The organism is Streptomyces sp. NPDC026417, assembly GCF_055567695.1.
In genome coordinates, this window is the sequence record NZ_JBVHPY010000001.1 from 259,101 (window position 1) to 315,902 (window position 56,802).

Genomic DNA, 56,802 nt, shown 5'->3' on the forward strand with positions numbered 1-56,802 from the left:
TCGACTTCAGCTCCAGGATCTCGCCCTGCGCGTCCACCGTGATCTTCTGGCTGAGGTCGCCGTTGGCGACGGCGGTGGTGACCTGCGCGATGTTGCGGACCTGGGAGGTCAGGTTCGAGGCCATGAAGTTGACGTTGTCGGTGAGGTCCTTCCAGACCCCCGAGACCCCGCGCACCTGGGCCCGGCCGCCCAACTGGCCCTCGGTGCCGACCTCGCGGGCCACCCGCGTCACCTCGTCGGCGAACGCGGAGAGCTGGTCCACCATCGTGTTCACGGTGAGCTTCAGTTCGAGCAGCTCGCCGGTGGCCTCGACGGTCACCGTCCGGGTCAGGTCGCCGCGCGCCACCGCCGTGGTCACCAGGGCGATGTCCCGCACCTGGGCGGTCAGCCGGGCGGCCATGGTGTTGACCGCCTCCGTCACGTCCCGCCAACTCCCGGACAGGCCCTGCGCCTTGGCCCGGCCCCCCAGCCGCCCCTCGGTGCCGACCTCGCGGGCCACCCGGGTCACCTCGCCCGTGAAGAGGGAGAGCTGGTCGACCATCTTGTTGACGGCGCGGCCCAGTCTGCGCAGGTCGCCCCGCAGCTGGCGGTTGCCGTCGTGCAGGTCGACCCGCTGGGTCAGATCGCCGCCGGCCACCGCGTCCAGCACCCGGGTCGCGTTCGCCGCCGGTGCCACCAGGGCGTCCAGCAGCTGGTTCACCTCGTCGACCCTCGACGTCCAGCTGCCCTGCCCCGGACTGGCCGACAGCCGCTCGTCCAGCCGCCCGTGCCGTACCAGCTCGCGCCGGACCCGCTGCACTTCGGCGTTGAAGTGCATGTTCCGGTCCATCACCTGATTGAAGGCCGTGTTCAGCTCGGCGACCAGCCCGTGCCCCGTCTCCGGCACCTTGGTGAAGTTGCCGTCCCTGACCGCGGTCAGCGCGGCGAGCAGCGGACGCAGATCCGATGCTCGAATCTGTCCGTCTCCGAGCACGTGCGTAGCACTGTTCTCACTCATGCTGGCCCACTTCGGTAACTCGGCGCTTATGGGCAGGGCCAGTCTGTCACCCTGTCCGCATCGGCTGAGGTGATTCGTCCGAACTGCTCAGGGAGACGCACAGTGGGGCCCATACCGACGCAGCGGGAGACCTCGTCCCGGGCTCGCGGCGCGCCCGCGCGCCACGGTGCGGGCCGACGTGCCACGGCCCGGACGACCCTGCCCGGCGGACCGCTCGCCCCCGGCGCAGCCCGCCGCTTCGTCCGCGCCACCCTCGGCGACTGGGCCGACCACGCGCTGACCGGCGCGGTCCCGGTCACCGAGCGGCTGGTCGACGACGCCGCCGTGATCGTCAGCGAACTCGTCACCAACGCCGTGGTGCACGCGGGGACGGACGTCGAGCTGCTGTGCCGCCTCGACCAGGGCGACCCGGAGGCGGCCGGTCCGGACGGGGCGTCCGGGGAGGACGCGGCCACCCTCGGCGAGGAGGGGACGGCCGGGCTCGTGGTGGAGGTCGCCGACCACCACCCGTCCCGGGCCGTGGGGGGCGACGCCACCGAGCGGCCGTACGGCATCTCCGAGTACGGGCGGGGACTCCGGCTGGTCTCCGCGCTCTCCGCCGAGTGGGGCGTCACCTACCGCACCGGCGTCAAGACCGTCTGGGCGCGACTGCCCGTCGGCGGGGCCGAGGGCGCCGAGGACGGGATCGGGACGTACGCCGTCGAGCAGGCCCCGGAGCACGGGGAGCCGGGCGCCGAACCGCTCGCCCCCGAGCCCGCCCGCAAGGCCCGGCGGGACCACGACTGGGTCAGCCGCGGCGCCCTCTCCTTCCTCGCCGAGGCCTCCGACCTGCTCGCCGGACAGCTCGACGAGGACCTCGTGGCCGCCCTCGCCGGACAGCTCCTCGTCCCCCGGATCGCCGACTGGTGCGCGGTGTGGCTGGAGGACGAGGCCACCTCCTGGCGGGGCTCCGACCGGGCCGGCGGCTCCGCCGGGCCGCGGCTCGCCCGGGTCTGGCACGGCAGCGAGAACCGCATCGAGGAACTGCGCCGGGCGTTGGAGAAGGACCCGCCGCGGCTCCCCGACTCGGTGCGCTCGCGCGCGGTGCCCGTGCCGTGGCCCGGCGAGGACCCCGAGGCCCCCCGGGCGCCCGGGGCGGCACTGGCCTACCGGCTGATCGCCGGCGGCCGGCCGCTGGGCACCCTGGTCATCGGACGCGCCGGGCTGAGCGCCTTCCCCGACGAGGTCACCGGGCTCGTCGAGGACCTCAGCCGCCGGATCGCCCTGGCCGTCGGCGCCGCCCGCCAGTACGCGCGCCAGGCCACCATCAGCCGGGTCCTCCAGCGCGGCCTGCTGCCCGGCGCCGTCGCCGAGATCCCCGGCGTGAGCAGCGCCCTCGTGTACGAGCCCTGCGACCAGGGCGGGCCGAGCGGCGACTTCTACGACCTCTTCCCGGCCGGGGACGGCCGCTGGTGCTTCGCCGTCGGCGACGTCCAGGGCAAGGGACCCGAGGCCGCCGTGGTGATCGGCCTCGCCCGCCCCTGGCTGCGGCTGCTCGCGCGGGAGGGCTACGCGGTCGCGGACGTGCTCGACCGCCTCAACCAGCTGCTGCTCGACGACGCGACCGAGGCGGCCGACGCGGCCGCCCGCGCGCTGGTGGCCACCGGCGGACCGGGGCTGGTCGACGCCGACGGCCCGCAGACGCGCTTCCTGTCGCTGCTCTACGGCGAGCTGGTGCCCTTCGACGGAGGCGTGCGCTGCACCCTGGCCTCCGCCGGACATCCGCTCCCACTGCTCCTGGGACCCGACGGGACCGTGCGCGAGGTGGCCGCCCCGCAGACGCTCCTCGGCGTCGTCGAGGACGCGGGCTACACCGCCGAGACCTTCGAGCTGCGCCCCGGTGACACCGTCCTGTGCGTCACGGACGGCGTGACCGAGCGCCGCAGCGGCTCCTGCCAGTTCGACGACGACGACGGCCTCGCGACCGCCCTCGCCGGGTGCGTCGGGCTCAGCGCCGGGCTGATCGCGGAACGCGTCCGGCGGCTCGTGCACGCCTTCGGCAGCAATCCGCCGGAGGACGACCTGGCACTCCTGGTCCTCCAGGCGGAACAGCCGGCCCGGGCGGACCGGCCGGCCCACGCGGACGGGACGCGGTGAGGCGTGCGGGACAATGGGGGACATGCCTTCCGCACTCCCCGACGGTGAGCCCGTCCCCGACGACGGGGCGCTGCCCGCGCACGCCCTGACCGGGGCCGCCGAGCGCGCCCTCGGGTTCTATCTGCACGTCCCGTACTGCGCGACCCGCTGCGGCTACTGCGACTTCAACACCTACACGGCCACCGAGCTGCGGGGCACCGGAGGCGTGCTCGCCTCCCGCGACAACTACGCGTCGACCCTGACCGACGAGGTCCGGCTGGCCCGCAAGGTCCTCGGCGACGACCCGCGCCCGGTCCGCACGGTCTTCGTCGGCGGCGGTACGCCCACCCTGCTGGACGCCGGCGACCTGGTACGGATGCTGGGCGCGATCCGCGACGAGTTCGGGCTCGCGGACGACGCGGAGATCACCACGGAGGCCAACCCGGAGTCGGTGGACCCGGCCTACCTCGCCACGCTGCGGGCCGGGGGCTTCAACCGGATCTCCTTCGGCATGCAGAGCGCCCGGCAGCACGTCCTCAAGGTGCTCGACCGCACCCACACCCCCGGCCGGCCCGAGGCCTGTGTCGCCGAGGCCCGGGCGGCGGGCTTCGACCACGTGAACCTGGACCTGATCTACGGCACCCCGGGGGAGAGCGACGACGACTGGCGGGCCTCCCTGGACGCGGCCCTCGGAGCGGGCCCCGACCACGTCTCCGCGTACGCCCTGATCGTCGAGGAGGGCACGCAGCTCGCCCGGCGCATCCGCCGCGGCGAGGTGCCCATGACGGACGACGACGTCCACGCGGACCGGTATCTCATCGCCGACGAGGTGCTGTCGGCGGCGGGCTTCGACTGGTACGAGGTCTCGAACTGGGCGACGTCCGACGCGGCGCGCTGCCTGCACAACGAGCTGTACTGGCGCGGCGCCGACTGGTGGGGTGCCGGACCCGGCGCCCACAGCCATGTGGGCGGGGTGCGCTGGTGGAACGTGAAGCACCCGGGCGCGTACGCGGGGGCGCTGGCCGCGGGGAGGTCGCCCGGGGCGGGGCGCGAGCTGCTCTCCCCGGAGGACCGCCGGGTGGAGCGGATCCTGCTGGAGCTGCGGCTCAGGGAGGGATGCCCGCTGTCGCTGCTGCGGCCGGACGGGGCGGCCGCGGCGCGGCGCGCGCTGGCGGAGGGACTGCTCGAAGCCGGGCCCTACGAGGCCGGGCGGGCCGTGCTCACCCTGCGCGGGCGGCTGCTCGCGGACGCGGTGGTCCGCGACCTGGTGGACTGAGAGCGCCTCCTGCCCGTCGCAGGGCGCCTCCTGCCCGTCCCGGTGCGGCGCCCTCGGATCACCGGTCGCGGTGCGGCGCCCCGGACCCCGGTCGCCAGGGGCACCCGCACGCCCATGCCCACGCGCTCGCCCCGGCCGCCGCCCGGGCTGAACCTCGGCCCGTCCGGCGGGGAGGCGGTCGGTGCCTACTCCGGGGCGGTGACGAAGTCGATGAGTTCCTCGACCCGGCCGAGGAGTTCGGGCTCCAGGTCCTTGTAGGAGCGGACGCGGGACAGGATGTGCTGCCAGGCCGCGCCGGTGTTCTCCGGCCAGCCCAGGGCCCGGCAGACCCCGGTCTTCCAGTCCTGGCCGCGCGGGACCCGGGGCCAGGCGGGGATGCCGACGGAGGACGGCTTCACGGCCTCCCAGATGTCGATGTACGGGTGGCCCACCACGAGGGCGTGCTCGCTCGTGACCGACTCCGCGATCCGGAACTCCTTGGAGCCGGGGACCAGGTGGTCGACGAGGACCCCGAGCCGGGCATCCGGACCGGGCCCGAACTCCTCGACGACCGAGGGGAGGTCGTCGACGCCCTCCAGATACTCGACGACGACGCCCTCGATGCGCAGGTCGTCGCCCCACACCCGCTCGACGAGCTCCGCGTCGTGCCGGCCCTCCACGTAGATGCGGCCGGCCCGGGCCACGCGGGCCCGGGCGCCGGGCACGGCGACCGATCCGGAGGCGGTGCGGCTGGGGCGGGCCGGTCCGGCGGCGGGGCGGACCAGGGTGACCACCCTGCCCTCCAGCAGGAAGCCCCGCGGCTCCAGCGGGAACACCCGGTGCTTGCCGAAGCGGTCCTCCAGCGTCACCGTGCCCGCCTCGCAGCGGATCACCGCACCGCAGAATCCGGTGCCGGGCTCCTCCACCACCAGACCCGGCTCGGCCGGGACCTCGGGCACGGGCTTGGGCTTCTTCCACGGCGGGGTCAGGTCCGGAGAGTACTGGCGCATTCGGATGACGATAGGAGAAGAGCCGCGCCGTGACCCCCGCCCGCGCCTACGACACGCCGAAGCGCGTGGCCAGCGCGTCCCGCTGCGCCCGGACGAACGCCGCGTCGACCGCGGCCCCGTGGCCCGGTACGTAGACCGCGTCCTCGCCGCCCAGGTCGAGCAGCCGGTCCAGAGCGGCCGGCCAGCGGGACGGCACGGCGTCCGGACCGGCCTGCGGTTCGCCCGACTCCTCCACCAGGTCACCGCAGAAGACGACCTCGGGACCGTCCCCTCCGGGCACCAGCACCACGAGGTCGTGCCCGGTGTGCCCGGGCCCCACGTTCGCCAGCAGGACCTGCACACCCCCGCCGAGACCCAGCGTCCACTCCCCGGAGACGAGGTGGCGGGGCCGCACCAGCAGGTCCGCCGCCTCGTCCGCCGCGCGTCCGTCCAGCCCGTTGCGCACGGCGTCCGCGCGCAGTTCCTCGCGGCCGTGCGCGAAGACGGTGTCCAGGCCCACCGCGCCGAACACCTCCACCCCCGAGAAGGCGGCTGCGCCGAAGACGTGGTCGAAGTGCGGATGGGTGAGTGCGAGGTGCGTCACACGCCGGCCGGGGCCGAGCAGCCGCCCGGCCTCGGCGCGCAGCCGCGCTCCCTCCGCGAGGCTCGACCCCGCGTCGATCAGGAGTGCCGCCCCCTCGCCGACCACGAGCCCCGCGGTGCAGTCCCAGCCCGGGAGCCGGCACCGTCCGGCCCGCGGGGAGAGTTCCTCCCACCCCGGCTCTTCCCAAGTCACGTTCACACGGTGACGCTAGCGGCAAGGGGGTACGACGGCGCGACATCGCAGGACACGTCCGTACTCCCCGGCAGGACATCGCGGGCCCGCCCTTGCCGGGGCCGTACCTCACCGCCGTACACTGGGCCGGGGCACGCTGGCACTCGCACGCGCTGAGTGCCAGGAAGACGACCGCGACGACCACGGTGCGACATCTGGAGGTGTGCGCGATGCTCAGTGAACGCCGGCTCGAAGTGCTGCGCGCCATCGTCCAGGACTACGTCGGGACGGAGGAGCCGGTGGGCTCCAAGGCGCTGACCGAGCGCCACCGGCTGGGCGTCTCCCCGGCCACCGTCCGCAACGACATGGCCGCCCTGGAGGACGAGGGGTACATCGCCCAGCCGCACACCAGTGCCGGGCGCATCCCCACCGACAAGGGCTACCGGCTGTTCGTCGACAAGCTCGCCGGCGTCAAGCCGATGACGGCGCCCGAGCGCCGCGCGATCCAGAACTTCCTCGACGGCGCCGTCGACCTCGACGACGTCGTGGGGCGCACGGTGCGGCTGCTCGCGCAGCTCACCCGGCAGGTCGCCGTCGTCCAGTACCCCTCGCTGACGCGCTCGACGGTGCGGCACGTGGAGCTGCTCTCGCTGGCCCCGGCCCGCGTGATGCTGGTGCTCATCACGGACACCGGCCGGGTCGAGCAGCGCATGATCGACTGCCCGGCGCCCTTCGGCGAGACGTCGCTCGCGGATCTGCGGGCCCGGCTCAACAGCCGCATCGCGGGCCGCCGTTTCGCGGACGTGCCCCAGTTGGTGCAGGATCTGCCGGAGGCCTTCGAGACGGAGGACCGCGGTACGGTCGCGACGGTGCTCTCCACCCTGCTGGAGACGCTCGTCGAGGAGAACGAGGAGCGGCTGATGATCGGCGGAACCGCCAATCTCACCCGCTTCGGACATGACTTTCCCCTCACCATCCGGCCGGTTCTCGAAGCCCTGGAGGAGCAGGTCGTGCTCCTCAAGTTGCTTGGTGAGTCGACGGATTCGGGCATGACCGTACGGATCGGTCACGAGAACGTCCACGAGGGACTCAACTCCACGTCCGTGGTCTCGGTCGGCTACGGTTCGGGCGGCGAGGCAGTCGCCAAACTCGGCGTGGTCGGACCGACCCGCATGGATTACCCGGGAACGATGGGAGCGGTACGCGCAGTGGCACGGTACGTCGGACAGATCCTGGCGGAGTCTTAAGTGGCCACGGACTACTACGCCGTACTCGGCGTGCGCCGCGACGCGTCCCAGGACGAGATCAAGAAGGCGTTCCGGAGGCTCGCCCGCGAGCTGCATCCGGACGTCAACCCCGATCCGAAGACGCAGGAGCGCTTCAAGGAGATCAACGCCGCCTACGAGGTGTTGTCGGACCCGCAGAAGAAGCAGGTCTACGACCTCGGCGGCGACCCGCTCTCGCAGAGCGGCGGCGGAGGCGCGGGCGGCTTCGGCGCCGGTGGCTTCGGGAACTTCTCCGACATCATGGACGCGTTCTTCGGTACGGCGTCGCAGCGGGGCCCCCGGTCGCGCACGCGCCGCGGCCAGGACGCCATGATCCGGCTGGAGATCGACCTCGACGAGGCGGCCTTCGGCACCACGAAGGACATCCAGGTCGACACGGCCGTGGTGTGCACCACGTGCAACGGCGAGGGTGCCGCGCCCGGGACCTCGGCGCAGACCTGCGACATGTGTCGCGGTCGCGGTGAGGTCTCCCAGGTCACGCGGTCCTTCCTGGGCCAGGTCATGACCTCCCGCCCCTGCCCCCAGTGCCAGGGCTTCGGCACGGTCGTGCCGACGCCGTGCCCGGAGTGCGCGGGCGACGGGCGCGTGCGTTCGCGCCGCACCCTGACGGTCAAGATCCCGGCCGGTGTCGACAACGGCACGCGGATCCAGCTCGCGGGCGAGGGCGAGGTCGGCCCCGGCGGCGGCCCCGCCGGCGACCTCTACGTCGAGATCCACGAACTGCCGCACTCGACCTTCCAGCGGCGCGGCGACGACCTGCACTGCACGGTCACCATTCCGATGACCGCCGCCTCCCTCGGCACCAAGGTGCCGCTGGAGACCCTGGACGGCATGGAGGAGGTCGACATCCGCCCGGGCACCCAGTCCGGCCAGTCGATCCCGCTGCACGGCCGCGGTGTCACGCATCTGCGCGGTGGCGGCCGGGGCGACCTGATCGTCCACGTCGAGGTCATGACGCCGTCCAAGCTGGACGCCGAGCAGGAGCGCCTGCTGCGCGAGCTGGCCAAGCTGCGCGGCGAGGAGCGGCCCACGGGCCAGTTCCAGCCGGGGCAGCAGGGCCTGTTCTCGCGCCTGAAGGACGCGTTCAACGGACGCTGACGGCGGCCCGCACAGGCCGCCCCGGAGGTGCTCGGAGAGGCACATTCCGGTGGCCTGTGCCGGGTGGACCGCCGGATTCGGACTTGTACGGAGGACGTGACAACATGCCGTCATGTCCTCCGCGCTGACCGATCTCTTTCGGTGTCCGATCGTGCAGGCCCCCATGGCGGGCGGTGTCTCCGTGCCGCAGCTCGCCGCCGCCGTGTCCGAGGCCGGCGGGCTCGGTTTCCTCGCCGCCGGATACAAGACGGCCGACGGCATGTACCAGGAGATCAAACAGCTGCGTGGCCTCACCGGGCGCCCGTTCGGCGTGAACCTCTTCATGCCCCAGCAGGAGCACGCCGACCCCGCCGCCGTCGACGTCTACGCCCACCAGCTCGCCGGTGAGGCCGGCTGGTACGGCACCGAGCTCGGCGACCCCGAGAGCGGCCGCGACGACGGGTACGACACCAAGCTCGCGGTCCTCCTCGACAACCCCGTGCCCGTGGTCTCCTTCCACTTCGGCTGCCCCACGCCCGAGGTGCTCGCCTCCTTCGCCCGGGTCGGCACGCTGACCCTGGTCACGGCGACCACGGCCGAGGAGGCCCAGGCCGTGCAGCGGGCGGGCGCCGACGCGGTGATCGTCCAGGGTGTCGAGGCGGGCGGCCACCAGGGCACCCACCGGGACGTCCCGGAGGCGGACGGCGCCGGCATCGGGCTGCTCTCGCTGGTCGCCCAGGTCCGCGAGAGCGTGCACCTGCCGATCGTCGCGGCGGGCGGCATCATGCGCGGCGCGCAGATCGCCGCGGTCCTCGCGGCCGGCGCGAGCGCGGCCCAGCTCGGCACGGCGTTTGTCGCCACGCCCGAGTCGGGCGCTGCCCCCGTGCACAAGGAGGCGCTGACCAACCCCCTGTTCGTCCGCACGGAACTGACCCGGGCCTTCTCCGGGCGTCCGGCCCGCGGCCTGGTCAACCGCTTCATGCGCGAGCACGGCCCCTACGCCCCCGCCGCCTATCCCGAGGTCCACCACCTCACCTCCCCGCTGCGCAAGGCCGCCGCCAAGGCGGGCGACCCGCAGGGCATGGCGCTGTGGGCCGGACAGGGCCACCGCATGGCCCGCGACCTGCCCGCCGCCCGGCTCGTGGAGGTCCTGGCCGCCGAACTCGACGCCGCGAAGACAGCGTTGTCCTCGTTCCCGGCCGGGGGGACGGCCCGATGACCGCGCCGGTGTTCGTGGTCGAGGAGCTCCGCGCGGACGCGGCCGGACGCCATGTGCTCGACGGCCCCGAAGGGCGGCACGCCGTCTCCGTGAAGCGGCTCCGGCCCGGCGAGGACGTCGTCCTCACGGACGGGGCGGGCCGCTGGGCCGAGTGCGTCGTGACGGACACCGAGGGCAAGGACCGGCTGATCGTCCGCATGGGCGCCGTCGCCGAGGAGCCGCAGGAGTCCCCGCGCATCACCGTCGTGCAGGCCCTCCCCAAGGGCGACCGCGGGGAACTCGCCGTCGAGACCATGACCGAGACCGGCGTGGACCGCGTCGTCCCGTGGGCCGCCGCACGCTGCATCACGCAGTGGAGGGGCGACCGGGGACTGAAGGCGCTCGCCAAGTGGCGGGCGACCGCGCGGGAGGCCGGCAAGCAGTCCCGCCGGGTGCGCTTCCCCGAGATCGCGGACGCCATGACGACCCGGCAGGTTGCCGCACTTCTCGCCACGGCCGACCTCGCCGCGGTGCTGCACGAGGACCGGGACCATGACAGCGAGCCGCTGGCCACGGCCGAACTCCCCGCCACGGGCGAGATCGTGCTCGTGGTGGGCCCCGAAGGGGGTGTCTCCCCGGAGGAGCTGGCGCTGTTCGCCGAGGCCGGCGCCGGTGCGTACCGCCTGGGGCGTAGCGTGCTGCGTACATCCACCGCCGGGACCGCGGCGACGGCCCTGCTGCTCGGCCGCACCGGCCGCTGGTCCTGACCGCACCGTTCCTGGGGGACGCGTTGGAACTCGCACACGTACGACTGCTCGTCACCGACTTCGCCGCCTGCTACCGCTTCTACGCCGACGTCCTCGGCCTGAAGCCCCAGTCGGGCGCGACGGGCGGACCGTACGAGAAGTTCAGCCCCGTCACCGGCTCGGCCGGCATCGCCCTCCAGGACCGCGCCATGATGGCCGAAGTCCTCGGTGAGCTGGGCGAACCGGCGACCGGGCACCGCTCCCTGGTCGTCCTGCGCGTCGACGACCTGGACACCTACTGCACCACCGTCGTCTCGCGCGGGGCCGCTCTCCTGCACGGCCCGGTCCCCATGACCGCCCGGATGCGCGTCGCCCATCTGAGGGACCCCGAGGGCAACCTGGTGGAGCTTCAGGAATGGCTGCTGCTGCGCGGCTGACGGACACGGTGGCCGCATGCGGTCTACCGCCCGGCCCCGGACGGTGGCACGCTGCCGTCCATGGGGGTTTTGAGGCATTCGAGGCAACGGGCGGACCGCAGGAGGCTGTGGGGCGCTGCCGGACTGGCCGCGGCCGCCGTGTTCGGTGTGGCCGCGTGCGAGCCGGGTGACGGACTCAGCTCCGCGTCGGTGGCGTACACGACGGACCAGGCCGGCACCAAGGAGCTGGAGCGGCGGGGCGTCGACGTGCAGTGGCTGAGCTGCACCGCCCACTACGACGACGGCGGCAGGGCGGCCACGCCCGGGAAGTCGCCCTCGCCCACCGTACGGACCGTGGCGGACGTCGACTGCCAGGGGGAGACGAAGAACGGGCAGGACATCACCATCACCGGCGAGGTCACCCGCGAGGTCAACGGCAAGTGCGTACGGGGCGACCTCACCGCCAAGGTCGCCGGCAAACAGCGCTTCCACCTCAGCGTGCTCGGCAACTGCGACGCCGCGGGAACCCCGCCCGTGAGCTACGACCCCCAGCGCCCCGGTTCCACCGTGACCGTCACCGAGACGCAGACCATCTGGTGCCAGGACTACCCCTCCTGCCGCCCCGTCGAGGGCAAGTGAGGCGCGGGTCCGCGGGCACCAAGTGATCCAAACCCCTGTCCGGGCGGCCGGGCGCTGCATAGGGTGATCGGGTGACACAGTCCGTACCCCCCGCGTACCTCCGGTTCCCGCACCTGCACGGCGACCTCGTCGTCTTCACCGCCGAGGACGACGTCTGGGCCGCCCCGGTCGACGGCGGCGGCCGCGCCTGGCGGGTCAGCGCCGACAACGTCCCGGTGAACCATCCGCGCATCTCGCCCGACGGCACCACCGTCGCCTGGACCTCCACCCGGGACGGGGCACCCGAGGTGCACGCGGCCCCCCTCGACGGCGGCCCCGCCAAGCGGCTGACCTACTGGGGGAGTTCGCGGACCCAGGTCCGCGGCTGGACCCCGGACGGCGAGATCCTCGCCCTGAGCACGGTCGGGCAGGCCTCGCTGCGCCGCAGCTGGGCCCGCGCCGTCCCGCTCGACGGCGGCCCCGCCACCACCCTTCCGTACGGGCCCGTCGGCGACGTCGCCCACGGCGGCCCCGGCACCCTCCTGCTGTCCGCCCCCATGGGCCGCGAGGCCGCCTGGTGGAAGCGGTACCGCGGCGGCACGGCGGGCAAGCTCTGGATCGACCGCGACGGCGACGGCGAGTTCGTCCGGCTGCACGAGGACCTCGACGGAAACCTCGAATACCCGATGTGGGTGGGGGAGCGCGTCGCGTTCCTCTCCGACCACGAAGGCACCGGAGCCCTGTACTCCTCCCTCGCCGACGGCTCCGACCTGCGCCGGCACACCGGGATCGAGGACGGCTTCTACGCCCGGCACGCGTCCACCGACGGCAGCCGGGTCGTGTACGCGTCCGCCGGTGAACTCCACCTCCTGGACGACCTGGACGCCGCGGAGCCCCGCAGGCTCGACGTCCGGCTCGGCGGCCAGCGCGTCGACCTCCAGCCGCACCCCGTCAGCGCCGCCCGCTGGTTCGGCGCCGGCGCGCCCGACCACACCGGCCGCGGCAGCGCGATCTCCGTACGCGGCGCCGTCCACTGGGTCACCCACCGCGCGGGCCCGGCCCGCGCGCTCGCCGCCGAGCCCGGTGTCCGCGCCCGGCTGCCCCGCACCTTCCGCGCCGACGGCGAGGAGTACGTGGTGTGGGTGACCGACGCCGAGGGCGACGACGCCCTGGAGTTCGCGCCCGCCACCGGAACCGCCCCCGGCGCCACCCCGCGCAGGCTCGCCGCCGGACAGCTCGGCCGGGTCCTCGGGCTCGCCATGGCACCCGACGGCAGCCGCGCCGCCGTCGCCACGCACGACGGACGCGTCCTGCTCGTCGAGCGGGAGACCGGCGAGGTCAGGGAGGTCGACCGCAGCGAGGACGGCGAGGTCTCCGGACTCGTCTTCTCGCCCGACTCCGCGTGGCTCGCCTGGTCCCACCCCGGCCCGCGCCCGCTGCGCCAGCTCAAGCTCGCCAACGCCGCCGACCTGTCCGTGACCGAGGCGACCCCGCTGCGCTTCCGCGACTACGCCCCGGCGTTCACCCTGGACGGCAAGCACCTCGCCTTCCTGTCGGCCCGGTCCTTCGACCCCGTCTACGACGAGCACGTCTTCGACCTCGCCTTCGTCGGCGGCGCGCGGCCCCACCTCATCACCCTGGCCGCGACGACCCCCTCGCCCTTCGGCCCGCAGCGCCACGGGCGCCCCTTCGACGCCCCCGACAAGGACGAGACACCCGACAGCGAGGGGACCCCGACGACCCGGATCGACCTCGACGGGCTCGGCGACCGCATCGTGCCGTTCCCGGTCGAGGCCGCCCGCTACTCCGGGCTGCGCGCCGCCAAGGACGGACTGCTGTGGCTGCGCCACCCGGTGCGCGGCGTGCTCGGGGCCTCCCGTGCCACCCCGGACGACCCGGACCCCAGGACCGAGTTGGAGCGCTACGACCTCGTCCAGCAGCGCATCGAGCATCTCGCCGCGGACGCCGACCACTTCACGGTCAGCGGCGACGGCAAGCGGGTCCTGCTGTGGACCGACGGCAAGCTCAAGATCGTACCGAGCGACCGCCGCGCCTCGAACGACGACGAGAGCGACAGCAACATCACCGTCGACCTCTCCCGGGTCCACCAGACCGTCGACCCGGCCGCCGAATGGCGGCAGATGTACGAGGAGACGGGCCGCCTCATGCGGGACAACTTCTGGCGGCCCGACCTCGGCGGGGTCGACTGGGACGGCATCCTCGACAAGTACCGGCCGGTCCTGGAGCGCGTGGCCACCCACGACGACCTGGTGGACCTCCTCTGGGAGGTGCAGGGCGAACTCGGCACCTCGCACGCCTACGTCACCCCGCGCGGCGGCCGGCGCGGCGGAAGCCACGCCCAGGGGCTGCTCGGGGCGGACATCTCCCGTCACGAGGACGGCAGTTGGCGCATCGACCGGATCCTGCCCTCGGAGACGTCCGACCCCGACGCACAGGCGCCGCTCGCCGCGCCCGGTGTCGCCGTACGCGCCGGGGACGCCGTCGTCGCCGTCGGCGGACGCCCCGTCGACCCGGTGGCCGGCCCCGGACCGCTCCTCGTCGGGACCGCGGGCAGACCCGTCGAGCTGACCGTCTCGCCGTCCGGCGGCGGCGACCTGCGGCACGCCGTGGTCGTCCCCACCGACGACGAGGAACCGCTGCGCTACCACGCCTGGGTCGCGGACCGCCGGGCCTACGTCCACGAGAAGTCCGGCGGACGCCTCGGCTATCTGCACGTGCCCGACATGCAGGCGCCCGGCTGGGCCCAGATCCACCGCGACCTGCGGGTCGAGGTGGCCCGTGAGGGGCTGGTCGTGGACGTCCGCGAGAACCGCGGCGGCCATACCTCGCAGCTGGTCGTCGAGAAGCTCGCCCGCCGCATCGTCGGCTGGGACGTGCCCCGCGGCATGCGCTCCTCCAGCTACCCCGAGGACGCGCCCCGCGGTCCCGTGGTCGCCGTCGCCAACGAGTTCTCCGGCTCGGACGGCGACATCGTCAACGCCGCCATCAAGGCGCTCGGCATCGGCCCCGTGGTCGGCACCCGGACCTGGGGCGGCGTGGTCGGCATCGACAGCCGCTACCGGCTCGTCGACGGCACCCTCGTCACCCAGCCCAAGTACGCCATCTGGCTGGAGGGTTACGAGTGGGGCGTGGAGAACCACGGCGTCGATCCGGACGTCGAGGTGGTCCAGACACCCCAGGACCACGCGGCCGGACGCGACGTCCAGCTCGACGAGGCGATCCGCATCGCACTGGCCGCGCTCGCCGAGAACCCGGCCAGGACGGCGCCCTCCCTGCCCGAGCTCTGACCCGCCCGACCTCACCGGCCCCGGCCGCCGGTGAGGTCGGGCGGCGGCCGACCCCGGAACCCGGCGGGCCGATACGATGCCGACAACAGTGATCAGCGGGCGCGAGGAGGCACACGCATGTCGGGAGAACCGCAGGACGACTGCCTGTTCTGCAAGATCGTCGCAGGGCAGATCCCGGCGACCGTGGTGCGGGAGACGGAGACCACCTTCGCCTTCCGTGACATCAACCCGCAGGCGCCGACCCATGTGCTGGTGATCCCCCGGGCGCACCACGCCGACGCGGCCGCACTCGCCGCCGCCGACCCCGCGCTCGCCGCGGACGTGCTGCGCGAGGCCGGCGGGATCGCCGCCGAGGAGAAGCTGGACAGCTACCGGATCGTCTTCAACACCGGCAGCGGCGCCGGCCAGACCGTCTTCCACGCGCACGCCCACGTCCTGGGCGGACGCGGCCTGCAGTGGCCCCCCGGGTAACGGCCGCTCCCCGTGTCCGTACGTGAACTGGTGGTCCTCGGAACCGCCAGCCAGGTCCCGACCCGCCACCGCAACCACAACGGGTACCTGCTGCGCTGGGACGGCGAAGGGCTGCTCTTCGACCCCGGCGAGGGCACCCAGCGGCAGATGCTGCGCGCCGGGGTCGCCGCGCACGACCTGCACCGGCTCTGCGTCACCCACTTCCACGGCGACCACTCGCTCGGCCTCGCGGGTGTGATCCAGCGGATCAACCTCGACCGCGTGCCGCACGAGGTGACCGCGCACTACCCGCGCTCCGGACAGCGGTTCTTCGACCGGCTGCGGTACGCGACGGCCTACCGCGAGACCGTCGCCCTCACCGAGGCCCCGGTCGACGCCGACGGGGTGCTCGCCGTCACCCCCTCCTACACCCTGGAGGCCCGGCAGCTCTCCCACCCGGTGGAGTCCTACGGCTACCGGCTGGTCGAACCCGACGGCCGGCGCATGCTGCCGGAACGGCTCGCCGAGCGCGGCATCAGGGGCCCCGACGTCGGACGGCTGCAGCGGGAGGGCTCGCTCGGCGGGGTCACCCTCGACGAGGTCAGCGAGGTGCGGCGCGGGCAGCGGTTCGCCTTCGTGATGGACACCCGGCTCTGCGACGGCGTACACGCGCTCGCCGAGGGCTGCGACCTGCTCGTCATCGAGTCCACCTTTCTCGACGAGGACGAGCGACTCGCCGTCGAGCACGGGCATCTGACGTCCGGTCAGGCGGCGCGGGTCGCGGTGGACGCGGGCGTGCGGCACCTCGTGCTCACGCACTTCAGCCAGCGCTACTCCGAGCCGGAGGAGTTCGAGCGGCAGGCCCGGGCGGCCGGCTTCGAGGGGGAACTGACCGTGGCGCACGACCTGGTCAGGGTGCCGGTGCCCAAGCGCGGCTGAACCCACCGCGGGGCGGCGCGACGGGGTCCGGCACGGCCGGACGGCGCTTGGTCCGGCGGCGCCGCGTCGGTTTCGGAACGCCGGGGAGCCGCCCGTACGATGCTGCGATGCCCCTCCCCAAAGCTGAACTGCACCTGCACATCGAAGGCACCCTGGAGCCCGAACTCGCGTTCGCGCTCGCCGCGCGCAACGGCGTCACGCTGCCCTACGCCGACACCGAGGAGCTCCGCAAGGCGTACCTCTTCGACGACCTCCAGTCGTTCCTGAACCTGTACTACGAGCTCATGGCCGTGCTGCGGACGGAACAGGACTTCGCCGACCTGGCCGACGCGTATCTCGCGCGCGCCGCCGCCCAGGGCGTACGGCACGCGGAGATCTTCTTCGACCCGCAGGCACACCTCGCGCGCGGCGTGGAGATGGGGACGGTCGTGGAGGGGCTCTCCCGCGCCCTCGGCCGCAGCGAGGAGACGCACGGCATCTCCACCCAGCTGATCATGTGCTTCCTGCGGGACGAGTCCGCCGAGTCCGCCCTGCGCACCCTGGAGGCGGCCCGGCCCCACCTCGACCGGATCATCGGCATCGGCCTCGACTCGGCCGAGGTCGGGCACCCGCCGGCCAAGTTCCGCGAGGTGTACGAGGCCGCCGCCGCGCTCGGACTGCGGCGCGTCGCCCACGCGGGCGAGGAGGGGCCGCCCGCCTACATCACCGAGGCGCTCGACGTCCTCGGCGTCGAGCGCATCGACCACGGGCTGCGGTGCATGGAGGACGACGCCCTGGTCGAACGGCTCGTGCGGGAACGGGTGCCGCTGACCCTCTGCCCGCTGTCCAACGTGCGGCTGCGGGCCGTGGACGTCCTGGAGGACCATCCGCTGCCCGCCATGATGGACGCCGGGCTGCTGTGCACGGTCAACTCCGACGACCCCGCCTACTTCGGCGGGTACGTCGGCGACACCTTCCACGCCGTGCACGAGGCGCTCGGTCTCGGCCACGAGCGGCTGCGCGAGCTCGCCCGCAACTCGTTCGAGGCCGCCTTCCTCGACCGGGACGAGGAGCGCCGGGCCCGGTATCTCGCCGAGGTCGACGCCTACGAGTTCGGGCCCGCCGCACCCGGCGCCGAGTAGCCGCCCCGGGCGGGCGTCCGCCTCCTCCTGCCGGGTGGGGCGGCGCGGACGGCTCCGCCTCGGTCCGGCAGGGCCGCGGGGGGCCGGGCCCGGGGCCGGGCGGAGGGTCAGCCCGGGCCGGGGCCCGGGGCGGCCGCGTGGCGGGGGCCCGCCGTGTCGTACGCCGCCCGCTGGGCCGGGATGCCGTCCAGGGCGATCTCCACGACCGGGTGGTCCGGGATGCGGTGCGCCCGGCGCACCAGGCCCGGAAGGACCCGGCCGCCGCCCGTGTGACGGGCGACCGCCGCCATCGGGACGGCGAGGACGAGCAGACCGAGCGCCAGGACCCGGCCCATCGCCGGGTAGCCCGCCCCGGCCGACAGCAGGCTGCCCGCCAGCGGACCGCAGGCCGTGCCCAGCGAGGAGGCCGAGCCGACCAGCACCGCCCATCGGCCGCGCGGGTCCATCGACGCGGCCAGGCCGATCAGGTACGACAGCACGATCGGGTACACCGTGTTCCAGGCGATCTCGCCGGCCGCGAACGACGGGAGGTCGTCGGCCGCCGCGCTGAGCGCGATGCAGCACGCGATCACGGCCGTGCCCGCACCGATCGGCAGCGCCCGGCCGAGGCGCGGGCCCAGGGCGCCCGCGCCGATCACGCCGAGGAGTCCGGCCCCGAGGGCGATCGCGAACACGGCACCGACGGTGACCTCGGTGAGGCCGGCCTGGCTGGTGCCGATGCGGCCGCTGACCCCCCACAGCGCGTTCTGGGCGAGGGACCACAGGAGCATGGCCGCGGCCAGCACGAGTCCCGCGCGCGGGTACGGGCGGTGCGGTGCCGTCGTCGCCGACGGGCGCGGATGTGCGGGGCGGCCGGGGTCGTCGGCCGGCGTGTCCCCGTGGGCGCGGGTCCGGGCCGGGGTGTCCAGACGGCCGGTGGCCGGCCACGCCGCGAGGGCGACCAGGGCGATCGCCGCCAGCGGGAGGCCGTGGCCGGGGCCCAGGTGGGGGACCGTCAGGTACACCGCGCCGGCGAGCGCGGAGACGCTGAGCAGGCCGAGGGTCGAGGCGCGGTGGGGGTCCCGGTGGGCGGCGATGCCGGTCGCGGCGACGGTGGTGGCCGTGCCGGAACCGAAGCCGCCGGCCAGGGCGCCGGCGATCACCGCGGGGACGGTGGTCGTCATCGCGGCCGCGCCGTAGCCGACGGCGGCGAGCAGGAGGCCGGCGCGGGCCACTCGGCGGGGGCCGAGGCGGTCCACGCGGGACGCGAGGAGGAAGCCTGCCGCGGCCGAACTCAGCAGCAGGGCGCTGCCGATGGTGCCGGCCTGGGTGGCGGAGAGCGGAAGCCCCGCGTCCAGCCGGCCGACGGTCGTCGGGAGGAGGTAGGGGGCGAGGTACCCGGCCGTGAAAAGGGCGACGAGGGGCCAGGGAGGGGTGGTGCGGGCGGACACGGGCGTTCCCAGGGCATGCGAAAGGAGCGGCTCAATGAGGGGGTTGGGCGGCTGTCGACGGACAGGAACGCGCGGGCAATTTGTATCAAGGGGGTGGGCCCGGGTAGAAGGCGGGGCGGTGTGATCTGGGGCACGTTGCGTTTGGGGTGGGGGAGGCGGGGTAGATGGGCGCGTTTGCGCTGGTGGGTATGGGTATGGGTATGGGTATGGGTGTGGGTGTGGGTGCGGGTGCGCGGTCGGCGGGGGTGCGCTGTCGGGCAGTGGGGGGTCGGGGCCGTGCCGGTACATCCGCCCGTCGCCGGTTGGCACCTCCGTCCGTCACCAGCGTTCCTCGGTGGGGCGTGGCCCCGTCTCGACGGGCATCTGATGTACCGGCACGGCCCCTTGCGCCGGAGGGCGGCTGCGGGCGCGTACGGATTGCGCCGCGGGCACGCGGTGCGTCGTCAACTGCGGGTGGGCGTGCGGGGAGTGGGGCGGCCCCCGGTCAGCCGCCCTGGCTGCGGGCAGGCGGCGGGGGGTGAGGCTCGGTCGGCCGTAGCTGCGGGCAGGCGTGCCGCAAGGGGCGGCACGGGTGGGCGCAGGCGGCACCCCGTCGGCGCCGGGCTCGCCGTCCCACCCCGGCGCCAGCGGGGGCCAGGGGTGCCGGTGTGCGCGGGGGAGTTGGCCCACCCGGGCGGCATCCCGTCAGGCGAGGCGGGGTGCCGGGTGGAGGCTTCCGCGCCATTGACGGGCCCGCGGCCACTCTCTACGCTCCATCTTCATACGTGAATGACGTCTACATACGGAGATGGCGATGGCTGCGGACACGGAAGCGGACGTCGTCGGACGCCTGCGCGGCGGAATGACGCACGGAGTGCTGTCGTTCCCGCTGACCAGCTTTCACGGCGACGGCTCCCTCGACCTCGACGGCTTCCGCACCCACCTGGAGGCCCAGCTCGCCACCGGCCCCGGCGCCGTGTTCCCGGCCTGCGGCACCGGAGAGTTCTTCTCCTTGGACGAGGACGAGTACCGGCAGGTCGTCGCGGCCGCGGTCGAGGTGACGGCCGGCCGCGTCCCCGTGGTGGCGGGAACCGGGTACGGCTGGGCGCAGGCCGCCCGCTTCGCCCGCGTCGCGGAGGAGGCCGGCGCCGACGCCCTGCTCGTCCTGCCGCACTACCTCGTCGCGGGCCCGCAGGACGGCCTCGTCGGGCAGCTTGAGCAACTGGCCGCCCGGACCCGGCTGCCGCTCATCGCCTACCAGCGCGGCCAGGTCGCCTTCACCGCCGACGCCCTGCGGCGGATCGCCCGCATCCCCGGGGTCGTCGGGCTCAAGGACGGCCACAGCGACCTCGACCGGCTCCAGCGGCTCACCCTCGCCGCACCCGAGGGGTTCCTGTTCTTCAACGGGGCCGCCACCGCGGAGATCCAGGCCCGCGCGTACGCCGCCGTCGGCGTCCCCGCGTACTCGTCGGCCGTGCACGCCTTCGCCCCCGAGATCGCCGGCCTGTTCTTCGCGGCCCACCGGCGCGGCGACGACGCCGTCATGGACCGGCTGCTGCGGGAGTTCTACGTTCCGTTCGTGGAACTGCGCGACCGGCGCCCCGGCTACTCCGTCTCGCTCGTCAAGGCCGCCGCCCGGCTGCGGGGCCGTCCCGTGGGTCCGGTGCGCGCCCCGCTCACCGACCCCACGCCCGCCGACCTCGCCGACCTCGAAGCGCTGCTCGCCGCCGGTCTCGGCCTCGCAGCCGCCCTCACCCCCGTAGGAGCCGCCCTGTGACCCGCGACCTGACCATCGCCGAGGTCCGGCTGACCCCGGTCCTGGTCGCCGACCCGCCGCTGCTCAACACCCAGGGCGTGCACCAGCCGTACACGCCCCGCCTGATCGTGGAGGTCGTCACCGCGGACGGTGTGACGGGGGTCGGCGAGACGTACGGCGACGGCAAGTACCTGGAGCTCGCCCGGCCCTTCGCCGACCACCTGGTGGGACGTCGGGTGTCCGATCTCAACGGGCTGTCCACGGTCGCCGACACAGTGGCCGTCGACCGCGGACGGATCGTCGACCAGATCGACGTCGGCGGACTGCGCGGCGTGCAGACCGCCGACAAACTGCGGCTCTCGGTCGTCTCCGGCTTCGAGGTGGCCTGCCTCGACGCGCTCGGCAAGGCGCTCGGGCTGCCGGTGCACGCACTGCTCGGCGGCAAGGTGCGGGACGCCGTGGAGTACAGCGCGTACCTGTTCTACAAGTGGGGCGGGCATCCCGACGGCGTGGCCGCCGAGAAGGACGACTGGGGAGCCGCCCTCGATCCGGCCGGAGTCGTCGAGCAGGCCCGCAGGTTCACCGAGCGGTACGGATTCACCTCCTTCAAGCTCAAGGGCGGCGTCTTCCCGCCCGAGGAGGAGATCGCCGCCGTACGCGCCCTCGCGAAGGCCTTCCCGGGCCGGCCGCTGCGGCTCGACCCCAACGGCGCCTGGTCCGTGGAGACCTCGCTGCGGGTCGCTGAGGAACTGGGGGACGTCCTGGAGTACCTGGAGGACCCCGCGCTCGGCACTCCGGCCATGGCCGAGGTCGCGGCGCGCACGAACGTGCCGCTCGCCACCAACATGTGCGTGACGACCTTCGCCGAGATCCGGGAAGCCTTCACCCGCGGCGCCGTGCAGGTCGTGCTCTCCGACCACCACTACTGGGGCGGCCTGCGCAACACCCGTGAACTCGCCGCCGTGTGCCGCACGTTCGGGGTCGGGGTGTCGATGCACTCCAACACCCACCTGGGCATCTCGCTCGCCGCGATGACCCACGTCGCCTCGACGGTCCCCGACCTGCACCACGCCTGCGACTCCCACTACCCCTGGCAGTCCGAGGACGTGCTCACCGAGCGCCTCGCCTTCCGGAACGGCTCGGTCACGGTGTCCGACGCCCCCGGACTCGGCGTCGCACTCGACCGCGACAGGCTCGCGTTCCTGCACCGGCGGTGGCTGGACGACGACGGCTCCCTCAGGGACCGCGACGACGCGGCCGCCATGCGCGTCGCCGATCCCGGCTGGGTCGCACCCGCCGTCCCGCGCTGGTAGCCCGGCGTCGTGGGGCGTCCCGACACAGGCCCCGGCGTCCCGGAGGTGAACCGGGCGCCGGTGCAGGGTGGTGGCACACTGGCCTGAATCCGCACCACGTCAGGGAGCCCACCGTGATCGCGTCCAACGGAGAGGAACCGCACCGCCAGGCACAGGTCGACCCGCTCGCCGGGCTGCGCACCCCGCACGATCCGCCGTACGACGTCTACCTCACGGGCACCGTCTTCCTCGACATCGTCTTCACCGGGCTCGACTCCGCCCCGGTGCGCGGGACCGAGTCCTGGGCCCGCGGCATGGGATCGAGCCCCGGCGGCGTCGCCAACATGGCCACGGCACTCGCCCGGCTCGGACTGCGTACGTCCCTGGCGGCGGCCTTCGGCGACGACCACTACGGGGAGTACTGCTGGGACGCCCTCGAACAGGGCGAGGGCATCGACCTCGGCGCCTCGCGCACGGTCCCCGGCTGGCACTCCCCGGTCACCGTGTCCATGGCCTACGAGGGCGAGCGGACGATGGTCAGCCACGGGCACGAGCCGCCCCCGGAGGAGCCCGCCCCCGAGCACGCCCCCCGCGCGCGTGCCGCCGTCGCCTCGCTGGCGCCCGGTGTCCGCGCGCCCTGGATCGCCGAGGCGGCGGCCGCCGGTACCCGCATCTTCGCCGACGTCGGCTGGGACGACACGGGCCGCTGGGACCTGGCCGGACTCGCCGACCTGGAGCACTGCGAGGCCTTCCTGCCGAACGCCGAGGAGGCCATGCGCTACACCGGCGCGGACTGCCCGCGAGCCGCGGCGCACGCGCTGGCCGAGCACGTCCCGCTCGCCGTGGTCACCCTCGGTGCGGAAGGCGCGTATGCCGTGGACGGCCGGACCGGCGAGAGCGCCGTGGTCCCGGCGATCGCCGTGGAGGCCCTGGACCCGACCGGCGCCGGCGACGTCTTCGTGGCGGGGTTCGTCATGGGCACCCTCGCCGACTGGCCGCTCGCCGACCGGCTCGCCTTCGCGGGGCTGACCGCGGCGCTCTCCGTCCAGGAGTTCGGCGGCTCCCTCTCGGCGCCCGGCTGGGCCGAGATCGCCGCCTGGTGGCGGCGCGTCCAGTCGGTCGACGACCAGGACCCCGCCGCGCTCGCCCGGTACTCCTTCCTGGAGGGCCTGATCCCCGGGGTGGGCAGGCCGTGGCCGCTGCGGCGGGCGGTCCCCACGATCGGATTCGGCCGCCTGGCCTGACACGCGTGCGGCCGGTGTGAAAAAGGCCTACGGCGTTGTCGGTGCACCGACGTACCCTTGGCAGTGCGAGGGCGGCCCACGCCGAGCGGCCCCGGTACGAGGAGGACGAGCAAGGCCTACAGAGCCGGCCCATGACTGACACACCCACAGTGCACGACCCCGCACAGGGGCAGGCGAGAGCGCAGTTCACCGTTCCGGCCGCGCACCCCATGGTGACCGTGCTGGGGTCCGGGGACGCGCTGTTGCGCGTGATCGAGAAGGCCTTCCCGGCGGCCGACATCCACGTCCGGGGCAATGAGATCAGTGCGGTCGGCGACGCCGGTGAAGTCGCGCTCGTCCAACGTCTGTTCGACGAGATGATGCTCGTGCTCCGCACGGGACAGCCGATGACGGAGGACGCAGTGGAACGCTCGATCGCCATGCTCAGGGCGAGCGAGAACGGGGAGGGCGACGGCCAGGAGACCCCGGCCGAGGTGCTCACGCAGAACATCCTGTCCTCGCGCGGGCGCACCATCCGCCCGAAGACGCTCAACCAGAAGCGGTACGTCGACGCCATCGACAAGCACACCGTCGTCTTCGGCATCGGCCCCGCCGGCACCGGCAAGACGTATCTGGCCATGGCCAAGGCGGTCCAGGCCCTGCAGTCCAAGCAGGTCAACCGGATCATCCTCACCCGCCCGGCGGTCGAGGCCGGCGAGCGGCTCGGCTTCCTGCCCGGCACGCTCTACGAGAAGATCGACCCCTACCTGCGCCCCCTGTACGACGCGCTGCACGACATGCTCGACCCCGACTCCATCCCGCGCCTGATGGCGGCGGGCACGATCGAGGTCGCCCCGCTGGCCTACATGCGCGGACGCACCCTGAACGACGCCTTCATCATCCTGGACGAGGCCCAGAACACGAGCCCCGAGCAGATGAAGATGTTCCTCACCCGCCTCGGCTTCGACTCGAAGATCGTGATCACGGGCGACGTGACGCAGGTCGACCTCCCCAGCGGGACGAAGTCCGGTCTGCGCCAGGTCCAGGACATCCTGGAGGGCCTCGACGACGTCCACTTCTCGCGGCTCACGTCCCACGACGTCGTCCGGCACAAGCTCGTCGGCCGTATCGTCGACGCGTACGAGAAGTACGACAGCACGCACGGCACCGAGAACGGCACGCACAAGAGCCGCGGCAAAGCCGGACCCAAGGGGAAGTAGAACCGCACGACCATGTCGATCGACGTCAACAACGAGTCCGGAACCGAGGTCGACGAGCAGGCGATCCTCGACATCGCCCGCTACGCGCTCGCGCGGATGCGCATCCACCCGCTCTCCGAGCTGTCGGTGATCGCGGTGGACGCCGACGCCATGGAGCAGCTGCACATCCAGTGGATGGACCTGCCCGGACCCACGGACGTGATGTCCTTCCCGATGGACGAGCTGCGTCCGCCGACGAAGGACGACGACGAGCCGCCGCAGGGGCTGCTCGGCGACATCGTGCTCTGCCCGGAGGTCGCCGAGCGCCAGGGCAAGGACGCCCCGACGGAGCACTCCATGGACGAGGAGCTGCAGCTCCTCACCGTCCACGGAGTGCTGCACCTCCTCGGCTACGACCACGAGGAGCCGGACGAGAAGGCCGAGATGTTCGGGCTGCAGGCGGCCATCGTCGACGGCTGGCGCACGGAGAAGGGCCTGACCGGCCCGTCCCCCGCCCCGACCGTCTCCTAGAGTCGGCAGTCATGAGTCCTCAGCTCGTCATCGGTGCCATCGCGCTGGTCGTGGTCGCCTGGCTCGCCGCCTGCGCGGAGGCGGGCCTCGCGCGCGTCTCCAGCTTCCGCGCCGAGGAGGCCGTCCGCAGCGGCCGGCGCGGCAGCGCCAAGCTCGCCCAGATCGCCGCCGACCCGACCCGCTACCTCAACGTCGCCCTGCTGGTGCGCATCACCTGCGAGATGGCCGCCGCCGCGCTCGTCACGTACGCCTGCCTGAAGGAGTTCGACGAGACCTGGCAGGCCCTCGCGGTCGCCCTCGGCGTGATGGTCCTCGTCAGTTACGTGGCGGTCGGGGTCTCCCCGCGCACGATCGGCCGCCAGCACCCGATGAACACGGCGACCGCGGCCGCCTACGTCCTGCTGCCGCTGGCCCGGATCATGGGGCCGATCCCGCCCCTGCTGATCCTCATCGGCAACGCGCTCACGCCCGGCAAGGGCTTCCGCCGCGGCCCGTTCGCCTCCGAGGCCGAACTGCGTGCGCTCGTCGACCTCGCCGAGAAGGAGTCCCTCATCGAGGACGAGGAGCGCCGCATGGTGCACTCCGTCTTCGAGCTGGGCGACACCCTGGTCCGCGAGGTGATGGTGCCGCGCACCGACCTCGTCGTCATCGAGCGGTACAAGACCATCCGGCAGGCGCTGACGCTCGCTCTGCGCTCCGGCTTCTCGCGCATCCCCGTCACCGGGGAGAGCGAGGACGACATCGTCGGCATCGTGTATCTGAAGGACCTGGCCCGCAAGACGCACATCAGCCGGGAGGCCGAGAGCGAGCTGGTCTCCACGGCGATGCGGCCCGCGGCCTTCGTCCCCGACACCAAGAACGCGGGCGACCTGCTGCGCGAGATGCAGCAGGAGCGCAACCACGTCGCCGTCGTCATCGACGAGTACGGCGGCACGGCCGGCATCGTCACCATCGAGGACATCCTGGAGGAGATCGTCGGCGAGATCACCGACGAGTACGACCGCGAGCTTCCCCCGGTCGACGAACTGGGCGAGGACCGCTACCGGGTGACGGCCCGTCTGGACATCGGGGACCTCGGCGAGCTGTACGGCTTCGAGGCCTACGACGACGAGGACGTGGAAACGGTCGGCGGACTGCTGGCCAAGGCGCTCGGCCGGGTGCCGATCGCCGGGGCGTCCGCGGTCGTGGAACTTCCCGACGGCCGCGAACTGCGGCTCACCGCCGAGGACTCCGCCGGCCGCCGCAACAAGATCGTGACGGTGCTCGTGGAGCCCGTGACCCCGGTGAAGCCGCCGGAGGGGGAGGGGGGCCCGGAGTGAAGCCCCGGGAACTGCGCGCGTTCTGCCTGTCCTTCAACGCGGTCGTCGAGGACTTCCCCTTCAATCCGGACACGTCCGTCTTCAAGGTGCTCGGCAAGCTCTTCGCGCTCACGAACCTGGACGCGCGTCCGCTGACGGTCAATCTGAAGTGCGACCCCGACGACGCGGTGCGGCTGCGCGACGAGCACCCCGGGCTGATCGTGCCCGGCTACCACATGAACAAGCGGCACTGGAACACCGTGACGGTGGACGGCGGACTGCCCGACCGACAGGTCCGGGAGCTGATCGAGGACTCGTACGACCTGGTGGTGGCGGGCCTGCCGAGGGCCGAGCGGCTGCGGCTCGACCGGCCGTGAGGGATCGATAAGCTCCCCGTATGACCGAGACTCCCGCCCTCGACCCCGAGGACCGCAAGATCGTCACCCTGGCCCGCTCGGCCCGCGCCCGCAACGGTGTGCCCGAGGGGGCCGCCGTACGGGACGAGACCGGACGCACCTATGTCGCCGGGACCGTCACCCTGGACTCCCTGAAGCTGAGCGCGCTGCAGACCGCCGTGGCGATGGCGGTGGCGTCCGGCGCGAAGTCGCTGGAGGCGGCGGCGGTGGTCACGGACGCGGAGACCGCGTCCGCGGAGGACCTGGCCGCGGTACGGGATCTCGGCGGAGCCGGGACGCCGGTGCTCGTCGCCGGGGGCGACGGGGTGGTCCGGGCCACCCTCGGCGCGGGCTGAACCCGCTCCGGGCCGGGGCCCGTCGGCCGTCCTCAGAGGGCGTCCGGGCCCCGCTCGTCGGTACGGACGCGGACCACCGTCTCCACCGGCACCGACCAGACCTTGCCGTCGCCGATCTTGCCGGTGTGGGCCGCCTTGACGATCGCGTCGATGACGGGGTCCGCGTCGGCGTCCCCCACGACGACCTCGATCCGGACCTTGGGCACGAGGTCGACCTGGTACTCCGCGCCGCGGTACACCTCGGTGTGGCCGCGCTGACGCCCGTAGCCGCTGGCCTCGGTGACGGTCATCCCGTGCACTCCGAGTTCCTGGAGGGCGGTCTTGACCTCGTCGAGGCGGTACGGCTTCACGATCGCGGTGATGAGTTTCATGCCTGGGCCTTGACCTTCTGGGCGTGGGTGGCGGACGACGAGACCGGGGCGCCGTGCCCCAGAACCCCGTGATCGTAAGCGCTCTCGGCGTGCACCGTAAGGTCGAGACCCGTCTGCTCCTGCTCCTCGTCCGCCCGGAAGCCGATGAGCCGGTCGAGCAGCTTCCCGAGGCCGTAGGTGACGAGGAAGGCGTACGCCCCGACGGCGAGGACCGCGACCAGCTGCCGGCCGAGCTGGCCGAGCCCGCCGCCGTACAGCAGCCCCTCGGCGCCCCCCGTCATCGACTCCGTCGCGAAGACGCCGATGAGGACGGTGCCGATGATGCCGCCGACGAGGTGGACGCCGACCACGTCCAGGGAGTCGTCGTAGTTCAGCCGGAACTTCCAGCCCACCGCGTACGAGCAGACGACACCGGCGGCGAGACCGACGACCAGCGCGCCGACCAGCGAGACCGACCCGCAGGACGGGGTGATCGCGACGAGGCCGGCGACCGCGCCCGACGCCGCGCCGAGCGTGGTGGGGTGGCCGTCGCGCCGCTGCTCCACGAAGAGCCAGCCCAGCAGACCGGTGCAGCCGGCGGCGAGGGTGTTGAGGAAAGCGGCGGCGGCCAGCCCGTTCGCGCCGAGCGCCGAGCCCGCGTTGAAACCGAACCAGCCGAACCAGAGCAGACCGGCGCCCAGCACCACCATGGGGAGGTTGTGCGGCCGCATCGCGTCCTTCTTGAAGCCCATGCGCGGGCCGAGGACCAGGCACAGGGCCAGCCCGGAGGCGCCGGAGGTGATCTCGACGGGCAGTCCGCCGGCGAAGTCCAGCGCGCCCAGCCGGTCGAGGATCCAGCCGCCCGGGCCCCACACCCAGTGGGCGACGGGAACGTATACGAGCAGCGCCCACAGCGGCACGAAGGCCAGCCACGCCCCGAACTTCGCGCGATCGGCGATCGCCCCGCTGATCAGCGCCGCCGTGATGATCGCGAAGGTCAGCTGGAACGTGGCGAAGAGCAGGGTGGGGACGGTGCCCTGGACGCTGTCCGGGCCGAGACCCGCCATCCCGGCGTGCTTCAGGCCGCCGATCAGTCCGCCGAAGGCGTCGTCGCCGAACGCGAGGGAGTACCCGGCGGCCAGCCAGACCACCGTGACCAGGGCGATCGACACGAAGCTCATCATCAGCATGTTGAGGACGCTCTTCGTGCGGACCATGCCGCCGTAGAACAGGGCGAGGCCCGGCGTCATCAGCAGGACGAGTGCGGTGGCGGCGAGCAGCCAGGCGGTGTCGCCGGTGTCGAGGTGCGGGGCGGCCAGAATCACGGTCTCTCCAGCGGTGCGGGGCGTCGTCCGACGGGCGGGGCGTCGTCCGAGGGTCACCGGCCCGCGTTTCGGGTTGTGCACACGCACGTTTCCGGTGTGTTTCGTGTTGCGCGGGCGTTTCCGGAAGCTCACCGGGCCGCGCCGGGACGCAGCCCGGGGCGGGCGACGGATTCCCCGGGGACCGGGCCCGCGGCCCCTTGGTGCGGCGGGCGCCCGACGATCAGGGACAATGGGCGCCATGAGCGTTCGTACCGAGTCATCCGAGCCGTCCGAGGCCACACACCGCGCCGGCTTCGCCTGCTTCGTGGGCCGCCCCAACGCGGGCAAGTCCACCCTCACGAATGCTCTGGTCGGCCAGAAGGTGGCCATCACCGCGAACCAGCCGCAGACCACGCGGCACACCGTGCGCGGCATCGTGCACCGGCCGGACGCCCAGCTGATCCTGGTGGACACCCCGGGGCTGCACAAGCCGCGCACGCTCCTCGGCCAGCGGCTCAACGACGTCGTCCGCACCACCTGGGCCGAGGTCGACGTGATCGGCTTCTGCCTGCCGGCGAACGAGAAGCTGGGCCCCGGCGACCGGTTCATCGCCAAGGAGCTGGCGTCGATCAAGAAGACGCCGAAGATCGCGATCGTCACGAAGACCGACCTCGTGGACAGCAAGACGCTCGCCGAGCAGCTCATCGCCATCGACCAGCTCGCCACGGAACTGGGCTTCGAGTGGGCGGAGATCGTGCCCGTGTCCGCGGTCGCCGACCAGCAGGTCGATCTGCTGGCCGACCTGCTGATCCCGCTCCTCCCCGAGGGGCCGGCGCTCTATCCCGAGGGCGACCTCACGGACGAGCCGGAGCAGGTCATGGTCGCGGAGCTGATCCGCGAGGCCGCGCTGGAGGGCGTGCGCGACGAGCTGCCGCACTCCATCGCCGTCGTCGTCGAGGAGATGCTGCCCCGCGAGGACCGGCCCGCCGACAAGCCGCTGCTGGACATCCACGCCTTCGTCTACATCGAGCGGCCCAGCCAGAAGGGCATCATCATCGGCCCGAAGGGCAAGCGGCTGAAGGACGTCGGCATCAAGTCCCGCAAGCAGATCGAGGCGCTGCTCGGCACGCCGGTCTTCCTCGACCTGCACGTGAAGGTCGCCAAGGACTGGCAGCGGGACCCGCGGCAGCTGCGCAAGCTCGGATTCTGAGCCCCCTCAGGTCCGCCTCGGGGACAGGTCCTGCAGGCCCACCACCCGCAGCAACCGCAGGCGTTCGTGCGCCTCGGTGCCCGGGCGGGCGGTGTGCACGACGAGCAGCTGGCGGTGCTCGTCGCTGAGCAGCACCTCGCAGTCCAGCTCCAGCAGCCCCACCACCGGGTGCCGGAAGCGTTTGACCGAGGTGCGGCGCACCGCCACCTCGTGCCGCTCCCACAGCGCCGCGAACTCCTCGCTCGCGGCACGCAGTTCGGCCACCAGCGCGGCCGGCCCGGGATCGGCGGGCCGGGCGGCGGCGACGGCGCGCAGGTTCGCCACGTGCCCGCGTGCCAGGTCCGCCACGTCCTCCGGCGGGAACAGCTCACGTGCCGACGGGTCCGTGAAGAAGCGGCGCACCAGATTGCGCTCGCGCGCCGGACGGGCCAGGACGTCGCCGGCCAGCGCCACGGCCATGGCGTTCTGCGCGAGTACGTCGCCGCAGTCGCCCACCACCTGGGCGGGCGTGTCGTGCAGCCGGTCCAGCACGAGCAGCAGACCGGGGCGCACATGGGAGGAGGACGTCCCGTCGCGGGGCGGCTCCTCGCCGGCCAGATGGAAGAGGTGGTCGCGCTCGTCGCCGGTCAGCCGCAGCGCCCGCGCCAGTGCGCCCAGCATCTGCCGGGACGGGTGCGGGCCGCGCGCCTGTTCGAGACGGGTGTAGTAGTCCACGGACATCCCGGCCAGTGCCGCCACCTCCTCGCGGCGCAGCCCCGGTGTGCGGCGGCGCGGCCCGGCGGTCAGCCCCACGTCGGAGGGCTCGAGCCGGGCACGTCCGCGGCGCAGGAAGTCGGCGAGTTCGGCTCGGTTCATGCCTTCAGCCTGGCCGATCACGGCCCGCTCATCCAGGGACTGCCGATCCCCGGATGAGGAGGTCTCTGCCGCCGGACGCGTGCCGGGGCGAGGCTCGTGACCGACGAGAGGAGCATTCCATGCTGACGTTGGTGACAGGCACGACGGGGCAGGTCGGCAGGCGTTTCGTGCCGCGGCTGCTGCAGCGGACCGCCCCCGGGGACCGGGTGCGGGTCCTGGTCCGCGAGGAGTCGCAGGCGGCGCCCGCGGCGGCGCTGGGCGCCGAGGTGGCGGTGGGCGACCTGCGGGACTCCGAGGCGCTCGGCAAGGCGCTGGCGGGCGTGGACGCGGTGGTGAACGTGGCCGCGGCGTTCCGGGGTGTCCCCGACGAGGAGGCGTGGACGGTCAACCACCACGCCGCCCGCGACCTGGGCCGGGCCGCCGTCTCCTGCGGAGTCCGCCGCTTCGTCCAGGTGAGTACGAACCTGGTCTACGGCACCGGCCGCGGCCGTCCCCTGACCGAGGAGGACCCCGTGGTGCCCGGGGGCTCCATGTGGGGCGCGTACGCGGAGTCCAAGGCGGCGGCAGAGCGGGACCTGCTGTCCCTGGAGGGCCTGGACGTACGCGTCGGGCGGCTGGCGTTCGTGTACGGCGAGGGCGATCCGCACCTGTCCCAGTCCCTGCGGTGGGCCGGCGGCTGGGCGGCGGCCCAGCGCCTCCAGATGGTCCACCACGCGGACGCCGCCCAGGTCCTGCTCCGCCTGCTGTACGCCCCGGGTGCGGACGGGAGGGTCTACAACATCGCCGACGACGCCCCCGTGACGGCGGTCGACCTGCACGCGCTCAACGGCGTCGACGTCCCGGACGCCCTGTACGACCGCACCGATCCCGACCCGTGGCACGGCATCGTGTCGACGTCACGCGCCCGCCGCGAGCTGGGCCACCGCCCTCTGTATCCGTCGGTGTGGACGGCGGTGGACGCGGGCGCCCTCTGACCGGCCGGGACCAGCCGGCCCCCCCCCCCGGGCCGGAGGGGGCTCTCCGGGCACCCGGGCCGGAGGTGGCCCGCCGGGGCACCCCCGGCCGGGCGGAGCCCCGCCCGGGCACCCGGGTCGACGGGCCTCTCCGGGCGCCCCCGGTCGACGGCGACCTGCCGGGTCCCCTAGTCGGCGGGTTCCGCGATCAGGGCGGTGGCGACCCGGCGGAAGCCCAGGCGGCCGTACATGCGGGCCACGTCCTCGTCCCCGGCCGAGAGGAAGACGGTGTCGACGCCGCGGGTCTGCGCGTCGGCCACCAGGGCGGCGGTGACGGCGAGACCCAGGCCGCGCCGGCGGGCGGACGGCAGGGTGCCGACGCCGGCCACCTCGGTCACGGGGCCGACCGGCAGATGCATCCCGGAGCAGACCGCGACGCCGTCCTCGACGGCGGCGGCCAGCACGGTGCTGCCCGCCCGGATCCGCTCCGCCGCGGCGGGCACGTCACCGGCGCGGGCGGTGATCTCGGCGGCCAGTTCGGCGGGGCCGGCCTCGCCGACCGCGGTGCCGGGCACCGCGAAGGCCACGTGGGGGAGCGCCAGGGCACTGGCCAGGAACGGGTCCTCGGGGCCGAGGATCCGGACGAGGGGGTGCGGCGCGGGCAGCGGGACGTCCGTGTCCCGGACCATCAGCGGGTGCTCGTGCACCCGCAGCCCCGACGCCTCGACGGCCCGCCGCAGCCCGGGCGTCACCTCCGCCACCCACTCGACGGCCTCGGGCAGGCCGAGTTCGCGCTGCCGGGCCCGGACCCGGTCGACGTCCTCGGCGGTGGCCGCGGGGCCGGGCCGGGCGAACGCGGGCCGCGCGTAGTACGGCCAGCCCGGTCCCTCGCGGACGAACAGGGTCAGCGGTCCGAAGTCCTCGGTCCGGGCCGCGGCCCGCGGCACCGAGTCGTAGTAGCGCTCCAGGCGGTCGAGAGTCTGATGAGGGGTGGTCATGACCCACCATCCAAGACGACGGTGTCCGGTCACCGCACCCGTATTTCGTCCGCCCCTGCGCCGGTGCGCCGGTGCGCCGGTGCGCCGGTGCGACGGTGGCACGGGCAGCGGCAGGGCGGGCCCGGCCCGGCCGCCGTCATCCCCGCGCGCGCAGGGCGTCCCGCAGCCAGGCGTACGACGCCTTGGGCGTCCGCTCCTGGGTGGCGAAATCGACGTGGACCAGGCCGAAGCGGCGCGCATACCCCTCCGCCCACTCGAAGTTGTCCAGCAGCGACCAGACGAAGTAGCCGCGGACGTCGACGCCCGCCTCCGACGCCCGGTGCAGCGCGCGGACATGGCCGTCCAGGAAGGCGATCCGCTCCTGGTCGTCGAGGCCCTCGTACGAGCAGCCGTTCTCGGTGATGACGATCGGCGGCAGCCGGTCGCCGTACCGCCCGGCGAAGCCGGTGAGCAGCTCGGTCAGCGCCTCGGGGACCACCGGCCAGCCGAAGTCGGTGACCGGATATCCCTCCAGCTCCCTTACGGAGAAGGGGAGTTCGGCGGGGAGGGTCAGTCCGCCGAACTCGATCTCCGAGCCCTGCGGGGCACCCACCCGGGTCGGCTGGTAGTAGTTGACGCCGTACCAGTCCAGCGGCTCGGCGATGGTACCGAGGTCCGCCTCGACGTCCCCCGGGAGCAGTTCGGCGATGCCCTCCGGGTAGCGGCCGAGCAGCAGGGGGTCCGCGAACAGGCGGTTGAGGAGGAGGTCGTAGAAGTCCGCAGCCGCCACGTCCTCGGGTCGGTCCGAGGCGGCCCAGGTCGGTCCGTGCGAGTTGGCGATGCCGATGTCGCGGACGCCGGCGGCCCGCAGGGCCCGTACCGCCAGTCCGTGCGCGAGGAGTTGGTGGTGGGCCACCGGCAGCGCGTCGAAGAGGAGCCGGCTGCCGGGTGCGTGGGCGCCGAGCGCGTGGCCGAGCAGGGTGTGCTCGGCCGGTTCGTTGAGCGTGATCCACTTGTCCACGCGGTCGCCGAGGCGGGCGACGACGACGGCCGCGTACTCCGCGAAGCGGGAAGCGGTGTCGCGGTCCAGCCAGTCCAGCTCCACCGGCAGGTCCCAGTGGAAGAGCGTGGGCACGGGGCGCACCCCCGCCGCCCGGAGCTCGTCGACCAGCCGGTCGTAGAAGTCCAGCCCGCCCGGGGAGTTCACCCGCGGCCAGGACACCGAGAAGCGGTACGCGTCCACGCCCAGATCGCGCAGGAGCGCCACGTCCTCGCGGTAGCGGCGGACGTGGTCGCAGGCCACCGCCGCCGTCGAGCCGTCCTTCACCCGCCCCGGCTCCGCCGTGAAGGCGTCCCACACGGAGAGCCCGCGTTCGCCGGACGCCCCCTCGATCTGGTGGGCCGAGGTGGACACGCCCCAGAGGAAGCCGGGCGGGAACTGCGGGAGGGGGTTCGTCGCCATGCGCGCGATCATCCGTACCCGCGGCGAGGGAAGTCAACGGGCGCGCACGGCGGGCGAGTTACGCACCCTCCTTCAGTACGCGGGAGACCAGCTCCCGCTGCTCCTCGGTCAGCCGAGGGTCGGCCGCGTACACCGTCGTCCCGTCCACCGTGATCTCGTAGCCGAAGCCGTCGGGCACCCCCGGCGGAGGGGTGCTCCGGCCGGCGGCGATCGCCCGCTCGGCCAGGGCCTGCCAGGCGCGGGCATCGGCCCGCCCCGAGGTGTCCACCTCGGCGCACCGCTCGATGCCCGCGAATCCGCCCGTGCGCCGTACCTGAATACGCATGGGTCCTGTCTAGTACGAAAGGGGCCGGCGGGCCACGGTCACAGGGTGCGCACGCCGACCTGCTCCCACGCCTTGGCCACCGACTGGAGCTCCTCGCCGTCCCCGTACCGCCCGCGCGCCGCGGCGACGGTCAGCGTCGCGAAGTCGGCGAAGAGCGCGTCCGACCTGAGCTCCCCGCCGGTCAGGACGTCGTACCAGACCTGTCCGGCGCGCTCCCAGGCGTGGCCGCCGAGGGCCTGCGCCGCGAGGTAGAAGGCGTGGTTGGGGATGCCGGAGTTGATGTGGACGCCGCCGTTGTCGCGGCCGGTGCGGACGTAGTCGTCCATCGTCGCGGGTTGCGGGTCCTTTCCGAGCACGTCGTCGTCGTACGCGGTGCCGGGCTCCTTCATGGAGCGCAGCGCCTGGCCGGTGACGCGCGGCGCGAGCAGTCCGGCGCCGATCAGCCAGTCGGCCTCGGCGGCGGTCTGGCCGAGCGTGTACTGCTTGATGAGCGAGCCGAAGACGTCCGACATCGACTCGTTCAGGGCGCCGGGCTGACCGAAGTAGGTGAGGTTCGCGGTGTACTGCGTGACGCCGTGGGTCAGCTCGTGGCCGATGACGTCCACCGGGAGGGTGAAGTCGAGGAAGATCTCCCCGTCACCGTCGCCGAAGACCATCTGCTCGCCGTTCCAGAAGGCGTTGTTGTAGTCCCGGTCGAAGTGCACGGTGGCGTTCAGGGGCAGGCCCTCGCCGTTGATCGAGTTGCGGGCGTAGGCCTTCAGGAAGAGCTCGAAGGTGGCGCCGAGTCCCGCGTACGCCCGGTTGACGGTGGCGTCCTTGACGGGCTCGTCGCCCTCGGCGCGCACCTTCCTGCCGGGCAGGTCCTGGTGGTGGCGGGCGTCGTGGATGGTGCGGTGCGGCTGCTCGCTCTCCGCGTCCCGTGGAGCGGCCACCGGCGGGGCGCCGAGGACCGTGGTCAGCCGGCGGCGGGTGCGTTCGAGGGCGTCGCGCTCCAGGGTGCGGCGCGCGGGTCCGGCGAGCGCGGGGTCCTCGTGCCGGGCGAGGGTGTCGAGGACGTGGGGCGGCACGATGCTGCAGAAGACAGGCTCGAATCCTGCCGGGTTGGCGGTCATGCCGGGCACCATTGCACTGCGTCACGACGCTGTCACCCCCTGCAACCATGATTGGTGAAAACCGGGCGATTGGGAACCCTGGCGTCCACTCCTTCGTGGTATAGAGCACTGTTTGTCCCCTATGGGCGAGCGATCCCGCATACTGATACAGGCCCCCGTACGGAGCGTGGCTCGGCTAGGCTGCGGAGCATCATGCGTTTCGGGCTGCTTCTCCTTAGCTGCCGCGGCGAGGGCCTGTAGTCGAGGCCGACCCCCTCCCCGCGGAGTCTGGCGTTGCGCCGTCGGCCGTCCTTTCGGACACCTTCGAGGAGCCCTCGCATCATGCCGAACCGCCAGCAGCCCACCACCATGCCGGTCCACAAGTACCGCCCGTACGACCAGGTGGACATCCCCGACCGCACATGGCCGGACAACCGGATCACCGTCGCCCCCCGCTGGCTCTCCACGGACCTGCGTGACGGCAACCAGGCGCTGATCGACCCCATGTCGCCCGCCCGCAAGCGCGAGATGTTCGACCTGCTGGTGAAGATGGGCTACAAGGAGATCGAGGTCGGCTTCCCCGCCTCCGGGCAGACGGACTTCGACTTCGTCCGCTCCATCATCGAGGACGAGACCGCGATCCCCGACGACGTGACGATCTCGGTACTGACCCAGGCCCGCGAGGACCTGATCGAGCGGACCGTGGAGTCGCTGGTCGGCGCCAGGCGGGCCACCGTCCACCTGTACAACGCCACCGCTCCCGTCTTCCGCCGGGTGGTCTTCCGCGGCTCCCGGGACGAGATCAAGCAGATCGCCGTCGACGGCACCCGCCTGGTGGTGGAGTACGCCGAGAAGCTGCTCGACGAGCGCACGGTCTTCGGCTACCAGTACAGCCCGGAGATCTTCACCGACACGGAGCTGGACTTCGCCCTGGAGGTCTGCGAGGCGGTCATGGACGTCTGGGAGCCCGGGCCGGACCGCGAGATCATCCTGAACCTGCCCGCCACCGTGGAGCGCTCGACGCCCTCCACGCATGCGGACCGCTTCGAGTGGATGTCGCGCAACCTGTCCCGCCGCGAGTACGTCTGCCTGTCGGTCCACCCGCACAACGACCGCGGCACGGCGGTCGCGGCGGCCGAGCTGGCGCTGATGGCCGGCGCCGACCGCATCGAGGGCTGCCTGTTCGGCCAGGGCGAGCGCACCGGCAACGTCGACCTGGTGACCCTGGGGATGAACCTCTTCTCGCAGGGCGTGGACCCGCAGATCGACTTCTCGCAGATCGACGAGATCCGCCGCACCGCCGAGTACTGCAACCAGATGGAGGTCCACGCCCGTCACCCGTACGTCGGCGACCTCGTCTACACCTCCTTCTCCGGCTCCCACCAGGACGCCATCAAGAAGGGCTTCGACGCCATGGAGGCCGACGCGGCGGCGCGCGGCGTCACCGTCGACGACATCGAGTGGGCGGTCCCGTACCTGCCGATCGACCCGAAGGACGTCGGCCGCTCCTACGAGGCCGTCATCCGCGTCAACTCGCAGTCCGGCAAGGGCGGCATCGCGTACGTCCTGAAGAACGACCACAAGCTGGACCTGCCGCGCCGGATGCAGATCGAGTTCTCGAAGATCATCCAGGCCAAGACGGACGCCGAGGGCGGCGAGGTCACCCCGAAGGACATCTGGGCGATCTTCCAGGACGAGTACCTGCCGAACCCCGAGAACCCGTGGGGCCGCATCCAGGTCAAGACCGGCCAGACCACGACGGACACGGACGGCGTGGACACCCTCACCGTCGAGGCGTCGGTCGACGGCGCGGACACGGTCCTGAGCGGCACCGGCAACGGTCCCATCTCCGCGTTCTTCGACGCCCTGCAGTCCATCGGCATCGACGTACGCCTGCTCGACTACACCGAGCACACGATGAGCGAGGGCGCGTCCGCGCAGGCCGCCTCGTACATCGAGTGCGCGATCGACGGCAAGGTCATGTGGGGGATCGGCATCGACGCGAATACGACACGTGCCTCGCTGAAGGCCGTGGTCTCCGCCGTCAACCGCACGGCGCGCTGACGAGCCTGACCGGCGCTTTTCGGAGCCCCTGCCGCCTTCCGGGGCGGTGGGGGCCCCGTCGTTTACCGGCCAATCCCGGACCGTGTCACGGAGCGGTCCCGCCCGGGGTACTGACTCCGCGTCGACAATGTGGCTAACATCACGCCAACGCGGCGATGTTGCCGCGGGGTTACGGAGGTGCGACGTGCTGCCAGGATGGGGACGAAACGACCGTATTGTCCGTGTTGGTCGTGTGTCCCGCGTTCTAGGCATCCGCACCGCGTGGACCGCCGTCGGCGACGGCGAGTTCTTCTGCCCCGGCTGCGGGGGCGACCGCAACTACCAGCGCCTGACCGGCCGCCGGCGCTTCACGCTCCTCGGCGTCCCGGTCGTCGCGCGCGGCGAGACCGGACCGGTCGTCGAATGCGCCGCCTGCGGCGGGCACTTCGGCGCCGACGTCCTGGACCACCCCACCACGACCCGCTTCTCGGCGATGCTCCGCGACGCCGTGCACACGGTCGCGCTCGCGATCCTCGCGGCGGGCGGCACCTGCTCCCGCGCCGCCCTGGAGACGGCCGCCGCCACGGTGCGCGCCGCCAGCTTCGACGACTGCACCGAGGAGCAGCTGAACGCCCTCGTGGAGGCCCTCGCCGCCGACACCGGCCGCCTCTTCGGCGAACCGTGCGGAGCGGGACTGGCCATAGAGCTCCACGAGGCCCTGGACCCGCTGGCACCGCACCTCGCCGCCGTCGGCAGGGAGGCGGTCCTGCTGCAGGGCGCCCGCATCGCGCTGGCCGACGGCCCCTACACACCGGCCGAGCGGGACGTGCTCGCCACGGTGGGCGCGGCGCTCACCATCTGCTCGGACGATGTGACCCGGCTGCTGGCGGCGGCGCGCACACCCTCGTAGCCGCCCCACGGCACCCGCCCCGCCGTACTCCCCGGGGAGTAGTGCCGTCTCTCCGTCACCCCCCGCAGTAGAGCCGAACTCGCCCTCCCGCGCGACGAAACCCCCGGCGCGCGACGGGAGTCTGGAGCGTGTCCAGACACCCGTCCAGGAGGGGAGGACCCCGACATGGGGCCCGGAAAGACAACGACGCGTAAGCGCAGCAGGGCCGTGCCCTGGGCGCTGCTCGGGCTCTGGGTGGCCGTACTGGCCGTCGTCGCGCCGTTCGCGGCCAAGCTGGCGGACGTGCAGCACGACCGGATCGTGGACTACCTGCCGGCGAACGCCGACTCCACCCGGGTCGCAAAAATCCAGGACCGGCTGCCGGGCGGCGAGGCGACCGAACTGGTGCTGGTGTACCACCGGGACGGCGGGCTGACCGCCGCCGACCGGACGACCGCGCACCGGCAGGTGGAGCAGGTCGCCGACCGGCACGAGCTGACGGGCGCCCCCGAGGGCATCCCGTCCAAGGACGGCACGACCCTGATGTACCCGGTCTCCTCCACCGAGCCCGGCCAGGACGAGGACCTGCGGGACGCGCTCGTCGACGACGTACGCCGGATCACGCACGGCGACGGAGGACTGGACGTCGAGGTGGGTGGACCGGGCGCCCTCAACACGGACGCCGCCCAGGTCTACGACTCCCTCGGCGGACCGCTGCTCTACACCACCGTCGCCGTGGTCGCCGTCCTGCTGATCCTCATCTACCGCAGCCCCTTCCTCTGGCTCGTGCCGCTCGTCGTCGCGGGCGTCGCGGACTACCTCTCGATGGGCGTCGCCTACGGGCTCCACCAGGCGTTCGGGACCACCGTCTCCGGGCAGAGCTCCGGCGTGATGACGATCCTCGTCTTCGGCGCGGGCACCGACTACGCCCTGCTGCTCGTGGCCCGCTACCGCGAGGAACTGCGCCGCTTCGAGCGGCCGTACGACGCGATGCGGGCCGCCCTGCGCGGCTGCGGGCCCGCCGTCCTCGCCTCGTCCGGGACCGTGGCCGCCGGGCTGCTGTGCCTGCTCGCCGCCGACCTCAACAGCAGCCGCGGCATGGGCCCGCTGGGCACGGTGGGCGTGCTGTGCGCGCTGGTCGCGATGCTGACGCTGCTGCCCGCCGTACTCGTGCTGCTCGGGCGCCGGGTGTTCTGGCCGCTGGTGCCGGCGTACGGGAGCCGGCCGGTCCAACGGCGCAACCTCTTCTCGGCGATGGGCAGTTCGGCCGGGCGCCGGCCCCTCGCCGTCCTCGCCGGCGGGGCCGTGCTGCTCGGCGCGCTGGCCCTCGGCGCGCTGAACCTGCCCGGCCCGCTCAAGCAGCAGGACGCCTTCGTCGACAAGCCCGAGTCGGTCGCCGCCATGGAGACCCTGGCCGCGGCCTATCCCGAGCGGGGCACCCAACCCCTCACCGTGATCACCCCGACGGAGGAGGCGGACGCCACCCTGGCCGCGGCCCGCGCCCAGCACGGGGTCGCCGGCGCCGAGCGGGGGCGGACGGCGGACGGCTGGACGGAGATCACGGTCACCGCCCAGGACGCGCCGCAGTCCGCCGGGGAGACCAGGACCGTCGAGGACCTGCGCGCGGCGCTCGACGGGTCCTACGTCGGCGGCCCCAGCGCCCAGCAGATTGATCTGGAGGACACCAACGCCCGCGACCGGCTCGTCGTCGTCCCGATCGTCCTGCTCTCGGTGCTGCTCATCCTCGTCGTCCTGCTGCGCAGCCTCGTCGCGCCGCTGCTGCTGGTGGCCGCCGTGGTCGCGGTGTGGGGTGCCGCGCTCGGCATCGGGGGGCTGGTCTTCGGGCCGGTCCTCGGATTCGAGGGGACCGACCCCGGCCTCGGGCTGCTGTCCTTCGTCTTCCTGGTCGCCCTCGGCGTCGACTACGGCATCTTCCTCATGCACCGGATGCGGGAGGAGTCGCTCGCGGGCGCGGAACCGACCGCGGCGGCGCTGACCGCGCTGCGCACCACCGGGGGAGTGATCGCCTCCGCCGGTCTGGTCCTCGCCGCGACGTTCGCGGTGCTGACCAACATGGGCCTGGTGCAGCTCGTCGAGCTGGGCTTCGTCATCGCGGTCGGGGTGCTGCTCGACACCTTCCTCGTGCGGACCTACCTCGTGACCAGCGCGAGTGTCGCCCTGCGGCGCAGGATGTGGTGGCCCGGCCGGCTCTCGCGCGAGCCGGGCACGGCGGGACCCGGGACCCCGCCCGGTCCGCGGGAGAAGGAACCGGCCGCCGTCGGCTGACCGCCGGCCCCTCGACAGGCGCCCCTCCCGGAGGCGCGCCGGCGACCGCCCGCCCCTCGACAGGCGCCCCTCCCTCCCGGAGGGGCGCCTCCTACCGGAAGATGAACCCCGTGCAGGCAATCCCGGCAGAGACGGCGACCGCGACGACCGCGGCGAGCGCACCGGTGCCCGACCGCGGCCGGACGCGCCCGGGCGCGCTGCTGCGGACCGCCGTCGGGCGCATGGCCGGCGGCCCGCCGCCGCGGTCCCTGCGCGCCGACGCCTGTCTCGCCGCCGCCCTCGCCGTCCTGGCGGTGGTGATCGGCGCGACCTTCGGGGACGGGCGCGCACCCGACGCGCTCGGCTGGCCGCTGCTGCTCTGCGGCCATGTGCCCCTCGCCTGGCGCCGCCGCCGTCCGCTCACCGCCCTGCTCGCCATGCTCGCCTTCATCGGGCCGTACCACGCCCTCGACTACAACCACACCGCCGCCACCGCGCCGGTCATGCTGGCGCTCTTCACCATCGCGACGATGTACCCCCCGCGCCGGACGCTGCGCATCGGCCTGGCCCTCATCGCGCTGATCCTGGGGGTGAACGCCGCCGTACCCCCGCACCAGGTGATGGAGGTCCTGCGGATCACCGGCTGGATCGTCGCCTTCCTGCTCCTGGGCGGATACGTCCGCGTGAACCGCCAGTACGTCGCGTCGGTCGTCGAGCGCGCCGAACGGGCCGAGCGCACACGGGAGGAGGAGGCGCGCCGCCGGGTCGCCGAGGAGCGGCTGCGCGTCGCCCGCGACCTGCACGATCTGCTCGCCCACAGCATCACGCTGATCGGGGTGCAGACGTCCGTGGCCGCGCACGTGCTGGCCGCCGACCCCGACCGTCTGGACCGCGCGGCGGTGGCCCGGGCCCTCGACGACATCGCCGACACCTGCCGGGCCGCCCGCGGTGAGCTGCGCGGCACGCTGGAGGTGCTGCGCGAGCCGGACCACGCCCCCGGCGGCGACGGGCGCGGACCGCTGCCCGGCCTGGACGGGATCCCGGACCTGGTGGCGGCGGCGACGACCGCCGGTGCCCGCGTCCGGGCCGAGGTCGGGGCGGGGGCGGCCGAGGTCCCGTCCGCCGTCGGTGCCGCCGCCTACCGGATCGTCCAGGAGGCGCTGACCAACGCGGTGCGGCACGCGGGGCCCGGTGTGACGGTCCTGGTGGACCTGCGGGCGGAGGCGGGGGCGCTGCGGGTGACCGTCACGGACGACGGCGGGGGAGCGGACGACGGCGGGGGAGCGGGGGACGGCGACGGCACGGAAGCCGACGGCGGCCGGGGAGCGGGCGACGGTCGCGGGGCCGTCACCGGGGCCGGGCCGGGCGGCGGCCGGGGTCCGTGGGAGGAGGACGGAACGGGCGGCGGGGACTCTGTTGCCGTCCCCGGATTCGGGCTGGTGGGCATGCGGGAGCGGGCACGGAGCGTGGGCGGCGCGGTGGAGGCGGGGACCCGCCCGGCCGGCGGGTTCGAGGTCGCGGCGGTACTGCCGCTGGCCGGACGGCCGGCGCCGGGACCGCGGCGGCCGTCGGCGACGGTGCTGCCCCGGCAGCCCGGAGAGGGGACCCTCCGATGACCGTCCGGGTCCTCCTGGCCGACGACCAGACCCTCGTGAGGGCCGCGTTCGCCATGCTCGTCGAGTCCGCGCCCGACATGGAGGTCGTGGCGCAGGCGGGCACCGGCAGGGAGGCCCTGGAACTGGCCCGCGGCGCCCGCGCCGACGTGGTGGTCATGGACGTCCGCATGCCCGATCTCGACGGCATCGAGGCGACCCGGCTGATCGCCGCCGACGAGGATCTGGCCGGGGTCCGGGTCCTGGTCCTCACCACCTACGACACCGACGAGCACATCGTCGAGGCCCTGCGCGCGGGCGCCTCCGGCTTCCTGGTGAAGGACACCCGGCCGGCCGAGCTGCTCGACGCCATCCGTACCGTGGCCGCCGGCGACGCACTGCTCTCGCCGGGCCCGACCGCCCGGCTGATCGCCCGCTTCCTGCGCAGTCCCTCCGTGCCGGCGACCGACGGCGGGCCGGAGTGCCTGTCGGAGCGCGAGCGCGGGGTGCTCGCCCTGGTCGCGCGCGGACTGACCAACACCGAGATCGCCGAGTCGCTGGGCCTGAGTCCGCTCACCGCGAAGACCCACGTCAGCCGCATCATGGGCAAGCTGGGCGCACGCGACCGGGCCCAGCTGGTGATCGTGGCGTACGAGTCGGGACTGGTCACTCCGGGCACCCCCTGACCCGGCGCACCGTCAGTACGCCCTGTGCGCACGGAGGTTGCCACGGCACCCGGTGCGCATCCGTCCGGCCCCCCGTGCGGACCGCCGGGCAGTCGACGACCGCCGGGCAGTCGACGACCGCCCGGCACGGCCCTCCGTCTCGCGCCCGCGGAGAGGGCCGAACGCCCTACAGCAACCCCGCCGCCGCCAGGTACTTCCCCACCCGTTCCACCTCCGCCTCCGACAGGGGCACCTGCGGCTCGGCCGTCACCGGGCACGCGATGATCCCCCGCAGCCACAGCGCGGCCTTGAACGCGCCGAGCGCGGACGAACTGCTCCCCATCCGGGCCGGATCCCCCACCCCCACCATCCCGAACAGCGCGCACAGCCGCTCCTGCTCGGCCCGCGCCCCCGCCCAGTCCCCCTCCCGGCAGAGCCGGTCCAGCCGCACGTACCCGGCGGGGTCCACGTTCCCGAGGCCTGGCACCACCCCGTCCGCCCCGAGCGCCAGCGCGGAGTCGGTGATCAGCTCGGAGCCGGTCAGGACGGTGAAGCGGGGGATGTCCGGGTGCGCCCGGGCACCCAGCACGACGGTACGGAAGGCGCCCAGGTCGCCGCTGGAGTCCTTGAGGCCGAACAGCGTCCCGTCGGCGGCCAGTTCGAGGACCAGCTCGGCGGGCAGCTTGGTGTGGACGCCCGAGGGGAGGTCGTACGCGAGGACCGGCACCGGCGAGCGCTCCGCGACCAGCCGGTAGTGGCGGGCGATCTCGGCGGGATGGGTGCGGGTGTAGAAGGGCGCGGTGGCCACCACCGCGTCCGCGCCGGCGGCGGTGACGGCCGCCACGTGGTCCAGGACGCGGGGCGTCGTCATGTCGATCGTCCCCGCCAGCACGGGGAGCCGGCCGGCCACGTGACCGGCCACGGTCTCCACCACGAGCCTGCGCTGGGCGTCCGTCAGGTAGGCCGCCTCGGACGTCGAGCCCAGCACGAACAGCGCGTGCACCCCTCCGGCCACCAGGTGGTCCACCAGCGCGACCAGCGAGCGTACGTCCACCTCGCCGTCCGGTGTCAGCGGGGTGCAGACGGGCGGTACGACACCGGTCAGCGGGGCGGGGATCGACATCGGTGCTCCCTAGGGCTGGTGCTGGGCCGGGATGCCGGCCGGGGCGGTGACCGGGGAGGGCGCACCCGACGCGGCGGCGGCCTCGGCCACCAGGTCCCGTGTCGGCCGGCCCTCCTCCACAGGATGGTGACAGCGGAAGCGGTGCTCCGGCGAGGCCGCCGCCTCGAAGTCCGGCATCCGAGCGGCGCAGACGTCGTCCGCCTTCCAGCAGCGCGTGCGGAACGGGCAGCCGCTCGGCGGGCGGGTCGCCGAGGGCACGGGTCCGGCCAGCGGGATGGGGTCGACGGGGTGCAGCAGCCCCGGAGTCGCCGAGAAGAGGGCACGGGTGTACGGGTGCCTGGCCCCGTCGGTGACCTCGCCGGCCGGGGACTCCTCGACGATCCGGCCCAGGTACATGGTGACGACCCGGTCGCTCATCCGGCGCACCGTCTGGATGTCGTGCGAGACGAAGACCAGCGCCAGACCGAGCCGCTCCTTCAGGTCGAGGAGGAGGTTGAGGATCTGCGCGCGCACCGAGACGTCCAGGGCGCTGGTCGGCTCGTCGGCCACCACCAGCCGTGGATCGAGCGCCAGGGCCCGGGCGATCGCCACGCGCTGGCGCTGCCCGCCCGACAGTTGCCCCGGCAGGCCGTCGGCCAGCGCCGCCGGCAGCCCAACCAGTGACATCAGCTCCCGCACTCGGTCCTCCCGTTGAGCGGGGCTGCCGCGGCGGTGCACGTCCAGCGGGTCGCGGAGGATCCGCCGGACCGTCAGCCGGCGGTTCAGCGCGGTCGACGGGTCCTGGAAGACCATTCCGGTACCGGCGCCGACGGCCGACCGCCGTTCGGCCGGCTTCATGGTCCACAGGTCGCGGCCGCGATGGGACACCGTGCCCCCGGTCGGCCGCTCCACACCCACCAGCACCCTGGCGAGCGTCGACTTGCCGCAGCCGGACTCGCCGACCACGCCGACCGTCTCCCCGTGGGCTACGGAGAGGTCGGCGCCGGTCAGCGCGTGGACCCGGTCGCGGGTGAACAGGCCGCCGCTGCGTGCCCGGTGGACGACATGGACGCCGGACAGTGTGACGAGCGCGCTCATGTGGCGGCCTCGCTCCCCGTCGTGGTGGCGGCCTCCGCGCCCGGGTCGGGCACGGGGTGGTGGCAGGCGGCCGTGTGCGCGGGCCGCCCCAGCAGAACGGGTCTCGTCGTGCGGCAGACCTCGCTCGCCGACGGACAGCGGTCGGCGAACCGGCAGCCGGCCGGGAAATCGGCGGGCGAGGGCACCACCCCGGTGATCTGCGTCATCCGCACGGCCGCCGACTCCAACGACAGCACGCTGCCGGGGAGGCCCCGCGTGTAGGGGTGGGCGGGCGCCCCGACCAGGTCCGCGGTCACGCCCGTCTCCACGATCCGGCCGCCGTACATCACGGCCACCCGGTCGGTGACGTCGGCGACGAGGGCGAGGTCGTGCGAGACGAGGACCAGGGCGAAACCGAGCTCCGCGCGCAGACGCAGCAGCAGTTCGATGATCTGCGCCTGAACCGTCACGTCCAGTGCGGTGGTCGGCTCGTCCGCGACGATCAGCCGGGGGCCGCGGGAGAGCGCCAGGGCGATCAGGACGCGCTGGCGCTGGCCCCCCGACAGCTCGTGCGGGTAACTGCGCAGGGTGCGTCCGGGTTCCAGGCCCACCAGGGCGAGCAGTTCGGCGGGCGTGCGGTCACCGCCCCGGCGGACGACCTGCCCGAGCTGCGCCCGGATCGTCATGGCGGGGTTCAGGGACGACAGCGCGTCCTGGTAGACCATCGCCATCTCGTGGCCCAGCAGACGACGCCGTACGCGCATCGGTTCGCCCACCAGCTGCCGCCCGTCGAAGAGCACCCGGCCGCGGACACGGGCGCCCTTCGGTTCCAGGCCCATCACGGCGAGCGCGGTGAGCGACTTGCCGCAGCCCGACTCGCCCACGAGGCCGAGGACCTCGCCCGGGCGGACGTCGAAGCTGATGCCGTCGACGATGTCCACCCCGCCGTGCCGGGCGTCGAAGCCGATGGCCAGGTCCTCCACGGAGAGCACCGGGCGACCGGCCGGCAGTGGCCGGGCCCGGGCGCGCAGCCGCCGCGCCGCCTCGGTGAGCCCCGGAAGCGGCAGCACCTTCCCGCTGCCGGGCCGGGGCGCCTCCAGGGGGTCCGCGGCCCCGCGCGCCGCCACGTCCCGCGCGGCCGGGGCCGCCCAGGCGTCGGAGATCCCCTCGGACAGGATGTTCAGCGACAGGACGGTGACCAGCATCAGCAGCCCGGGGAAGACGGTCGCCCACCAGCCGCCCGTCAGCACCATGTTCTTGCCGTCCGCGATGACGCTGCCCCACGAGGGGTCCGGCGGCCGTACGCCCGCGCCGATGAACGACAGCGACGCCTCGAAGACGATGGCCTCGGCGACCTGGACGGTGCAGAAGACCAGCACGGGGGCTGCGCAGTTGACGGCCACGTGGCGCAGCACGATGTGCGGGGTGCGGGCGCCGATCACCCGTTCCGCGGTGACGTAGTCCTCGCCGTACTGGTCCAGGACGTTCGCCCGGACCACCCGGGCCACGGGCGGTGTGAACAGGAACGCGATCGCGCCGATCAGGACGGTGACGCCGCCGCCGAACACGGCGACCAGGACCGCCGCCAGCGCGATGCCCGGGAAGGCCATGACGACGTCGAGGCAGCGCATCAGGGTCTCGTCGACCGCTTTGCGGGAGGTCGCCGCCACCGCGCCGAGGAGCGCCCCCGCGACCAGGGCGAGCGCGGTCGCGCCCAGGCCGATGGCGAGGGACCAGCGGGCGCCGTACATCAGGCGGCTGAGGATGTCGCGGCCGAGGCTGTCCTGGCCCATCCAGTGCGCGCCGGACGGGTGGCCGCTGCCGTCGACGGGGGTCTGCTGGTCGAGCGGGTCGTGCGGGGCGAGCAGCGGCGCGCACACCGCCGGCAGGACGACCACGGCGAGGAAGCACAGAGCGGCCCTGGAGAGCGGCGGCAGCCGGCGCGGGCCGCGCAGCCGGACGCCGGGACGGGCGAGCGCCCGCGCGAGGTGCGCACGCGTGGTCATCGGACTCCGTTCCCCGGGCCGGCCGCCGGTCCGCGGGCCCCCGCCCTCACCGGGCCGCGTCCCGCAGGCGGGGGTTGACCAGCAGGTGCAGGAGGTCGATGACGAGGTTGACCACCACGAAGCCCGCGGCCGTGGTCAGGACGACCCCCTGGACGACCGCCGGGTCGCCGTTCTTCACCGCGTCGATCATCAGCTTCCCCATTCCGGGCAGGGCGAAGACCGTCTCGATGACGACCGCCCCGCCGAGCAGATAGCCGACCCGCAGGCCCAGCACGGTCAGTGGATTGATCAGGGCGTTGCGCAGGACGTTCCGGCCGACCACGACGACGGGTGGCAGGCCGCTCCCGACGGCCGTGCGCACGTAGTCCTTGTCGAGTTCCTCCACCACGGCCGTGCGCACGATCCTGGTGAGCTGGGCGGCGACCGGCAGCGACAGCGCGAGCGCGGGCAGGGTCATCGTCCGCAGCCAGCCGCCGGGCGAGTCGCCGGGATTGACGTATCCGCCGGTCGGGAACCAGCCCCGGCCCACCGCGAGGTACTGGATCATCAGCAGCGCCAGCCAGAATCCGGGGGCCGCGACGCCGGTGAGCGAGACGACCCGGATGACCTGGTCGGGCAGCCGGTCCCGGTGGAGGGCGGCGGTGACCCCGCCGAGCAGCGCGAGGACCACCGCGATGCCGAGTCCGAGGAAGGTGAGCTGGAGGGTGAGGGGAAGCGCGGTGACGACCTGCTCGGCGACCGGTGCCCGGGTCAGCGCGCTGGTGCCCAGGTCACCGTGCAGCAGGTCGCCGACGAAGTGGGCGTAGCGGACCGGGAGCGGGTCGAGCAGGCCGTTCTCCGCACGGAAGTCGTGCAGTTGGCGCGGTGTCGGATTGGCGCCCTGGAAGAACGCGGACGCGGGGTCGACGTCGGAGAAGCGCATCACCAGGAAGACGAAGAGCACGATGCCGAGCGTCAGCGGCACCAGCAGTGCGATGCGGCGGGCCAGGATCCGGGCGACGGTGACCACTGCGGCTCCTCCTCCCGGCCGGCTAGGCCCACCTGGCCTGGAGGAGGTTGATGCCCGGATAGGGCTGGGCGCGCACGCCCGTGAGGCGCTCGGGGTCCCACGCCGTCATCAACTCGGTGTGCACCACGGGGTAGAGGACCGCCTGCTCCGCCACGACGTCGATGCAGTCCTGGATCATCGTCCTCTTGCGGTCGGCGTCGGGCTCCCGCGTCGCCTGGTCCATGTCCCTGAAGAGCTTCCGGGCCACGGGGTTCCCGGCCCAGCGGGCGTAGCCCATCCACAGGTTCTGCGGGCCGTGGTTGTAGTGCATGATCAGATCGGCGTCGAGACCGAACTGGTTCGGGTTCGAGGCGGCGGCCACCACCTGGTAGTCCCGCTTCTGGTCCAGCTTCGTGAAGACGGCCGTGGTCTCCTGCGGCGACAGGGTGGTCCGCACGCCGATCGCGTCCCAGGACGCCTTGATGGTCGGCAGGCAGTCCACGACCCAGCTGACGTTGACGGCGAGGATGTCGATCCGCAGCCCTTCGGCCCCGGCCTCCCTCAGGAGCTTCCTCGCCTTCCCCGGGTCGTACGTGTAGACCGTCTTCGCGGGCCGGTGGGCGGGGTTGGCCTCGTTCAGGAAGGAGGTCGACGCCCTGCCGTGCCCCTTGAGGGCGACCTCGATCATCTTGTCGGTGTCGATGGCGTAGTGCAGCGCCTGGCGGACGCGCACGTCGTCGAAGGGCTTGTGGCGGGTGTTGAACATGAGGAACAGGTTGTTCATGCCGGCCCCGCCCCGGACGGTCATGCCGCTCCTCTTCAGCTGTCCGATGTCGGCGTAGGGGATGTTGTCGGCGATCTGCGCTCCCGCGCTGGCGCCCGAGATCTTCGCGACGCGGGGTGCGGCGTCCACGACGGTCAGCCAGTTCATCCTCTCGAAGGCGGCCTTGCGCGGGCCGTTGTAGTCGGCGAACGCCTCGAAGGTGGTGTTCGACTTCGGGTGGTGGGCGGTCTGCCGGTACGGGCCCGAGCCCACGGCCTTGCCCTTGATGGCGTCGTCCCAGGCGCCCGGCTCGGAGAACACGTGCCTGGGCATGATCTTCGCCAGCGTGAGCCGCGAAAGCCCCTCCGGGAAGGGGAACTTGAGGATCAGCTCGACGTTCTGCGCGTCGATCTTCCGGACCGTCCTGAGCCAGCCCGCGAAGAAGCCCTTGGCGAGCGTCTGCGTGTCGGGGTCGAGGATCCGGTCGAAGACGAACACGACGTCGTCCGCGGTCACGGGCCTGCCGTCGTGGAATCTCGCGCCCGCGCGCAGCTCGAACTTCCAGGAGATGCCCGACAGGTCGGAGGGCACCTCGGTGGCGAGTGCCGCGTACGGTTCGCGGGAGATCGGGTCGGTGTCCAGCAGACCCTCGTAGATGTGGTGGTTGGCGGCCATGCAGAAGGCGGACGCGGTCTGGGTCGGGTCCCAGCTGCCGTCGTTGCCGTAGCCGATCACGGCGGTCAGCGTGCCGCCCCCGCCCTTCCCGCCGTCGGTGTCGTTGGTGGACTCGGGTCCGGCGGAGCAGGCGGACAGCGATGCGGAGACGGCGGCGGCCGCGCCGAGCGCGCCGCCGTACTTCAGGAACGACCGGCGGGGCGGTGCGGGAGTGGGGGGCACGTCGCGCACGGTTCCTCCAACGGGAAGCGGGAGAGCGGCTCGAACGAGAGGGAGATACGACGTCCTACGTCATGGGTGGCAGCGTGACCTTAGGAGGGGCCGGGGGACCGGTCAAGGGATCCTGCACGAATGGCGCGTCTGCCACAGGTGCGACCAATGGAGCCGGTGCGGCAGGGCAGTTGACGGTGTGAACCGTCCGAGGTGGGACGTCCGATGTCGAGCGGGCGTACGATGCGGCCCATGCTTGAGGAGACCGGGAACCGGCCGAGGCCCGCCGGGACGCGCATCGCCCGTGAGCGCCGGGTGAGCGGCCAGATCCAGCGCGAGGTCGTGCAGCTGATCCTCGACCGCAGGCTCCGGGCGGGCGCCTCGCTGCCCACCGAGACGGAGCTGATGGAGGACCTCGGTGTCAGCCGCAACTCGGTCCGTGAAGCGCTCAAGGCCCTGCAGGCCCTGGACATAGTGGAGATCAGGCACGGCTACGGCACCTATGTCGGCCAGGCGTCCCTCACTCCGCTGGTCGACGGTCTCACCTTCCGCACCCTCGCCCGGCCGGACGACGACACCAGCGCGCTGACGGAGATCCTCCAGGTCCGCGAGGTTCTGGAGGAGGGGCTGATCCGCCGGGTCGCGGCCACGCTCTCCGAAGCGGAGCTGGACCGGCTCGAATCCGTCGTCTCCCGGATGGAGGAGGCGGGCCGGGAAGGCCTGCCCTTCCCGGAACTCGACCGCGAGTTCCACGAGTTGCTCTACGCCTCGCTCGGCAACGCCCTCGTCCCGCAGCTCCTCGGCGCCTTCTGGACCGTCTTCCGGCGGGTCGCCGGAGCCCGTGGCTGGACCGACGACCCCTCGCCCGAGCTGACGGTCCGCCGCCACCGCGACATCGTCACGGCGCTGCGTGCCCGCGACGTCGAGGCCGCGCAGCGCGCCATGGCCGACCACTTCCGCGGCATCGAGTCCCGGGCGGCCCAGGAGACCCACGGAGTGGGCTGACCCGCCCCGCCGGACCGCCGTCCCGCCGGACCCGCCCGCCCCGCCGGGCCCGCCCGCCCCGGTCCTCGTCCGCGCGGATTGCCCCGCTCTACGCTGGGGCCTGTGAGCGACACCTGGAACCCGGCCGGCGCCGGCGTGCTGCGGCTGCCCTCCGGTCGCCTGGTCCGCGGTCGCGCCCTGCGCCGGCCAGTCCCTGCCGACGCCCCCGGCCCGGCGTTCGCCGTACACCTCCTCGGCGGGCGGCCGCCCGAGGTGCCCTGGGACTCGTACTGGCTGCGCTGGCCGGACTTCCGTCTGCCCGCCGACCGCACCGAGGCCCGCGAGGTGCTCACCGCGGCCTGGGAGCGGGCCGCCGCCGAACGCGTCGAACTCGCCTGCGGCGGCGGCCGCGGCCGGACGGGGACGGCGCTGGCCTGTCTGGCGGTCCTCGACGGGGTGCCCCCGCGGCAGGCCGTCGCGTTCGTCCGTGCCCACTACGACCGCCACGCCGTGGAGACGCCCTGGCAGCGGCGGTACGTGCACCGCTTCGGCGAGGGATGAAACCGCCGCCCGGCGGCCGACGCGTCCGGGTGAGCCCCTGCGGGACGCCTCGCAGTTGTGAAGCACAGACTCCGGACGAGTGTAGGTGCAGTGCGTCACGCCGGACATGCGAAGAGTGAAACTCGCAGGCAACGGGGAGCAGGGGGAGGGCAGTACACGTACCACTCGGGGGCGGGTCCCGGCGCCCCGCGTCGAGGAGGCGGAGGAAACAGTGAACGCATTGCGGACAGCAGTAGCAAAGACCGGGAAGACCCCGCCGGCCGTCCGGGACTCCCGGTGAAGCCCCCGATCGGTGCGTACGTCGTCGACCTCCTCACCGGACGGGTGGGCATCGTGATGGGGCACGAGGGGCCCTACGTCCAGCTGCGGCCGCACGGCGGAGGCAAGGAGTGGGACTGCGCACCGGACGCGCTGCGGGGGGCCACCGCGGCGGAGCGGCTCGGCGCGGCCACGGCGTACGCCGACGCCCGCAGCCGCGGCGAGGTGCCGTGAACGGGCGGCCGAGGGCGACGGGCGGGCCCCGGCCGCGAAAGCGACCCGTCCGGCCCGGAGCAGGGGCGCCGTAGGCGAGAATGGACGCATGAGTCTGTTCCGCGACGACGGCACCGTGCTGCGCACCCGGGAGCCGGGTGAGGCGGGCCGGACCGTGCCGCGGGCTCCCGGAGGACACCTCCGCGCCCCCGGGCCGGACGGCCGCGGGAGCGAGCGATGAGTCTCTTCCGGGACGACGGCATCGTCCTGCGGACGCAGAAGCTCGGCGAGGCCGACCGCATCATCACGCTGCTCACCCGGGGTCACGGGCGCGTGCGGGCCGTGGCGCGCGGGGTGCGGCGCACCAAGTCGAAGTTCGGGGCGCGGCTCGAACCCTTCTCCCACGTCGACGTGCAGTTCTTCGCGCGGGGCAGCGAGCTGGTCGGGCGCGGACTGCCGCTGTGCACGCAGAGCGAGACGATCGCCCCGTACGGCGGCGGGATCGTCACCGACTACGCGCGCTACACCGCCGGCACGGCCATGCTGGAGACCGCGGAGCGGTTCACCGACCACGAGGGCGAACCCGCCGTTCAGCAGTACCTGCTGCTGGTCGGGGGGCTGCGCACGCTGGCCCGCGGTGAGCACGAGCCGCACCTCGTCCTGGACGCCTTCCTGCTGCGCTCCCTCGCCGTGAACGGCTACGCACCGAGCTTCACCGACTGCGCGAAGTGCGGAATGCCCGGACCGAACCGGTTCTTCTCGGTGGCCGCGGGCGGCTCCGTCTGCGTCGACTGCCGGGTGCCGGGCAGCGTCGTACCCTCGGCACAGGCCCTGGAACTGCTCGGCGCGCTGCTCACGGGAGACTGGGAGACCGCGGACGCCTGCGAGCCGCGGTACGTCCGGGAGGGCAGCGGGCTGGTGTCGGCCTATCTGCACTGGCACCTGGAGCGCGGCCTGCGCTCCCTGCGGTACGTAGAGAAATGACGCACGGAATCAAGGAGACGAGAAACACATGGTCGTACGCGGGATCCTGGGACGCCAGCGCCGCGAGTACAGGACGCCGGAGCCGCACCCGTCCGGTGCCACCGCGCCCAAGCTCCCCGGCGAGCTGATCCCGAACCATGTGGCGGTCGTCATGGACGGGAACGGCCGGTGGGCCAAGGAGCGCGGGCTGCCGCGCACCGAGGGGCACCGCGTCGGCGAGGGCGTCGTCATGGACGTCCTCAAGGGCTGCCTCGAGCTGGGCGTCAAGAACCTCTCCCTGTACGCCTTCTCCACGGAGAACTGGAAGCGGTCCCCCGAGGAGGTCCGCTTCCTGATGAACTTCAACAAGGACGTCATCCGCCGCCGCCGGGACGAGATGGACGAGCTGGGCATCCGCATCCGCTGGGTCGGCCGGATGCCCAAGCTGTGGAAGTCGGTCGTCCAGGAGCTCCAGGTCGCCCAGGAGCAGACGGAGAAGAACGACGCGATGACGCTCTACTTCTGCGTCAACTACGGCGGGCGGGCCGAGCTCGCGGACGCCGCGAAGGCGCTGGCCGCCGACGTCGCCGCCGGCCGGCTGGACCCGGACAAGGTCACCGAGAAGACGATCCAGAAGTACCTGTACTACCCGGACATGCCGGACGTCGATCTCTTCCTGCGGCCCAGCGGCGAGCAGCGCATCTCCAACTACCTGATCTGGCAGTCGAGTTACGCCGAGATGGTGTTCCAGGACGTCCTGTGGCCCGACTTCGACCGCCGCGACCTGTGGCGTGCCTGCGTCGAGTACGCCTCCCGCGACCGCCGCTTCGGCGGCGCCGTCCCGAACGAGGACCTGCTGGCCATGGAGGCGGCCATGCGGGGCAACCCGGAGTAGCGGACACGGACGAGGGCGGGGCCACCGGTCTCCTGGACCGTGGCCCCGCCCTCTGCCGTTCTCGCGTCGTGCCGGACGGGTCGCCCGTCAGCTCTCGGCCGCCGCCGCGCACTCCGCGCAGGTGCCGAAGATCTCCACCGTGTGGGCCACGTTCACGTAGCCGTGCTCGGCGGCGATGGCCTCCGCCCACTTCTCCACCGCCGGGCCCTCGACCTCGACGGCCTTGCCGCAGACGCGGCAGACGAGGTGGTGGTGGTGCTCGCCGCTGGAGCAGCGGCGGTAGACGGACTCGCCGTCGGAGGTGCGCAGGACGTCCACCTCGCCCGCGTCGGCGAGCGACTGGAGCGTGCGGTAGACGGTGGTCAGGCCGACCGAGTCGCCCTTGTGCTTGAGCATGTCGTGGAGATCCTGGGCACTGCGGAACTCGTCCACCTCGTCGAGCGCCGCCGCCACGGCGGCACGCTGCCGGGTGGAGCGGCCCTTCACGGACGGTCCAGCGGTCGTCACCGGTTGCCTCCTCGCGTCTGCACTTGCCGGGCCATTGTGCCAGTCCGGTCTCCGAGCGGTCAGACGCCGACCGTGCCGTCGGAGGCACGGCTGGCCGGAATCGCACACTCCGCGGGGTCCCCGGCGGGTTGCGCGGCGGCCAGTGCCCGCGCGCGCCGCCGGGCCAGCGGGGCCGCCAGGAGCGTGAGCGCCAGGAAGACGCCGATGGCCAGCAGCACGATCGTCGCGCCCGGCGGTACGTCCTGGTAGTACGACGTGACGGTGCCGCCGATCATCACGCTCACGCCGATGGCGACGGCGATGGCGAACGTGGCCGCGAAGCTGCGGGTCAGCTGCTGGGCCGCGGCCACCGGGACCACCATGAGCGCCGACACCAGCAGCAGCCCGACGACGCGCATCGCGACGGTGACCGTCACCGCCGCCGTGACCGCGACCAGCAGGTTCAGCGCGCGCACCGGCAGACCCGTGACCCGCGCGAACTCCTCGTCCTGGCTGACCGCGAAGAGCTGGCGGCGCAGCCCCACGGTGACCAGCACCACGAAGCCGGCCAGGAGGCAGATGGCGCTCACGTCGGACTCCGACACCGTGGACAGCGAGCCGAAGAGGTACGAGAGGAGGTTGGCGTTGGAGCCGCCCGACGCGAAGCTGATCAGCATCACACCGCCGGCCATGCCGCCGTAGAAGAGCATCGCGAGGGCGATGTCGCCGCGGGTCCTGCCGTACCAGCGGATCAGCTCCATGAGGACGGCGCCGAGGACGGAGACGAGCGTCGCCATCCACACCGGGGACCAGGAGAGCAGGAAGCCGAGGCCGACGCCGGTCATCGCGACATGGCCGATGCCGTCGCCCATCAGCGCCTGGCGGCGCTGGACGAGGTAGATGCCGACGGCGGGTGCCGTGATGCCGACCAGTACGGCGGCGATCAGGGCCCGCTGCATGAAGGCGTAGTTCAGGATCTCCATCAGCTCAGCAGTCCCGTGCGGATCGGTTCGGCGCCCGCGGGTGCGTGCGGGTGCACGTGGTCGTGACCGGGCAGCGCGTGCTGGCCGAGTGCCTGCGGCGGCGGTCCGTCGTGCGTCACGCAGCCCTCGCGCAGGACGACGGCCCGGTCGATGAGGGGCTCCAGGGGGCCCAGTTCGTGCAGGACGAGGAGGACGGAGACGCCCTGGGCGACCTGCTCGTGCAGCGTCCGGGCGAGCACCTCCTGGCTGGCCAGGTCGACGCCCGCCATCGGCTCGTCCATGATCAGCAGCTCGGGTTCGGCGGCGAGCGCGCGGGCGATGAGCACCCGCTGGTGCTGGCCGCCGGAGAGGGCCTCGACGGAGTCCTTCGCGCGGTCGCTCATGCCGACCATGTCCAGGGCCCGGCGGACGGCCTGGTGGTCGGCCCTGCGCATGATGCCGAAGCGGGTGCGGGAGAGCCGGCCGGAGGAGACGATCTCGGTCACCGTCGCCGGTACGCCTCCGGCGGCGGTCGTGCGCTGCGGCACGTACCCCACGCGCCGCCAGTCGCGGAACGCGTGCCGCGGGGTGCCGAACAGCTCGATGTCGCCGCCGGTGACGGGCACCTGTCCGATGACGGCGCGCACGGCGGTCGACTTGCCGGAGCCGTTGGCCCCGAGGAGCGCGACGACCTCGCCGCTGCGGACGGTGAGGTCGATGCCGCGCAGGACCGGACGCGCGCCCAGCTCGGCGCGGACGCCGCGCAGCTCGATGACCGGCTCACCCATGAGGTCCTCCTGGTGGGTCACTTGGCGCCCAGGGCGGTTTCGAGGGCTGTGAGGTTGGACCGCATGACCTGCAGGTAGTCGTCGCCCGCGGACCGGTCGGTGATGCCTTCGAGCGGATCGAGGACGGCCGTCCTCAGGCCCGCGTCCCGGGCGAGGGTCTTGGCGGTCTTGTCGGACACCAGCGTCTCGTAGAAGACCGTGGTGACCCCGTCGGCCTCGGCCTCCTCCTGGAGTTCCCTGATCCGGGCCGGGCTCGGCTCGCTCTCCGGGTCGAGGCCGGTGATGGCCTCCTGGGTCAGGCCGTAGCGCTCGGCGAGGTAGCCGAAGGCGGCGTGGTTGGTGAAGAAGACCTTGCTGTCGGTGTGCTTCAGGCCGTTCTCGAAGGAGGTGTTCAGGTCGTCGAGCCGGCCGGTCAGCGCCTCGGCGTTCTTCCGGTAGTCGGCCGCGTGGTCGGGGTCGGCCTTCTCGAAGGCGGCGGCGACGCCCTCGGCGACCTCGGCGTACTTCACCGGGTCCAGCCAGACATGCGGGTCGCGGGCGTGCTCCTCCTGCTCGGAGGAGGCCTCCTCGCCCTCGTGGTCGTGCTCGCCGGCCCCGTGGTCCTCCAGCCGGGTCAGCGTGGCGGCGTCGATCTTGGTGGCGACGTCGGCCTGCGAGACGGCGTCGTCGACGGCGGGTTGCAGGCCCTTGAGGTAGAGCACCGCGTCGGCCTCCTGGAGCTGCGCGGTCTGCCGGGCGCTGATCTCCAGCTCGTGCGGCTCCTGGCCGGGTTCGGTGAGCGTCGTCACATTCACGTGGTCGCCGCCGATCTCCTCGGCGAGGTACTGCATCGGATAGAACGACGCGACGACGTCGAACTTGTCCGTGTTGCCCGCGGCGGCGCTGTCGGAGGAGCAGGCCGAGAGGGTGCCGAGACCGACCGCGGTGGCCGCCGCGAGGGCTATGCCGGATATGTGACGTCGTCGTACGTTCATGACAGTCATTTTCAACTAAACTGGAAACCGTTGTCAACAAGCCCGGTGAGCGGTCCGAAGGCGGACCGATTTGATTGTGGGGGAGCCCCCGCCGGTAACCTGAAGCATTCGCTCTGAAGCAATGCTCCGCAGCATCTCGCTTCGTCGCCCGTCGTCGTAATGAAGAG

The 56,802-nt window shown here is 73.3% G+C and carries 53 protein-coding genes; 33 read left to right on the forward strand and 20 right to left on the reverse strand.

Annotated elements, in window-relative coordinates:
• A partial coding sequence (locus ACZ4NT_RS01065) for a HAMP domain-containing protein (protein WP_467722544.1) occupies positions 1–997 on the reverse strand: 997 nt, incomplete at its 3' end.
• 102 nt (positions 998–1,099) lie between these two features.
• Between ACZ4NT_RS01065 and ACZ4NT_RS01070 the strand changes: the two genes are divergently transcribed.
• Complete coding sequence (locus ACZ4NT_RS01070) at positions 1,100–3,133, forward strand: SpoIIE family protein phosphatase (protein ID WP_121403115.1); 2,034 nt, start codon at positions 1,100–1,102, stop codon at positions 3,131–3,133.
• A 22-nt stretch (positions 3,134–3,155) separates the two neighbouring features.
• Entirely contained in the window at positions 3,156–4,388 is a 1,233-nt protein-coding gene (gene hemW, locus ACZ4NT_RS01075) for a radical SAM family heme chaperone HemW (RefSeq protein ID WP_121403116.1), read from the forward strand.
• Between the two features lie 185 nt (positions 4,389–4,573).
• Here the strand turns inward: hemW and ACZ4NT_RS01080 are convergent, their stop codons facing one another.
• Both ACZ4NT_RS01080 and ACZ4NT_RS01085 read right to left on the reverse strand, forming a co-directional pair.
• The gene (locus tag ACZ4NT_RS01080; protein ID WP_121403117.1) at positions 4,574–5,377 is read right to left on the reverse strand and encodes a DUF3097 domain-containing protein; all 804 of its coding nucleotides are present in this window, start codon (positions 5,375–5,377) and stop codon (positions 4,574–4,576) included.
• Positions 5,378–5,423: 46 nt separating this feature from the next.
• Positions 5,424–6,158 (reverse strand): MBL fold metallo-hydrolase, encoded by a 735-nt coding sequence (locus ACZ4NT_RS01085; RefSeq protein ID WP_467722548.1) that lies wholly within the window; start codon positions 6,156–6,158, stop codon positions 5,424–5,426.
• Between the two features lie 203 nt (positions 6,159–6,361).
• Between ACZ4NT_RS01085 and hrcA the strand changes: the two genes are divergently transcribed.
• The 10 genes from hrcA (at position 6,362) to ACZ4NT_RS01135 (ending at position 17,290) form a co-directional block, all read left to right on the forward strand.
• A complete protein-coding gene (hrcA, locus tag ACZ4NT_RS01090) occupies positions 6,362–7,378 on the forward strand; it encodes a heat-inducible transcriptional repressor HrcA (protein ID WP_121404740.1) in 1,017 nt (338 codons plus the stop codon).
• Complete coding sequence (gene dnaJ, locus ACZ4NT_RS01095) at positions 7,379–8,515, forward strand: molecular chaperone DnaJ (protein ID WP_121403119.1); 1,137 nt, start codon at positions 7,379–7,381, stop codon at positions 8,513–8,515.
• A 112-nt stretch (positions 8,516–8,627) separates the two neighbouring features.
• Positions 8,628–9,713, forward strand: coding sequence for a nitronate monooxygenase (locus ACZ4NT_RS01100; RefSeq protein ID WP_467722550.1), 1,086 nt, complete (start codon positions 8,628–8,630; stop codon positions 9,711–9,713).
• Positions 9,710–10,459 carry a 16S rRNA (uracil(1498)-N(3))-methyltransferase gene (locus tag ACZ4NT_RS01105; RefSeq protein ID WP_121403121.1) on the forward strand — a complete coding sequence of 250 codons (750 nt, stop codon included), beginning with the start codon at positions 9,710–9,712 and terminating at the stop codon, positions 10,457–10,459. The genes ACZ4NT_RS01100 and ACZ4NT_RS01105 overlap by 4 nt, the downstream gene beginning before the upstream one ends.
• A 23-nt stretch (positions 10,460–10,482) precedes the next feature.
• Positions 10,483–10,875, forward strand: coding sequence for a VOC family protein (locus tag ACZ4NT_RS01110; protein ID WP_467722552.1), 393 nt, complete (start codon positions 10,483–10,485; stop codon positions 10,873–10,875).
• A 60-nt stretch (positions 10,876–10,935) separates the two neighbouring features.
• Positions 10,936–11,493, forward strand: coding sequence for a hypothetical protein (locus tag ACZ4NT_RS01115; protein WP_467722554.1), 558 nt, complete (start codon positions 10,936–10,938; stop codon positions 11,491–11,493).
• Positions 11,494–11,564: 71 nt separating this feature from the next.
• A complete protein-coding gene (locus ACZ4NT_RS01120) occupies positions 11,565–14,780 on the forward strand; it encodes a S41 family peptidase (protein ID WP_467722556.1) in 3,216 nt (1,071 codons plus the stop codon).
• Positions 14,781–14,897: 117 nt separating this feature from the next.
• Positions 14,898–15,251, forward strand: a complete 354-nt coding sequence (locus ACZ4NT_RS01125; RefSeq protein WP_467722558.1) for an HIT domain-containing protein — start codon at positions 14,898–14,900, stop codon at positions 15,249–15,251.
• Positions 15,252–15,263: 12 nt separating this feature from the next.
• Entirely contained in the window at positions 15,264–16,169 is a 906-nt protein-coding gene (locus ACZ4NT_RS01130; RefSeq protein WP_467722560.1) for a ribonuclease Z, read from the forward strand.
• A gap of 107 nt (positions 16,170–16,276) precedes the next feature.
• Positions 16,277–17,290 (forward strand): adenosine deaminase, encoded by a 1,014-nt coding sequence (locus ACZ4NT_RS01135; RefSeq protein WP_467722562.1) that lies wholly within the window; start codon positions 16,277–16,279, stop codon positions 17,288–17,290.
• Between the two features lie 107 nt (positions 17,291–17,397).
• Here the strand turns inward: ACZ4NT_RS01135 and ACZ4NT_RS01140 are convergent, their stop codons facing one another.
• Entirely contained in the window at positions 17,398–18,720 is a 1,323-nt protein-coding gene (locus tag ACZ4NT_RS01140; RefSeq protein WP_467722564.1) for an MFS transporter, read from the reverse strand.
• A 787-nt stretch (positions 18,721–19,507) separates the two neighbouring features.
• Here ACZ4NT_RS01140 and ACZ4NT_RS01145 point away from each other — a divergent pair.
• The 8 genes from ACZ4NT_RS01145 to ACZ4NT_RS01180 all read left to right on the forward strand — a co-directional run bounded on the left by ACZ4NT_RS01145 (position 19,508) and on the right by ACZ4NT_RS01180 (position 26,749).
• Positions 19,508–20,476, forward strand: coding sequence for a 5-dehydro-4-deoxyglucarate dehydratase (locus tag ACZ4NT_RS01145; protein ID WP_467722565.1), 969 nt, complete (start codon positions 19,508–19,510; stop codon positions 20,474–20,476).
• Positions 20,473–21,768 (forward strand): glucarate dehydratase family protein, encoded by a 1,296-nt coding sequence (locus ACZ4NT_RS01150; RefSeq protein WP_121403128.1) that lies wholly within the window; start codon positions 20,473–20,475, stop codon positions 21,766–21,768. The genes ACZ4NT_RS01145 and ACZ4NT_RS01150 overlap by 4 nt, the downstream gene beginning before the upstream one ends.
• Positions 21,769–21,881: 113 nt before the next feature.
• On the forward strand, positions 21,882–22,991 hold the full coding sequence (locus ACZ4NT_RS01155) for a PfkB family carbohydrate kinase (protein ID WP_121403129.1): 1,110 nt from the start codon (positions 21,882–21,884) through the stop codon (positions 22,989–22,991).
• A 131-nt stretch (positions 22,992–23,122) separates the two neighbouring features.
• Entirely contained in the window at positions 23,123–24,190 is a 1,068-nt protein-coding gene (locus ACZ4NT_RS01160; RefSeq protein ID WP_121403130.1) for a PhoH family protein, read from the forward strand.
• A gap of 12 nt (positions 24,191–24,202) precedes the next feature.
• Positions 24,203–24,700 carry an rRNA maturation RNase YbeY gene (gene ybeY / locus ACZ4NT_RS01165; protein ID WP_121403131.1) on the forward strand — a complete coding sequence of 166 codons (498 nt, stop codon included), beginning with the start codon at positions 24,203–24,205 and terminating at the stop codon, positions 24,698–24,700.
• Between the two features lie 11 nt (positions 24,701–24,711).
• The gene (locus tag ACZ4NT_RS01170; RefSeq protein ID WP_467722569.1) at positions 24,712–26,019 is read left to right on the forward strand and encodes a hemolysin family protein; all 1,308 of its coding nucleotides are present in this window, start codon (positions 24,712–24,714) and stop codon (positions 26,017–26,019) included.
• A complete protein-coding gene (locus tag ACZ4NT_RS01175) occupies positions 26,016–26,375 on the forward strand; it encodes an MmcQ/YjbR family DNA-binding protein (RefSeq protein WP_121403133.1) in 360 nt (119 codons plus the stop codon). Before ACZ4NT_RS01170 ends, ACZ4NT_RS01175 begins: the two co-directional genes overlap by 4 nt.
• A 20-nt stretch (positions 26,376–26,395) precedes the next feature.
• Positions 26,396–26,749 (forward strand): cytidine deaminase, encoded by a 354-nt coding sequence (locus ACZ4NT_RS01180; RefSeq protein WP_121403134.1) that lies wholly within the window; start codon positions 26,396–26,398, stop codon positions 26,747–26,749.
• 32 nt (positions 26,750–26,781) lie between these two features.
• Here the strand turns inward: ACZ4NT_RS01180 and ACZ4NT_RS01185 are convergent, their stop codons facing one another.
• Positions 26,782–27,120 carry a P-II family nitrogen regulator gene (locus ACZ4NT_RS01185; RefSeq protein ID WP_121403135.1) on the reverse strand — a complete coding sequence of 113 codons (339 nt, stop codon included), beginning with the start codon at positions 27,118–27,120 and terminating at the stop codon, positions 26,782–26,784.
• The gene (locus ACZ4NT_RS01190; protein ID WP_121403136.1) at positions 27,117–28,424 is read right to left on the reverse strand and encodes an ammonium transporter; all 1,308 of its coding nucleotides are present in this window, start codon (positions 28,422–28,424) and stop codon (positions 27,117–27,119) included. Before ACZ4NT_RS01190 ends, ACZ4NT_RS01185 begins: the two co-directional genes overlap by 4 nt.
• Before the next feature lie 229 nt (positions 28,425–28,653).
• Between ACZ4NT_RS01190 and era the strand changes: the two genes are divergently transcribed.
• A complete protein-coding gene (gene era, locus ACZ4NT_RS01195; protein ID WP_183116856.1) occupies positions 28,654–29,613 on the forward strand; it encodes a GTPase Era in 960 nt (319 codons plus the stop codon).
• 6 nt (positions 29,614–29,619) lie between these two features.
• Here era and ACZ4NT_RS01200 read toward each other — a convergent pair whose 3' ends face one another.
• A complete protein-coding gene (locus ACZ4NT_RS01200; RefSeq protein ID WP_467722572.1) occupies positions 29,620–30,468 on the reverse strand; it encodes a helix-turn-helix transcriptional regulator in 849 nt (282 codons plus the stop codon).
• A 119-nt stretch (positions 30,469–30,587) separates the two neighbouring features.
• Here ACZ4NT_RS01200 and ACZ4NT_RS01205 point away from each other — a divergent pair, with 119 nt between their 5' ends.
• A complete protein-coding gene (locus tag ACZ4NT_RS01205) occupies positions 30,588–31,442 on the forward strand; it encodes an NAD-dependent epimerase/dehydratase family protein (protein WP_467722574.1) in 855 nt (284 codons plus the stop codon).
• A gap of 167 nt (positions 31,443–31,609) precedes the next feature.
• Here ACZ4NT_RS01205 and ACZ4NT_RS01210 read toward each other — a convergent pair whose 3' ends face one another.
• From ACZ4NT_RS01210 to ACZ4NT_RS01225, 4 genes are all read right to left on the reverse strand, one after another.
• The gene (locus ACZ4NT_RS01210) at positions 31,610–32,419 is read right to left on the reverse strand and encodes a GNAT family N-acetyltransferase (protein WP_467722575.1); all 810 of its coding nucleotides are present in this window, start codon (positions 32,417–32,419) and stop codon (positions 31,610–31,612) included.
• A gap of 136 nt (positions 32,420–32,555) precedes the next feature.
• Positions 32,556–33,872: a GH1 family beta-glucosidase gene (locus ACZ4NT_RS01215; RefSeq protein WP_467722577.1), complete on the reverse strand. Its 1,317-nt coding sequence runs from the start codon at positions 33,870–33,872 to the stop codon at positions 32,556–32,558.
• Positions 33,873–33,918: 46 nt separating this feature from the next.
• Complete coding sequence (locus tag ACZ4NT_RS01220; RefSeq protein ID WP_467722579.1) at positions 33,919–34,185, reverse strand: protealysin inhibitor emfourin; 267 nt, start codon at positions 34,183–34,185, stop codon at positions 33,919–33,921.
• Positions 34,186–34,223: 38 nt separating this feature from the next.
• Positions 34,224–35,297: a M4 family metallopeptidase gene (locus ACZ4NT_RS01225; RefSeq protein WP_467722581.1), complete on the reverse strand. Its 1,074-nt coding sequence runs from the start codon at positions 35,295–35,297 to the stop codon at positions 34,224–34,226.
• A 321-nt stretch (positions 35,298–35,618) separates the two neighbouring features.
• On the opposite strand from ACZ4NT_RS01225, the gene leuA reads away from it, so the two are divergent.
• From leuA to ACZ4NT_RS01250, 5 genes are all read left to right on the forward strand, one after another.
• Positions 35,619–37,340 carry a 2-isopropylmalate synthase gene (gene leuA / locus ACZ4NT_RS01230; protein ID WP_467722583.1) on the forward strand — a complete coding sequence of 574 codons (1,722 nt, stop codon included), beginning with the start codon at positions 35,619–35,621 and terminating at the stop codon, positions 37,338–37,340.
• A gap of 184 nt (positions 37,341–37,524) precedes the next feature.
• The gene (locus ACZ4NT_RS01235) at positions 37,525–38,229 is read left to right on the forward strand and encodes a tellurite resistance TerB family protein (RefSeq protein ID WP_467722585.1); all 705 of its coding nucleotides are present in this window, start codon (positions 37,525–37,527) and stop codon (positions 38,227–38,229) included.
• A 165-nt stretch (positions 38,230–38,394) separates the two neighbouring features.
• Positions 38,395–40,494 (forward strand): MMPL family transporter, encoded by a 2,100-nt coding sequence (locus ACZ4NT_RS01240; RefSeq protein WP_467722586.1) that lies wholly within the window; start codon positions 38,395–38,397, stop codon positions 40,492–40,494.
• Positions 40,495–40,715: 221 nt separating this feature from the next.
• Entirely contained in the window at positions 40,716–42,089 is a 1,374-nt protein-coding gene (locus ACZ4NT_RS01245) for a sensor histidine kinase (protein ID WP_467722879.1), read from the forward strand.
• The gene (locus ACZ4NT_RS01250; RefSeq protein WP_121403145.1) at positions 42,086–42,751 is read left to right on the forward strand and encodes a response regulator transcription factor; all 666 of its coding nucleotides are present in this window, start codon (positions 42,086–42,088) and stop codon (positions 42,749–42,751) included. Before ACZ4NT_RS01245 ends, ACZ4NT_RS01250 begins: the two co-directional genes overlap by 4 nt.
• Before the next feature lie 166 nt (positions 42,752–42,917).
• Here ACZ4NT_RS01250 and ACZ4NT_RS01255 read toward each other — a convergent pair whose 3' ends face one another.
• Genes ACZ4NT_RS01255 through ACZ4NT_RS01275 form a run of 5 tightly spaced genes read right to left on the reverse strand, consistent with a single transcriptional unit; the run spans position 42,918 to position 49,572 of the window.
• Positions 42,918–43,853, reverse strand: coding sequence for a dihydrodipicolinate synthase family protein (locus ACZ4NT_RS01255; protein ID WP_121403146.1), 936 nt, complete (start codon positions 43,851–43,853; stop codon positions 42,918–42,920).
• 9 nt (positions 43,854–43,862) lie between these two features.
• Positions 43,863–44,930 (reverse strand): oligopeptide/dipeptide ABC transporter ATP-binding protein, encoded by a 1,068-nt coding sequence (locus tag ACZ4NT_RS01260; RefSeq protein WP_467722589.1) that lies wholly within the window; start codon positions 44,928–44,930, stop codon positions 43,863–43,865.
• The gene (locus tag ACZ4NT_RS01265) at positions 44,927–46,915 is read right to left on the reverse strand and encodes a dipeptide/oligopeptide/nickel ABC transporter permease/ATP-binding protein (RefSeq protein ID WP_467722591.1); all 1,989 of its coding nucleotides are present in this window, start codon (positions 46,913–46,915) and stop codon (positions 44,927–44,929) included. The genes ACZ4NT_RS01260 and ACZ4NT_RS01265 overlap by 4 nt, the downstream gene beginning before the upstream one ends.
• A gap of 46 nt (positions 46,916–46,961) precedes the next feature.
• Positions 46,962–47,924, reverse strand: coding sequence for an ABC transporter permease (locus ACZ4NT_RS01270; RefSeq protein ID WP_121403149.1), 963 nt, complete (start codon positions 47,922–47,924; stop codon positions 46,962–46,964).
• 22 nt (positions 47,925–47,946) lie between these two features.
• A complete protein-coding gene (locus ACZ4NT_RS01275; RefSeq protein WP_121403150.1) occupies positions 47,947–49,572 on the reverse strand; it encodes an ABC transporter substrate-binding protein in 1,626 nt (541 codons plus the stop codon).
• Between the two features lie 222 nt (positions 49,573–49,794).
• On the opposite strand from ACZ4NT_RS01275, the gene ACZ4NT_RS01280 reads away from it, so the two are divergent.
• The 6 genes from ACZ4NT_RS01280 (at position 49,795) to ACZ4NT_RS01305 (ending at position 53,425) form a co-directional block, all read left to right on the forward strand.
• Positions 49,795–50,556: a FadR/GntR family transcriptional regulator gene (locus tag ACZ4NT_RS01280; RefSeq protein ID WP_467722881.1), complete on the forward strand. Its 762-nt coding sequence runs from the start codon at positions 49,795–49,797 to the stop codon at positions 50,554–50,556.
• Between the two features lie 102 nt (positions 50,557–50,658).
• Positions 50,659–51,096 carry a phosphatase domain-containing protein gene (locus ACZ4NT_RS01285; protein ID WP_121403151.1) on the forward strand — a complete coding sequence of 146 codons (438 nt, stop codon included), beginning with the start codon at positions 50,659–50,661 and terminating at the stop codon, positions 51,094–51,096.
• 276 nt (positions 51,097–51,372) lie between these two features.
• On the forward strand, positions 51,373–51,588 hold the full coding sequence (locus tag ACZ4NT_RS01290; RefSeq protein ID WP_121403152.1) for a hypothetical protein: 216 nt from the start codon (positions 51,373–51,375) through the stop codon (positions 51,586–51,588).
• Positions 51,589–51,676: 88 nt separating this feature from the next.
• Entirely contained in the window at positions 51,677–51,808 is a 132-nt protein-coding gene (locus ACZ4NT_RS01295) for a DUF6412 domain-containing protein (protein ID WP_467722594.1), read from the forward strand.
• The gene (gene recO / locus ACZ4NT_RS01300) at positions 51,805–52,551 is read left to right on the forward strand and encodes a DNA repair protein RecO (protein ID WP_467722595.1); all 747 of its coding nucleotides are present in this window, start codon (positions 51,805–51,807) and stop codon (positions 52,549–52,551) included. Before ACZ4NT_RS01295 ends, recO begins: the two co-directional genes overlap by 4 nt.
• Positions 52,552–52,579: 28 nt before the next feature.
• Positions 52,580–53,425: an isoprenyl transferase gene (locus tag ACZ4NT_RS01305; protein WP_121403154.1), complete on the forward strand. Its 846-nt coding sequence runs from the start codon at positions 52,580–52,582 to the stop codon at positions 53,423–53,425.
• Between the two features lie 87 nt (positions 53,426–53,512).
• Here ACZ4NT_RS01305 and ACZ4NT_RS01310 read toward each other — a convergent pair whose 3' ends face one another.
• From ACZ4NT_RS01310 to ACZ4NT_RS01325, 4 genes are read right to left on the reverse strand one after another with little or no spacing between them, the layout of a single operon-like run.
• Positions 53,513–53,932, reverse strand: a complete 420-nt coding sequence (locus ACZ4NT_RS01310) for a Fur family transcriptional regulator (protein ID WP_121403155.1) — start codon at positions 53,930–53,932, stop codon at positions 53,513–53,515.
• 59 nt (positions 53,933–53,991) lie between these two features.
• A complete protein-coding gene (locus ACZ4NT_RS01315) occupies positions 53,992–54,894 on the reverse strand; it encodes a metal ABC transporter permease (protein WP_121403156.1) in 903 nt (300 codons plus the stop codon).
• Positions 54,894–55,661 carry a metal ABC transporter ATP-binding protein gene (locus ACZ4NT_RS01320; RefSeq protein ID WP_121403157.1) on the reverse strand — a complete coding sequence of 256 codons (768 nt, stop codon included), beginning with the start codon at positions 55,659–55,661 and terminating at the stop codon, positions 54,894–54,896. The genes ACZ4NT_RS01315 and ACZ4NT_RS01320 overlap by 1 nt, the downstream gene beginning before the upstream one ends.
• A 17-nt stretch (positions 55,662–55,678) precedes the next feature.
• Entirely contained in the window at positions 55,679–56,635 is a 957-nt protein-coding gene (locus tag ACZ4NT_RS01325) for a metal ABC transporter solute-binding protein, Zn/Mn family (protein ID WP_467722599.1), read from the reverse strand.
• Positions 56,636–56,802: the final 167 nt, after the last annotated feature.

Excerpts from the sequence above, each read along its gene's own strand:
- ACZ4NT_RS01170 (WP_467722569.1), top strand. The coding sequence starts at position 24,712 with ATGAGTCCTCAGCTCGTCATCGGTGCCATCGCGCTGGTCGTGGTCGCC.
- ACZ4NT_RS01205 (WP_467722574.1), top strand. The coding sequence starts at position 30,588 with ATGCTGACGTTGGTGACAGGCACGACGGGGCAGGTCGGCAGGCGTTTC.
- era (WP_183116856.1), top strand. The coding sequence starts at position 28,654 with ATGGGCGCCATGAGCGTTCGTACCGAGTCATCCGAGCCGTCCGAGGCC.
- ACZ4NT_RS01210 (WP_467722575.1), bottom strand. The coding sequence starts at position 32,419 with ATGACCACCCCTCATCAGACTCTCGACCGCCTGGAGCGCTACTACGAC.
- ACZ4NT_RS01135 (WP_467722562.1), top strand. The coding sequence starts at position 16,277 with ATGCCCCTCCCCAAAGCTGAACTGCACCTGCACATCGAAGGCACCCTG.
- ACZ4NT_RS01250 (WP_121403145.1), top strand. The coding sequence starts at position 42,086 with ATGACCGTCCGGGTCCTCCTGGCCGACGACCAGACCCTCGTGAGGGCC.
- ACZ4NT_RS01255 (WP_121403146.1), bottom strand. The coding sequence starts at position 43,853 with ATGTCGATCCCCGCCCCGCTGACCGGTGTCGTACCGCCCGTCTGCACC.
- recO (WP_467722595.1), top strand. The coding sequence starts at position 51,805 with ATGAGTCTCTTCCGGGACGACGGCATCGTCCTGCGGACGCAGAAGCTC.
- ACZ4NT_RS01320 (WP_121403157.1), bottom strand. The coding sequence starts at position 55,661 with ATGGGTGAGCCGGTCATCGAGCTGCGCGGCGTCCGCGCCGAGCTGGGC.
- ACZ4NT_RS01100 (WP_467722550.1), top strand. The coding sequence starts at position 8,628 with ATGTCCTCCGCGCTGACCGATCTCTTTCGGTGTCCGATCGTGCAGGCC.
- hemW (WP_121403116.1), top strand. The coding sequence starts at position 3,156 with ATGCCTTCCGCACTCCCCGACGGTGAGCCCGTCCCCGACGACGGGGCG.
- ACZ4NT_RS01185 (WP_121403135.1), bottom strand. The coding sequence starts at position 27,120 with ATGAAACTCATCACCGCGATCGTGAAGCCGTACCGCCTCGACGAGGTC.
- ACZ4NT_RS01115 (WP_467722554.1), top strand. The coding sequence starts at position 10,936 with ATGGGGGTTTTGAGGCATTCGAGGCAACGGGCGGACCGCAGGAGGCTG.
- ACZ4NT_RS01245 (WP_467722879.1), top strand. The coding sequence starts at position 40,716 with ATGGCCGGCGGCCCGCCGCCGCGGTCCCTGCGCGCCGACGCCTGTCTC.
- ACZ4NT_RS01240 (WP_467722586.1), top strand. The coding sequence starts at position 38,395 with ATGGGGCCCGGAAAGACAACGACGCGTAAGCGCAGCAGGGCCGTGCCC.
- ACZ4NT_RS01180 (WP_121403134.1), top strand. The coding sequence starts at position 26,396 with ATGACCGAGACTCCCGCCCTCGACCCCGAGGACCGCAAGATCGTCACC.
- ACZ4NT_RS01105 (WP_121403121.1), top strand. The coding sequence starts at position 9,710 with ATGACCGCGCCGGTGTTCGTGGTCGAGGAGCTCCGCGCGGACGCGGCC.
- ACZ4NT_RS01215 (WP_467722577.1), bottom strand. The coding sequence starts at position 33,872 with ATGATCGCGCGCATGGCGACGAACCCCCTCCCGCAGTTCCCGCCCGGC.
- hrcA (WP_121404740.1), top strand. The coding sequence starts at position 6,362 with ATGCTCAGTGAACGCCGGCTCGAAGTGCTGCGCGCCATCGTCCAGGAC.
- ACZ4NT_RS01315 (WP_121403156.1), bottom strand. The coding sequence starts at position 54,894 with ATGGAGATCCTGAACTACGCCTTCATGCAGCGGGCCCTGATCGCCGCC.
- ACZ4NT_RS01265 (WP_467722591.1), bottom strand. The coding sequence starts at position 46,915 with ATGACCACGCGTGCGCACCTCGCGCGGGCGCTCGCCCGTCCCGGCGTC.
- ACZ4NT_RS01325 (WP_467722599.1), bottom strand. The coding sequence starts at position 56,635 with ATGAACGTACGACGACGTCACATATCCGGCATAGCCCTCGCGGCGGCC.
- ACZ4NT_RS01145 (WP_467722565.1), top strand. The coding sequence starts at position 19,508 with ATGGCGATGGCTGCGGACACGGAAGCGGACGTCGTCGGACGCCTGCGC.
- ACZ4NT_RS01260 (WP_467722589.1), bottom strand. The coding sequence starts at position 44,930 with ATGAGCGCGCTCGTCACACTGTCCGGCGTCCATGTCGTCCACCGGGCA.
- ACZ4NT_RS01080 (WP_121403117.1), bottom strand. The coding sequence starts at position 5,377 with ATGCGCCAGTACTCTCCGGACCTGACCCCGCCGTGGAAGAAGCCCAAG.
- leuA (WP_467722583.1), top strand. The coding sequence starts at position 35,619 with ATGCCGAACCGCCAGCAGCCCACCACCATGCCGGTCCACAAGTACCGC.
- ACZ4NT_RS01220 (WP_467722579.1), bottom strand. The coding sequence starts at position 34,185 with ATGCGTATTCAGGTACGGCGCACGGGCGGATTCGCGGGCATCGAGCGG.
- ACZ4NT_RS01295 (WP_467722594.1), top strand. The coding sequence starts at position 51,677 with ATGAGTCTGTTCCGCGACGACGGCACCGTGCTGCGCACCCGGGAGCCG.
- ACZ4NT_RS01225 (WP_467722581.1), bottom strand. The coding sequence starts at position 35,297 with ATGACCGCCAACCCGGCAGGATTCGAGCCTGTCTTCTGCAGCATCGTG.
- ACZ4NT_RS01305 (WP_121403154.1), top strand. The coding sequence starts at position 52,580 with ATGGTCGTACGCGGGATCCTGGGACGCCAGCGCCGCGAGTACAGGACG.
- ACZ4NT_RS01160 (WP_121403130.1), top strand. The coding sequence starts at position 23,123 with ATGACTGACACACCCACAGTGCACGACCCCGCACAGGGGCAGGCGAGA.
- ACZ4NT_RS01280 (WP_467722881.1), top strand. The coding sequence starts at position 49,795 with ATGCGGCCCATGCTTGAGGAGACCGGGAACCGGCCGAGGCCCGCCGGG.
- ACZ4NT_RS01125 (WP_467722558.1), top strand. The coding sequence starts at position 14,898 with ATGTCGGGAGAACCGCAGGACGACTGCCTGTTCTGCAAGATCGTCGCA.
- ACZ4NT_RS01200 (WP_467722572.1), bottom strand. The coding sequence starts at position 30,468 with ATGAACCGAGCCGAACTCGCCGACTTCCTGCGCCGCGGACGTGCCCGG.
- ybeY (WP_121403131.1), top strand. The coding sequence starts at position 24,203 with ATGTCGATCGACGTCAACAACGAGTCCGGAACCGAGGTCGACGAGCAG.